Source organism: Sporosarcina sp. D27, from assembly GCF_000586555.1.
In the GTDB taxonomy this organism is placed as follows: Bacteria; Bacillota; Bacilli; order Bacillales_A; family Planococcaceae; genus Sporosarcina.
The window spans coordinates 57,672-115,342 of the sequence record NZ_AZUC01000060.1 but is presented as its reverse complement, the minus strand read 5'-3'; the positions used below and the strand labels follow the sequence as shown (position 1 = coordinate 115,342).

Here is a 57,671-nt window from a genome sequence, read left to right as displayed (position 1 = left end):
TAAGCGAAGAAGTTCAGTCCGATTGGCAATTTGAAGCCAAGGAACATCGTAATTAGTAAGGAAACTACGAACAAGATCCAAAATAGTTGTGTCGGTTTGCTTTTAGATTGACGTGCCAATACCATTTCCATCATACCGATTGTTAAGATACCGAATACAAATTTCACACCGTATAAAGCTGCATTCGAGTCCATGTAGCGAATGAACAACGCAACTCCAGTAATAATAATCAGAATGTAGAATACACGTAGCACCATCTTCGTAATTTTACGACCTTTAGAGTCGAGGGGTTGAGTCGCTGCAATCAAGAACATAATAATGCCGACTACCCACGAAAAAATGTGTAAATGTGTCGAGTTCGATAAAAAATCCAAGTTAGTCACCTCATTTAAGTTTCATATGTGCATCCCTTATCTTACCATACATCATAAGTTAGGGAAAACAGAGGGACCTTTACTCGAAGTAGTTGACAAGTGTCCCGATTCCTTCAACAGATATTTTCACAGTGTCGCCCGCCTTCAAGTAACTCGGAGGATTCATCGCTTTTCCAACACCTGCTGGAGTACCTGTTAAGATGACATCTCCAGGTTCCAGTGTGACAAACTTAGACAGTTCCTCAATGATTTCATCGATTGGAATAATCATAGATCCGGTATTTCCATTTTGGCGAACGTCATCATTCACTTTTGTGACAATCGACAAGTTATGTGGATTGGGAATCTCATCTTTCGTAACGATGTACGGTCCGAGCGGGCAGCTGCCATCCAACGTTTTTCCAAGGAAGAACTGTTTGCGCTCTGCCTGTAAATCTCGCGCAGTCAGATCGTTTGCGATGGTATACCCGAAAATCGTGTCGTATGCGAGCTGTTTTGGAATGTTACGACCGCCTTTTCCAATGACCACAGCAAGTTCGCCTTCATAATCCAGCTGACTTGTCAGGGCTTCATGGATTGGCAATGTCTGCTCATCCCCTGCAATCGCAGTCGGAGCTTTAGTGAAAATCATCATCTTGGCGGGCACACCTTCGCCCCCCATTTCTGATGCGTGATCAGCGTAGTTTTTACCAACACCTAGTACATTTTTAGGTGTTCGTGGAATTGGAGATAACCATTCAATTGCTTCGAACGAGTACTTAAAGGTATCCATGTCTTCATGAGAGTGGGCTTTTTCGCACAAATTACGGATTTGTTCTACAAAATCCATTCCAGATGCAACGCCTTCAGCGATTGAAGCAGGAAAGTTCTGCTCCCCAACTGCCTCTGCAATTTTCTGTACATCCCACACCGCTTCTTCCTTTTTCACTTTAGGTCCGAATAACGTCTTCCCATCATACTTGAACGAAAGTAATTTCATTGACTAGTCCATCCCTTCCATCATTGGTTTTCATTACGTACAGTTACGACAAGTCTTGTCGTTTCTCCTTTTTATTCGATAAAAATGTACCGTATGTGCCAATACGCCAAATCCATTCAATTGGACCCATTTTGTAACGGGATAGCCACAAGTCAGCTAGTAACGCCTGAACAACAAAGATTCCGATCGCGATGAGAGTTCCCGTGATAATATCCACTTTGCCGTACATCCCGAACCCATAATTATAAAAAATGAGTGTCGCAATGACGGATTGACTGATATACGTCGTGAGTGACATACGACCGGCCTTTGCAACTGGACGGAACACTTTAGAAAACCATGGCGTTGTGCACAGCAGCAACACGAGTGCTCCATACCCTAAGGCAACGAGTGGACCGCCAAAATAAGTTTGAACAAGTTGCATTGAAAAATCTGGGGCTATCAAAAACGGCAATGCCTTTAGTAATAAGCCAATAATAAGCAGGCTACCCCCAACTACAACTAGACGTCCCTTCAGCTCATGCGCTCGTTCAAAAAGTCTCCATTTCGCAAATGCTGCCCCGATCATCATAAGTGGTAAAATCATAAACGGTGTTAAGAATAAATTTGCACCACTTACCAATAACCATTCTTTTGCACGAAATGCGAGTGCCGCCAAGTAACTTCCGTGTCCATACACTTCAATCGACTCCTGAATTCGCTGAATATCGGCAAACTCCGAAAATGTGCCACCTACTTCCAAGCGTTCAACTACGTACGTCAGCCCTGTTATTAGACCGTTCGGCACGATATAGAGCGCCAGTGCTCCGAAAAACAACCACTTCGGAGGAATTCGGACGAGCGCAATCATAAGAAAGCCCATCATGGCATATGTGAACAAAATATCCCCAGACCAGATGAAAAACGCGTGAATCAGACCAAACAAAAGCAATATAACCATGCGACGAACCGCTACCGGTCCAAATGACGACTTTTGAAGCAGCGACTTTTCATACTGCATACTTAGTCCATACCCGAAAAGCATCGCAAATATCGGATAAAAACTCGCTTCTATGAAAATATCTAGCCACATAAATGAAAAACCTTCACCGTTGCTTTCAAACCAACTATATGGATCCATGTACATGTACGGTGAGTGAAATACGAGCATGTTGGCGATAAAAATACCAAGCAATGAAAATCCTCTCAGCATATCTAACGATTCAATACGTCCGGTCTCCCCGGTTGGTAGTCTAGTCAAACTGTCTCCTCCTGAACTGTCAATGCTCGACCTTCATCAAACAAGTACAACAGCATTTCTTTTATCGTCACATGTGTAATTGCTTCAATCGCGGTTTTGTATAAGCTCAGTTGCAGGTGATAACGTGAACGCATCTCATCGTCAACCGCTCCCTGTGATGCAAAACGGCCCTTCAATCGATCCGTTTTGTAATCCAATAACACCCATCCGTCCGGTTCTTCAAACAAACAGTCCGCAATTCCCTGTAAAATCTGCGAATCCCCATCTTCTCCTTCAACGGCAAACGTGAAGGGTAATTCTTTCAACACACGTGTTGCTTGTTGCATACGCTTTGAAACCGGCGAGTTTGTAAATTGTACAATCGCAGCCCGATCAAGGGAATTCACTTCCACTTCCGTTAACAACTGACGCTGCAAAAGATTCTCTAATAAGACATTCACACTTGCATGATCGTTCGTTTTCGCTAAGTCGATATGTTGCATCACAGTGTGCATCGCAGTTCCGATTTCAGCTGCGCTGATCGAACGCTGTTGTAAAAACGCAGGTCGTGCGTGCAAGTACGCTTGGCTCACTTCCCCATTTCGACTTGCAAACGAATCATTGAGTGTCGATTCTGCTTCCAGTTGTGCGATTCGTTTCAATTCCGTCACTGAGACTTTCGATCGCTTTTTGACAGATGCATCGTATGGATAATGATAGTCAAACCGCTTCGTCACTTCTGCAAGAATCGATTCATCTACAACAGGAATTGGCAATTCTTCCGTTTCGGATAAATCCTCCATGAATTCTGGCTCAGACAAAGACTCGCTGAAGTAGGACACCGGCAGTGCATTGATAGCCCACTTAGAAGGGTGTTCTTTCACAAGTGCACCTTGCGTCGTCCCGAACTTCATGAAATCCGCATGGCGCGCTACCGCTGGACCAATCCAATCTAAATACCCATTTGCACGGGAACGCATATAATCCGGCAATCGATCTCCTGGATCTACAAGTTGTGCATCTTGCCATTTCGTCATCGACTTTTCGATATCCTTCACCGTCGCAACCAGTTCCAACTGTTCTTTTGCTCGAGTCATCGCCACATACAGAATACGCATTTCTTCAGAACGCATCTCCAACTCTTTCTGTTCTTTCATCGCGAGAAATGGTAATGACGTATACATAATCCGTTTATCCGGATCTATCGCTTTAACGGCTAAACCGAAGTGCTGGTCGAACAAATAGGGCTCATTGAAATCCATTTTGTTAAACTGTCTGCCTATCCCTGCAACAAACACATTCGGAAACTCCAGTCCTTTTGACGAGTGAATCGTCATAATGCGAACAACGTCTTCCTTTTCACTCAAATACCGTGCAGCTCCTAGATCATCTCCACGTCGTTGCATCCTATCGACAAATCGCAAAAAGCGGAATAATCCACGGAATGATGTTTTCTCATATTCAATTGCTCGGTCATGCAGTGCACGCAAATTCGCTTGCCTTTGTTTACCATTCGACATACTTCCGACCATTTCATAGTAGTTCGTATCCCTATACACTTGCCAGATAAGCTCGGATAACGATCCACGCCGTGCTAGATTTCGCCACTCTTCAAAAGCAAGCATGAAGCGTTGAAGTTTTTGCTGTGTTTCCGGCGCCATTCCAGATCCTTTTGTTGCTATAAACGTCTTCAACGCTTCATAAAAAGGTACATTCTTAGCAGCGAGGCGCACTTCTGCTAACTCGTTTTCCGTCATACCGACGAACGGCGCACGCAGCACAGAAGCGAGCGGAATGTCTTGATACGGATTGTCGATCACACGTAATGTATTCAGCATAATCGTCACTTCAAGTGCATCGAAATAGCCTCGGGACAGTTCAACGTAAACAGGAATTTCTGCACGCTTGAATTCCTCTGCAATTTCAGCGGACCACGTCATCGAACGCATAAGTACTACAATGTCGCTGTATCGGATTGGACGTTTCTCCCCACTGAATGCATCGCACACTTCATGTCCGTCCGACATCCACTGTTTGATTTTCTTAACCATATAACGTGCTTCCGCCTGAGAACTCTTCAGATTTTCTAAGTCCTCCGTCGTTTCATCTTCAAACTCTTCCTCTTCAGAATAAAGGACAGTCAAATGCGCAGCCGCTTCCATCTCTGGATAACGCGCACCGTACTTTAACTCTGCAGCCTCATCGTATTCGATTTCACCAACAAGCTCCCCCATGATTTGTGAGAAGATGAAGTTCGTCGCATCCAATACTTCCTTACGACTCCGGAAATTCGCGTTCAAATCAATTTTCAACCCTTGATCCATGGCTTCTTCAGTAAAACGCCCGTATTTCCCTAAGAATAAGCCGGGCTCTGCAAGACGGAAGCGATAGATGGATTGCTTCACATCCCCAACCATGAACAAATTGCCATCTGACTCCGTTCCACTTTTCACGAATTGCACGATTGCTTCTTGCAATAAATTAGTGTCTTGGTATTCATCGACTAACACTTCTTTGAATTTGGAACGATAGTCCATCGCAATATCAGATGGGACAAGAACGTCACCTTCACGATTAGTTAAAATATCTAGCGCAAAATGCTCAAGGTCGGAAAAGTCGACAATTCCTTTCTCCGATTTAACTGTGCGATAGCGATGACCAAATTCTATGACCAGCTCAATGAGGGTATGCATCATCGGTGCCATTAAACGGATTTCCGTAAGCAAACGCGCTGGCGTTCGGACGAAATAGGCATCCTTGATTCCAGTGACAAGCTTTTTCACGGAATCTCTTAATGATTTAGCGCGCTTTGCGAGTTCTTCATCGCACGAATCTTTTTTCACTGCTCCCGCTTTCACCCAGACTAGCTGTTGGAAAAACGCATGAGTTTGTTCCCAAGTACTTGTTGAAATTGAACGAACGGCTTCGTTGATCCAAACCAAGTCCGCTTCTGCTGTCTTAATGAGAGGCGTTGGCCCATCTGGTAAATCTGCAATGCGGTGCATATCTGTTGCAAGTGCAGCCGCTTCTTCCAGTTTTTGCTGAATAGCGGATTTCAAAGGTCCGATAAATTCCAGGTCATCAATCGTGATTTCCTCACCGATTTCGTATTGTTTCGGAATTTGTAGCAACCATGACTCAGGATCAGGATGCACACGGGAATAGTCGTACAGCCGATCTATTAATAATTCCAATGACTGGTCATTTCTATCAGACGTGAAACTATCCGCCAATCGATAAATCGATTCTGGATCCTCTGCGCTATAAGCATCTTCCAACACATCTGCAATCGTATCATCGCGCAGTAACGCCGCTTCTGTCGGATCCGCAATCCTAAATCCTGGGTCAATATCTAGCAGATACGCGTATTGCCGAACGACATTCAGACAAAATGAGTGCATTGAAGAAATTTGAGCTTTGTTCAGTAAACTGAGCTGTTTTCGCAAATGCGGGGATTCAGGATGCAAGGCGATTGCCTCTTCCAGTGCAGTCCCCATACGATGACGCATTTCAGCAGCCGCAGCATTCGTGAATGTCACGACAAGCAATTCATCCACGTTGATTGGGTTTTTATCGTCTAGAACCTTTTCAATGAGTCGGGTGATGAGTACTTTCGTTTTTCCTGATCCAGCTGCAGCCGAGACGAGGATGTCGTGCCCTGACGCGTAAATTGCTTTCCATTGGTCGTCTGTAAACGTCACGTCACTCGGTTTCGGTGGTATGTGCATCGCCTTCAACCTCCTTCCTCATTTTTTCAAGCGATTCTTTCGCTGAGAGTTCCGCGTAATTCCTGTACTTCGCATCCGGATCGGTTGTGTCGAACTGACACACCCCTTGATACGGACAGTAATTACATGGCATCCGCTCTTTCAATCGATACGGATATACCCGTGCATCACCTGCAAGCATCGCGTCACCCGCTTGGCGATGGCGAGAACGAACGGCTCCTCGCAGTAGTTGCATATCATCGGGGGCCAGCACTTTAGAGGTCGCATAGAACGAACCATCTTTCTTCACACGAGCAGGAATGATTTTGGACGATTGTTCAATGTCACTGTCCATTTCTTTGACGACGGATAAATCCTCAAGCACATACCCTTTCATCGAAAACGATTTCAGCATCTCTTCTTCAACCGCTTCTTCTGTCAACTCCTGAATGCTGCGCACCATTGGATTGTGAACGTGGACATACAACATGCCAGCAGGATCCGCCTGTACGTGCAGCCATTCGTCTGCATGCTCAAGTGCAACATCTAGATACGTCAGCATTTGCAGCGACAAACCATAATACACTTCCGTCAAATCTAGCGCTTTGGCAGAAGATTTGTAGTCGACAATGCGAATGTACGTTTTTTCATTCACTTTCGATGCATCTACACGGTCAATTCGTCCGCGCAAGTTCATGTGTCCACCTTGTTTTAAAGGGATTGACAGTGGTGGCATTTGCTCACCTTGTCCAAATCCAACTTCAACTGCGATCGGCTCAAAACTAGAAGCCGTCGCTTGACTCCGGAGCGCAAACAGCGTCCGCTGGATAATGCGTGTCAATTTGCGTTTAATGTAAACATGACGGCTCGTCGACAACAAAATTCGATGGAAGAAATACGGTGCAATACCGTCTACCGCTTGGCGCGCCAAGCGGAAGCAATCCTCTTTCGATAACCCGGTCCAGGTTGCTCCGGTCTTCATAATGTCGTCTGACACCCATTTCAGGGCCGCGTGGAATAAATCCCCGATTGCAGGTGCTTCCAATGTGAATTCAGATCGTTCGCGTAACCCGAGACCGTATGTCGCATAATGTTGGAACGGACAACTGTAATACGATTCGACACGCGAGACACTCGACGACATCGTTTCACCATATAAGCCTGAAGTTAAATCTGGCGTCAATCGCTCGGTATCTGTCCCATGCTTCCGCTTTCCTTGAATACTACTAAGTATCGAAGCCCAGAGCGGATCGTCCTCATAATACGCAACAACCGCTTGCCATAATGGTGGTAAGGATCCTCCAGTTTCCGCTAGTCGAAGTTGAGCGGACGCATACGGCAACACAGCTCTCGGATGGCTAATGTACGAGATTTCATCTGCATCTTCTAGTAAGTCTAATGGATCGGCAACGACGATTTCCGTTGTTATTCCCTCAAGTAGTTGACCAATTCTAGGAATATAAAGTGAAGGTATGAGCGCTTTTCCTGCTTCGTCCGCAATTGGATAGGATATCGTTAATCCTTCTGAGGCTGCTGTAAACGCTCGGTATGCTTTGTATGTTTCATCCATTAAACGTGATTTAGCAGAAGGTGCAAGTTCAAATCCGACCGTTTCAAACCATTGGCGATCGGCATCCGATATGAGCCCTTCATTGTCAATACGTTGTGGCAACACGCCATCGTTTGTCCCAATGACAAATATTTCATCAATACTTAAAAAAGTCGCCAGGTCGATCGTCATCACCGTCACTTGGTCAAGCGATGGTGGAATCCTTGAAAATTCGAGCGTATCGAATCCTTCATCGAGCACTCGTACTGCGTCTTTTTGTGCCATTTTGACATCTCCGAACATAAGCACAAACTGATCGAGGATATTGATCCATCCATTCCATGCCTGTTCATGCTCTGATGCGCCGAGCAATCGTCCTGCGCGTTCTTCTTCTGCGCGAAGGTCGATGATTTTATCGTACACATGGAGTTCTTCCATGAACGCAAACAACGCTTCCGCAGCTTGCCTGCCGTTTTTTGCAGCTTTCAACTGCTTTCCGAACGTCTCAAGTGGTCCGCGGATCAAGTCCCGTACACTATGCAACTCTTGCTGCATGGCACGTTCTTCATCCGTTTGAACTTCCGTATGCAATTCAAGACCACGATACTTTTTCACCCGCCATCGAACATCGTCAAACCACCGGTGTCCATGGATTCCATGGGCTAACACATAGTTCTCCAAGCGATCCGCACGTTCTCGCCATAGTTGACGGTCTTCTCCATGCGGGAAGAACAAGTCGGTCTTCACTGCGCGGAAAATGGCTTCGTACGACCAATTTCCAGTAACCGCTTCTAGTACCGATCGTGTGAATTCAATGAGGGGATGGTGTAGCATCGGTTTTTTCTGGCTAATGAACACCGGAATGTCATACTGCGGAAAAATCGTCTCCATCAATTCATCGTACACTTCCGGTTGCCGATACAAAATAGCGATCTCGTTATACCGTTTTCCCGACCTGACAAGAGCACGAATCGAACGCGCCACTGCATGCAATTCAGCACGGCGATCCGTCGCTTCTACAATTTTTACATCTCCACTACTCGCTTGTGGTGTTGCTGGATATTTATCGAATTGAGCTTCCAAATGCAACACATCAGGATTCCGAAATCGGTGAGTTTTTGTCAATCTCAACTCGGGCTCTACTTCCACCGATACCTCACGTGCTAGATCCGTTATGATTTGTTTTGTGCGCATTGGACTGAAAAACAGCTCATGGTCAGCAGTTGCTTCCCCTTCATCGTCCGTTGGGAGCGCTACTGTCACTCGTTTTGCGTATTTCAATAACTCTCTAATGATCTCGTGTTCACGGTTTGTCAGCAGCTCAAATCCGTCTATGTAAATGTCTGCTTCTTTGATATATGAAGAGAATTGAACTTGTCCGGAGAGCATTGATAAGTGTCCTTCACTATCGACATAGGAAGTGCCAAGACGCTCTTCAACTTTCTCCAATAGGAGCGATAAGTCTCCTGCTTTGTCTACCAGTGAACGCGGTGCAGAAGCTGCCGTTAACTCGGTATGGAGCTGTGCCAGTGTCGCGTGGTCCAAGCAGTATCGGCTGAACTCTTTCAACACCCCTTCTACTTGCTCCGTGAATCCGCGCTTACCAGCTGCCTGTCGGAACAACTTGAAGGACTCTCGATTTTCTTCCAGCACACTGCGAATGAGCATCCGGTATCCGAAACCATCCACTTCGCGTCGTGTGATTCCTCCTGTTTCTTGTAGCACTCTCCAAGCCAATCGCTTAAATGTTAGCACTTGTGTGCGCACCATTCCGTTCAATCCGAATCGAGCCGCTAAACTATGCTCCAACGAATACGACATTTGGTCGGGCACGATTAACACAATCGGTGCGCCAAGAGGATCTTGTTGAAGTGATTCCACAATTTCATGCTCAATAGTGTACGTTTTCCCTGTCCCAGAACGTCCCGTTATAAATCGCAGCGTCATCAGATAGCCCCTCTCTGTCCTACTAGTCTCCTCATTGTAATTGTTTTTGCAAGAAGAATCAAAGTTTGAGAGGCATTTTTACGAATGAATGTTCGCTGTTTTGTAAATGGTACAATTTGAAGGTTGTTAGATGAAAAATCGAGGCGTAGTTTATGATCGTTTGTTGAGATTTATGATTAGTTTCTAAGGTTTATGAGCATTTTTCAGGAGTTATGATCACTTTCACAGGTTTATGAGCACTTTCCACGAGTTATGATCACTTTCACACTTTTATGAGCACTTTCCACGAGTTATGATCACTTTTCAACTTTTATGAGCACTTTCCCAGGTTTATGATCACTTTTCCAGGTTTATGATCACTTTCTCATGTTTATGAGCACTTTTCAACTTTTATGAGCACTTTCCCTCGGTTATGATCACTTTTCCAGGTTTATGAGCACTTTCCGCAAGCTATGATCACTTTTCCATGTGTTATGATCACTTCCACACTTTTATGAGCAACCAGCCAAACTCCAAGCGCGTCCCCCTAATTCCAACCGCTTTTAATCAAAATAAAAACGCTTCGCATAAGCGAAGCGCACATCCTTATCAACAAATACTACTTACTTGTCCCAATGTTTGTGTCCATTCCATTCCCTCGCATGGCGTTCCACTTTCTTGTTCAAACGTCGCTCGAAATATTTGCCGGCTAACCACATTAGCAAAATTAAAACACCGACAATGGCAGAGCGAATCGGTTGTGTAAACAACGCTTTCAGATCGTACCCTACAAAACTGATCATGAAGACCATGACAAACTTCCCTGCAATCAAAATCATCAAGTAATACATCTTCTTCATATTCGACAGTCCTGCAACTAGATTCACGAGAGCAGATGGCGTAAATGGGAAACAGATGAACAAAAACAATGGACCAAATCCATTGCTCTCTACCCACAAAATGAGCTTTTTCACTTTCTTATGCTTAGTGAGGAAGTTCAACAAGCGACTTTGACCATATTTCCGGACGATTAAAAATACGACATAGGAGCCGACGACTGTTCCGCCCCAGGAAAAAATGAAGCCTAGCCACAATCCATACGCAGTTATATTCGCGATAACAAACACAAATAACGGTAAAAAAGGCAGAAAGGACTCGATGAACGGCAACAAAATGCCTATGATCGGACCGAATGCCCTATAATGTTCTGCAAGTTCAGTAACTTTGTCCACACTTAACCATTCTTGCATCTCGATTCACCCCAACCTTTTCTCCCTTTTTTAAACCATTCAAAAATTCAGTCTTGTTGTCTTTAATAGTTGTAGTATAATCACTAGTATTGAAATTCATAAGAAAGCTGGGATGTGAAATGGAACGCAGTGAATTTAACAACGGACTTCGCGCCGGTCTCAGCATTGCCATCGGGTATTTCCCGGTCGCGCTTACATTCGGTCTACTCGCTAAAACGACCGGTCTTTCACTGTTTGAGGCGACCGCGATGAGCATATTTGTCTTTGCAGGCGCATCGCAATACATATCGCTCAGCTTGATAACCGCTGGCGTCGATCCATTATTGATTGTCATGAATACATTCATCGTCAACATCCGTCACTTCCTTATGACGGCTTCGCTGAATGAAAAGATGCAACCTGCACCAAAGCCCATCAAAGCTGCATACGCATTCGGGGTGACAGATGAAACCTTTTCCGTCATTGCAACGAGTAAACAAGACAAAGTATCGAGTGCCCATGCGTTTGGTGTCATCGCGATTGCTTACGGAAGCTGGGTGGTTTTCACCGCTTTAGGGCACGTCATTGGCGCCAATTTACCGCTATTTCTTCAAGCCGCCATGTCCATTGCACTCTACGCCCTCTTCATCGCATTACTTGTCCCTTCGATGAAAGGCAACCGGAAAGTCGTTTTACTCGCGAGTGTTGCTGCACTCCTACATTGCTTCTTTTATTATACCGAATTATTATCTACAGGGTGGGCAATTCTTGCGTCTACATTACTATCATCGATCATAATCGAACTGGTCTATTCAAAGTATGGACGAGCCCCAATTCCAGTCGTTGAAAAGGAGGAGAGCTGATGGGTCCAACCTATTGGTGGATGCTGTTCGGAATGGCGCTTGTTACGTACATTCCACGTATGATCCCACTCACGGTCCTCGACGGGAGAAAGTTACCGCCACTCGTCACAGGAATTTTAAGTAACATCCCATTTGCTGTTCTCGGTGCACTCATTTTCCCAGCAGTGTTCTATGTACAAGAAGGCAACTTTCTTTTCGGATTGATCGGGGCTGCAACCGCATTTCTCATTGCAATCTTTGGTTTCGGACTGATGACCGTTGTCCTAGGTACAATCGGTGTACTCGCAGTCTACAGTCTGTTCATGTAACCTCTTTAAACCTATCATACCCAAAATTTTCGTTTCTCATACTTGTAGAATAGAAGAAATGAAAAAGCCTTACACCATGTGCAAGGCTTTTTCGTCATTCATGTAGATTTTCATTGGACTGACGATGGGAATTAGCGACCATTCGATTCGCAATCCAAAATCCAACCGTCAATGACAACGCATCTGCCACGTACAGCAACCAGTTATGTGTATAGCCTGCATACACAGAGGCGGCGATTAGCGCAATCGTCAGCACCAAGCCGACCAGTTGATGGAACGTAACCCGTGTGAAAAACACGACCAGAACTCCTGGGATGAACAACGCCATCACTAATTTAGTAGCTAGACTCTCCACTTCACACCGCCTCCTTTCTATCCATCATCCAACGAGCAACAGTCCGAGTTGATAATGATCATGCCGGTATAGCACTTGCTGCATAAGACGGACTTCTCCATTTCGATCTGCAACTTGCAAACGACAATGCGCTGCGTTCACTTGAATCGCATCATACAATTCCTTATCGTTCGCAACTTGCATTCCATTTACAGCACGAATCACTTCACCAGGTAACAACCCTAGCTTTTCTGCAGGTGATCCAGGAAGAACTCCCGCAATGACAACACCTTTCGCACTCGGCGATGCTGCATACCCGCCACTGCGTTCTCGTACCGCAACGACAATGGTTAACACTGAACGTATAAGGACACCTAGGACCAATGATCCCCACCCAATCAAAGGCTCATAGAGTGCACCTAAACCAAGTGCGGCAACAGCGACCCCTGTCCAAATAACCGATTTCCCGAGCTTCGGCAAGATTTGATCCGGAAAATGCTTGCGAGCAATTTGGCTAAAGCCAATCAACACTGGCACCGGAACGAAACTGAACGACGCTGCACCAAGTGTAAACTGTGGCCAATACGGTGCATATGCTGAAATCATGTCACCAGGCACAAGTAAGATCACTGGTAATAACCAAATCTTCTTCACTTTAAAGACCGCCGCACGAAGTCCTCTGCTTGTCTTCTCAAGATGGGGCGACGCGTAGCGCACTGAAGACGTCCGAATGAGCACCCCTTCTGCAATGAGGAAGAGCCCTGCGATCACCGGAATCGTAACGGACAATTGTCCAAACAGATCCACGTCCTGTAGCGACCATCCATGATACGTAAACGCACCGCCAAGTTCTTGCCATGCGTACAATCCGAAAAATGCTATCGCAGTTGTGTAAATCGGAGATCCCCATTGATAATAAAAACTCACTAAAACGACAAGCATGATCGCAGAAAATAACACGATCCATCCTGCATCCACCACAAATCCGATTCCACTTAGCAGGACGGACAAAATGAGTGCATGAAGCCATGAGTCCGCAACGAGCCGCCTCAATTCCGTGAGCCCCGGCAACTTTCTAATGTTGAAGTCTTTTCGCTCTCGCTTCACTCTCATATACCCGAGCGCAACCGCAACGAGGAGAATTAGCAGAAATAGTGGATTTAAAAAGAATACAGCCACTGCTTGTAAGACCTCGAACAACCAATTCTCTGACACGTTCTATCACACTCCAATCCAATCCCGCTGTTTTCTTCTATTGTAACAAAGATTGGATTGGAATGGATAGTCGTGACAGACTGTTATTTATGAGTAGGGCAAATCGATCAGTTTTCAGACAGTTTGTGATGCAAATAACCGATTGCCATCGACAACTGTTCATCGTTGGCACGATCACTGCGATATTCCTCCGCACTCGCCTTCAATGTTTGGAAGAATTTACTGTCCATTTCCCCTGCCGACTCTACTTTTTCATCTTTCATGAAATCCGCTATTGTCTGACTCGTCGTTTCATCAAAGAAACCATCCACTCGGCCCGGATCGTACCCAAGGGACTTGAGTACTCGCTGTGCATATGCAATATCGTCGTTGAATTGCTGTTCTTTGTAGACGTCTGCAATCACTCTCAAATGCTCTGAAAACAAGCTATTTTGCTTCACTTCTAAATCCGAAGCGATCCCTTCTGAGTGAATCCATCGCTCTTTCGGTGTTAACCACTTATGTGTAGACAACTTGACTTCGCCGCCATTCGATAGCTTCATCGTTTCTTGTACTGTCCCTTTCCCGAAACTTGTCGTCCCTACAATAAACCCTCGGCCGAGATCCTGGAGTGCACCACTCAATACTTCACTCGCAGAAGCACTTCCTTTGTCCTGCAACAAGACGACTGGAATGCTCTGCAACTTCGGATTATACTCCAACTCTTTGGCTGGCTCAGTTACAAGTGGTGTCAACTGGCCTTTCACGTCTTCCATATACGCAAATACCGTATCTTCCGGAAGCATACTCCCTGCAATATTCCCAACCGAATGCAAGTAGCCTCCAGGATTTCCACGAACGTCAATGAGTAGCGCTTCTGCACCTTCCTTAACGAGTAACTCTGTCGCAGCCTGCCACTCTTTCGCACTGTCTTCTCCGAACATCGTCAACCCTATGTAGCCAATTTTCTTGCCTCGTTCTTCCAAAATTTCCGAAGTTACCGTGTGAACAGGAATCACATCTCGCTCAATTGTGAATTCTACATGCTTACCAGATTCCGGACGATAGACAACCATTTTCACAGATGTCCCTTGTTTACCACGTATTTTTTTGACGACTTCTTTCAGTGTCAGTCCATCCACTCGCTGCCCATCAATTTGCACGAGCTCGTCATAAGGAAGCAACCCAGCCTTTTCTGAAGGCGATCCTTTGACAGGTGAAACAATTACAAATTTGCCATTGGTACGTGTAATCTCAGCTCCAATACCAACTCGTTCTCCGGCGAGCGATTCTTTGTGAGACGCCGCTTCTTCTTTCGTTAAGTACGTTGAATACGGATCACCAATCACGTCCGCCATTCCTCGTAAGGCGCCTTCGATTAACTCATCGTCTTTGAGTTTATACACCGCGTTGCCTGTGATAACCTCGTACGCTTCGTCAAGGACTCCAAATTTCCCACTCGAGTTGTGGGTTTTTTCCTCACCTTTTCCGCAGCCATCTAACACCAGTACTAGACAAACCGCAACTGCGGCTAAAATACCAAACGCAAAAAAACGGCTCTTGCGCATCGTCACCATCCCCTCCTCTTTCCACTATATGAAAGAAGGGAGAAGGTTACGACAAGCAGGAACCGAGAATTAATATTGGGTGTAGACGAGGTTGATTTGTGCTTCAGACGGACGCTTTCCAGGGGGCTTGATTTCAGCCGCTTCCTTCGCTCCGCTCAGTCCAGGGTCTTCAATCTTCGCTTATCCCTTAGGAGTCGCCGTCTTACGCTTCAATCAACGAGTATAATTGGATGTATATCTTTCATTGAATGAAAGGGTTAAAAGATAAATGAAAAGGTCAAGACCGTTTACTCAACATCCTTCACTAGCTGTTTCATCATTTCTTCGTCCATGGGGCCGACGATTTGGTTGTCAATGGTTCCGTCAGTGCTAAGGATGTATGTCGTTGGAATCGAGAATACTTTATAGTCCGTCATACCGAGTTCTTCTGTGTCGAGCAAGATCGGAAACGTTAGCTCATAAGCGTCCACAAACTCTTCGACTGCTTTGACTCCGCGGTTTTCTGCGGTCGTCAAGTTGACAGAAATCAGTTCTACATTGTCTTCAGGCTTCAGGTTCTTATAGTAGTTTTCCATATGGGGCATCTCTGCTTTACACGGTGGACACCACGTTGCCCAGAAGTTCAGAATGACTTTCTTACCTTTCAACTCGGAAAGACGAACTTTATCCCCAGCCAATGTCTCGAGCTCAAAGTCTGGCGGTGTATCTCCTTGTTCAAGCCCAACTGTGCTTTTGGACATCGCTTTAGTAGAAGCCGTGTCGATAACTTCAGGTTTATCCAAATTTGACTTTACCATTACGACAATCATCGTACCGATTAAAAGAATTGCGATCGCATATCCAATCCACTTTTTATTCATCGTATCCCTCCATCTGTTTCCTTACCTTGTGTAAAACGTCCCGTAATTATTACTACGAAGATGCTTGTGATAACTGTTCCTGCGAACGGAATACCCGTAAATCCAGTAGGCTGAAGTGCAGCAATGAACGCGTGTGCAGCCACAAACAATCCTGCAGAATAGATAACGGGCACGCTTTCATTTTCAACATGAATAAAGGCAAGCACAGCAATCGCTGTAAACAAGATGATTGTAATCACTTTTGTTACAAGCATTCCCTCATTCAGCAAAGCCATCATTACTTGATAGCCAGCTTGTGCACTAATAATCCCTAGCAAAATTCCTTGACTAACGGTTGGCGGCTTGGGCTTGCGTGAAAAAAGAATGAACAAAGCCGCGATAAGAATCCCCGCAAGGAATCCAAACATCCCTCCATTAAAATAAAGAATGGCCATAGGTGCACGAAGTACCGTTTCAAAGTCCGTTACAATCACGGACAGTTTCCATACAATAATAGTGGTGAAGAGCGCGTCCACAACGATGTCCGCGACTGGTTTACCAAATTTCACTCTTACAGCGAGCCATGCGAGAATAAATCCAATGACGGCTGCGATCCAGGAAGAAGGTACAGTGACCTTCCATAATAGAAAATAGTCGGTAACAGGCATTGGGTTCTCCTTTAGTTCAGTATACCTCTCATGGTATCGTAAAGTGCCCATCAAAACCACAAAATCCACTTGTGATTCCTAAAGAAAAAGGCCCGCACGTATGCGAGCCTTTCCATGTAATCGGTGCTCCCTAATTCCAGCATGTTTGCTTTAGGGATAAACCGGTAATAATACTAATAGAAGTGTTACTTAAAATGATACATAACGCAACGGATTCACGGCACTTGGACCGGATGCAGAGAAGTTACCTACGTGAATTTCAAAGTGCAAGTGAGGCCCTGTTGAATTTCCTGTATTCCCTGATTTTCCGATGAATTGACCTTTTCCGACGTGCTGTCCAGTACTCACACCGATACTAGATAAGTGTGCGTAAACGGAGGTAAAGATTTGCCCGTTAATGGAGTGTGTAACCATAATCGCATTACCGAACCCACCCATTGGTCCTGCATGGGACACTACACCTTCAGCAGCAGAAACGACTGTTGTACCAACTGGAACTCCGATGTCTTGTCCACGGTGTTGCTTCTGTGTATGGAAGATCGGGTGCATTCTCCAACCGAATGATGATGTAAGTGGCCCGCTTGCTGGACGAGTCCATGTGCCACTTGAAACTGGAGGTGCAGTTGGTTGGCTATAATCATGGCTATTTGATGATGAAGAACTTGATGAATTCGCTGCTTGTTGTGCACGGCGCTTCGCTTCTGCTTCACTTTTACGCTTTAGTTCTGCTTGACGAGCAACTTCTGCCAAACGATCTTGTTCAGCACTAATTTGATTCACAAGATCTGCGGAAAGTTCGTGTGTTTCGTCATATTCATTCTCTAAGCTTGCCTTTTCAGTTGAAAGTTTTGCTTGTTCAGCTTCCAACTGATCCACTAGCTTGTCCTTCTCAACTTTTTGACCCTCAAGCTTTTTCTTCAAGTCTGTTAGTTTCTCTTTACGTTCTTCTTGTTGAGCAAGTTTTGTTTCGACCATTTGCTTTTCTTCTTCAAGCTGGTTCATGTCATCTTCTTGCTGTTGCATGATCTTACGGTCAGCGTCCATCAATGTAGATACCGCTGAGAAACGGTCGATGAAATCTGAAAAACTGTTCGCGCCAAGAAGTACGTCCAGGTAGCTAACGTCTCCGCCTTTGACCTGCATCGTACGAACTCTTTCTCTCAACACTTCATCGCGCTCTTTAATTCGCTTTTCCAACGTCTTGATAGAAGCACGAAGTTCTGTGATTTCTGTAGTCGTTTGGCTAATTTTTTCTTTAACGTCACGAATTTTTTCGTTGTTCGTTTCGATTTCACCATTTAACTTTGTAATTTGCTCCAAAAACGATTGTTTCTTTGTTTGCTTTTCATTAATCTCGTTGGATTTGTTTTGGATGCCTTTATTCAATTCTCGTTGTTTTTGCTGAAGCACCTTTTGTTCATCTTGCATATCTTTCAACGAGCTCGCTGATGCTACTGTTCCGGATAATGTAGTTGAGAGCAACAACACACCCATTGTAGATAGTAGCAATCCCTTATTCTTTCTCACAGTCCCAGTTCCCCTTTCAATTCGATCGGCTATTTAGACTTTCAAGAATTTGCGTACGGACATCAAACTGCCCCACACGCCGATAAACACACCCATGAACAACAACAGACCATCTACCTGAATAATGAAGGGTATCGGATCTAGCAATTGGAACATTTCATTGACCAATTTAGGTTGCCAGTAGGCATAGATTTGTTGATACGCAATAGCGATGGCGGCCATCGGAATAATGGATCCGAAGATGCCAAGCCAAGCGCCTTCTAATATAAACGGGATGCGAACAAAATTATTGGTCGCCCCTACAAGTTTCATAATCTCAATTTCTCGACCTCGCGCAATAATCGTCAAACGAATTGTATTGGAGATGAGGAACATTGCCGTAAATAGTAATGCTAGTATTAAAATCAGACCAACATTCCGACTGATTTCTACGACATTGAACAATTTCTCGACTTTTCCTGCTCCATAAACAACATCTGCTGTGTACTCGTATGTATCGATTTTTTTTGCAATTGCAGCCGTATTGTGTGGATCAGCCGCTTTCACATATAGCGCATCACCTAAAGGATTACTTTGTTTATAGAGTGAGAGTTCTTTACCGTAAGATTGAATGATCTTATCCAGTTCGTCTTCTCTCGATGCAAATTCAACACTTGCGACTCCATCGATCTTTTGTACTTTTTCTTGTAACTCTTTCACGGCCGCATCACTTGCTGCAGCGTCCGCAACCACTTTAATCTCTACGTCGTTCTCGATGTTATCTGCCATCTTGTTCAAGTTCATCATCATAACAATGAAACTACCGACAAGTAGGAGAGTAACCGCAACGGCGCTGATGGAGGCGAACGTCATCCAGCCATTTCGTCCGAGGCTCTTGAAACTCTCCCGGAAGTGTCGGCTTAGCGTTCTACCCTTCATAACTGTATTCTCCTTCGTATTCATCTCTTGTAATCATTCCGCCTTCTACTAACAAAACGCGATGGCGGATACTGTTCACAATGTCTTTGTTGTGTGTCGCCATAACAATGGTCGTCCCACGGTTGTTAATTTTCTCAAAGATGTTCATGATGCCTAACGACGTATCCGGATCGAGGTTTCCTGTCGGTTCGTCTGCAATGACCAATTTAGGTTCATTCACAATCGAACGTGCAATCGACACTCGCTGCTGTTCTCCGCCTGATAACTCGTTAGGAAACATTCTCGCTTTTTGGGACAATCCGACCAGCGCTAAAACATCTGTTACCTTTTTACGTATTTCAGTTGGTGTTTCTTCAATTACCTCAAGCGCAAATGCCACATTCTCATAAACATTCAGTCTTGGTAGCAATTTGAAGTCCTGAAACACGACCCCTATCTGTCTTCGCAAGTATGGGATTTCTTTGTTTTTTAACGTACCAAGGTCTGTACCGTCGATGAAAATTTGTCCGCTTGTTGGAGATTCCTCACGATACATCATTTTGATGAATGTCGATTTACCTGCACCACTCGGACCCACGACGTAAACAAATTCACCGTGGTTAATGTCGATATTAATACCGTTAGCGGCAACGACACCGTTGGAATACTTTTTGTACACGTTTTTCATTTTAATCATTTTTTGTAACCACCTGATTCAAAACTTTTCTTCAGCTTTTTAAGTATAACAGATATAAACCACCACAATATTACAGGAATATTTCATTTTCCCTAAAACGTTCACAGGTTTTCAACAATTCTGTAATGTGGAACCCGTTATTGGTAGTCTGCGTGTTTTTATGTCGAAGAGTGGAAATGTGCTTTGGTATGTATAAAGACAAAAAAACAGAGGTAGCCGGAGCATACCTCTGTTCGTTATGCGGATATTAGGTCGATTGTGTAACAGTAGCTTATTTCTTTTCAGCAAGCCATTTAGCAACTGCGTCAAGCTCTTCCCCTTTAATGAGACCTCCAGGCATTCCGCCGGATTTACCGTTTTCGATGATGTCGTGGATTTCGTCCTCAGAAAGCTCTCCACCGATGTTTGCTAGTGCAGGACCGTTCATCCCTTCCAATTTCCCACCGTGACAAGTTGCACAGTTTGCTTGGTATACTTTGTCCGCATCTACGCCGCCAGCAGCTGAATCTTTGTCTCCAGCTTTGTCATCTCCGCCGCCGCCACAAGCACCAAGTACAAGCGCTGCACCGAAGATCGTTGCTAAGAATTTGTTTTTCATTTTCATGAAATTTCCTCCTTTAGATAAATATAATACGTGCTTTTCTAGTATAGCAAAAAAAGACCAAACCCGCTCTAAACCGTGTGACAAAATTAGGACGAATAGCTTACAGAGAGGGCTCTCCTACTATTTAGTATTCTCTTTTCTGCAGAATTCAAACCTGTTTTGATGAAGAATTCTTTTTGAAATGAGCATAAGTTTGCTTTCGACAATTATTCACACACCGCTTTTCACCATTCATCCAAATAATGCATGCAACTGTCTCTACCAAATGCCATCTCCCCTTTAGGCTGACCAAATGGCAGTTATTTATTCATCCTCAATTATCGATTTTCGCCTGTTTTACTAAAAATAGTTCAGCTTCATTTAAATCATTTGTACAGAAAAGCGCTTTCGATGTATCCGAAACAATACGGTCTTCGATTTCAAGATAATTTTCTAAAGGGATTAGGTTGAAAAACTTCCGCCATTTCTGGGTGTTTTCCATTTTTTCCTCTTCATTTCGAATGGCTGTGTAATCAATTTCATTGATTTGGAAAAAGGGTTGTTGCTGATCTACGGTCGGAAACCGCCCCTTTAGAATCTCAAGTTCCTTGCTGTCGTATTTTTCAGCAATGATCCATTCAGCTGTCCCTACATTCTCAGCAGCGTCCATTAGTTGGTCCGTCCACTCTTGTAACGTGTCTTCATTCGTCGAATCGCTTGTAAAGACGAGAACGTTATATAGCACTTGAATCGATTTTTCTTTCTTTTTAAAGAACAAGTTCTCACCTCCAGCCAAAGATTATTCTATGTACAAGGGAACTAAATTTTCAAATAAATCATCGTAAAAAACAGGGCTGCCTTCGAATGTCACTTTACTGACTTTCGATGACAGCCTCGCTATTTTTTGCGCTTTTATGAAATACGGGAACGCAAGAAGGCATTGATGAACGGATCGAGTTCTCCATCCATGACCGAACCGACGTTACCCGTTTCTTCATTTGTCCGGTGGTCTTTCACCATGGAATATGGGTGGAAAACGTAAGAGCGAATCTGACTGCCCCATCCAATTTCTTTTTGGTCTCCACGGATTTCGAGAAGGCGTGCCTCTTCTTCTTCGACACGGATCTGATAAATTTTGGCCTTCAACAAGTTGATGGCCCGTTCACGGTTTTTGATCTGTGAACGTTCTGTCTGACACGTTACGATTGCACCTGTTGGAAGGTGAGTCATACGAACAGCTGAATCCGTCGTGTTAACGTGCTGTCCACCCGCACCGCTTGAGCGGTACGTATCGATTTTAACGTCTTCCATCTTCAAATCGATGTCTACGTCACCTGAGAATTCAGGCATTACTTCAACAGAAGAGAATGACGTGTGACGACGACCAGACGAGTCAAACGGTGAAATACGAACCAGACGGTGAACGCCTTTTTCAGCTTTCAAATAGCCATACGCATTATGACCTTTGATCGAAAGTGTTACAGATTTCACGCCAGCTTCGTCGCCTGCTTGGTAATCGAGTGTCTCCACTTTGTACCCGCGTTGCTCTGCCCAACGTGTATACATCCTTAAAATCATGGATGCCCAGTCTTGAGACTCCGTACCACCAGCACCTGAGTGAATTTCAAGGACGGCATTGCTGCTGTCGTATTCTTCACTCAAAAGCATCTGCAAGTCGAAGTCTTCCATACGCTTCAAAAATGTTTTCAACTCGCTACCGAGTTCTTCTTGGAGCTCTTCATCTGGCTCTTCTTTCAACAGTTCAACAGTCATTTCAAGATTTTCTTGCTCTTCATTCATCTCATGGAACTCGCCGACGACGTCTTTGAGTGCATTCGATTCAGAAATGACGGTCTGAGCTGCATCTTGGTTATCCCAAAACGTAGGGTCTAACATCATTTCCTCTAGTTCTTGCATACGAGCCTCTTTGTTTTCTAAGTCAAAGAGACCCCCTAAAGTCCACTAATTTCTTAGCTGTTTTGTCGAGCTCGTTACGTACATCTGATAATTCCATCATATATTGTTCCTCCAAAAATTCAGGTTCACGACCAAGTTACTCTTGACCATGACAATTCTTATATTTCTTCCCACTGCCACACGGACATGGGTCATTACGACCGATATTGACGGAGCGACGAACCGGCTTTTTAGCAGGCTTCTCGCCATCCTCTTTCGGATTTACCGCTTGCCCTTTCGCAACTTCTTCACGCTCTAGGTTATTACGGATTTCCGCTTTCATGACGTATTTCGCAGCGTCTGATTCAATGGCATTAACCATTTCTTCAAACATGCCGAATCCTTCTGCCTGGTACTCCCGAAGAGGATCATTTTGACCGTACGCACGCAAGTGGATACCATGACGCAGTTGATCCATAGCATCGATATGGTCCATCCATTTCGTATCGATTGCACGAAGTAGGACAACTTTTTCAAATTCACGCATTTTCTCTTCGGACATTTCCTCTTCTTTTTCATCGTAACGTTTAATAACTTCTGCTTTGATGAAATCAGTGAGTTCCTGTGCCGATTTACCTTCGAATTCTGAAACTGTCAGCTGGTCCTCAGGCAAGAAGTTCGCGCCTAAGTAATCAACAAGAGCTTTAAGTGCCCAGTCTTCTTGTTTTTCCTCAGTCGTATGAATCGCTACTGCATTCTCAATGACACGTTCAATCATCGCTTCCAATACAGGGCGTACGTTGTCTGATTCGAGTACATCATTACGTTCTTTATAAATGATTTCACGCTGCTGACGCAACACATCATCATATTGAAGTAATCGTTTTCGGGAGTCGAAGTTATTCCCTTCTACGCGTTTCTGAGCAGATTCAACAGAGCGTGAGACCATTTTCGATTGGATTGGTGTTTCATCATCCATACCGAGTTTCGTCATCATGCCTTTCATTTGCTCAGAGCCAAAACGACGCATTAGTTCATCTTCAAGAGACAAGTAAAATTGTGTAATACCTGCGTCTCCTTGACGACCAGAACGTCCGCGTAACTGGTTATCGATACGACGAGATTCATGACGTTCGGTACCAACGACTGCGAGTCCGCCAACTTCTTGTACGCCTTCGCCAAGCTTAATGTCAGTACCACGACCTGCCATGTTCGTAGCGATCGTAACCGCACCTGGCTGGCCCGCTTGTTCGATGATTTCTGCTTCACGACCGTGATTTTTCGCGTTCAGCACGTTATGAGGCACGCCGTACTTCTTCAAGAAGTTCGAAATAATCTCAGACGTTTCAATCGCAACCGTACCAACAAGAACTGGCTGGCCGTTTTTGTGACGCTCTTTAATGTCATCCGCAACCGCTTTATACTTTCCTTCTGTTGAAGAAAAGATTAAATCTGGACGGTCATCACGAGCAATCGGACGGTTCGTCGGAATCGCTACAACGTTCATGTTGTAAATGTTGCGGAATTCCTCTTCCTCCGTCTTCGCAGTACCTGTCATACCAGACAATTTGTCATACATCCGGAAATAGTTCTGGAATGTAATCGTCGCAAGCGTCATTGATTCGTTTTGAACTTCCAAGCCTTCTTTTGCTTCGATCGCTTGGTGAAGTCCATCACTATAGCGACGACCTTTCATCAGACGACCTGTGAATGAATCGACGATAACAACTTCGCCTTCTTGTACGACATAGTCTACGTCAACATGCATACTTACATGCGCTTTTAATGACTGATTAATCGTGTGGTTGAGAGTAACGTGCTGCAAGTCGAATAAGTTATCGATTCCAAACGCTTTCTCGGCCTTCTCAATTCCAGTCTCAGTCATTGTTACGCCTTTAGTAGTTTCATCAAATGCAAAGTCTTCCTCTTTTTTCAACGTCGTCACGAAACGGTTTGCCAAACGGTACAATTCTGCTGATTTCGCAGCTTGCCCCGAGATGATAAGTGGAGTTCGCGCTTCGTCAATCAAGATCGAGTCAACTTCGTCAATGACTGCATAATGAAGTGGACGCTGTACTTTGTGTTCGCTGTACAACACCATGTTGTCACGCAAATAGTCAAAGCCGAGCTCATTGTTCGTCGTATACGTAACATCAGCAAGATACGCTTCACGCTTTTCATCTTTACCTAAACTGTTCAAGTTCAAGCCAACAGTCAATCCAAGGAACTCATACAACTGTCCCATTTCCTGAGCGTCACGGGAAGCCAAGTATTCGTTGACTGTCACGACGTGTACGCCTTTTCCGTCTAGAGCATTCAAATACACTGCAAGGGTTGACGTTAACGTCTTACCTTCCCCGGTTTTCATCTCCGCAATGTTGCCTTCATGTAGTGCTGCTGCACCCACGATTTGAACACGGAATGGATACAAGCCGAGAACACGGCGCGCCGCCTCACGGACAACTGCAAACGCTTCTGGCTGGATCTCATCGAGAGTTTCGCCATTGTTTACACGTTGCTGGAATTCCGCTGTTTTCGCAGTGAGATCAGCATCCGATAGCTGCTCCATTTGGGTAGCTAGTGCTTCGGTCTGATCAGCAATCTTGTCTAGTCGTTTCAAATCACGTTTATTCGGATCAAACATTTTATTCAATACGCTTAGCATAATTTGGTCACATCCTCACAAAGTTCACCCTTCATTTTAACATTGTGAAAGGGTAGGCGCAAATGCAATGCAATGAAATTTCCGACTTTTGGATTATGGGAGGAGGTTTGGGGTTAGTTTGAGCGGATTTGGTGGTTGCTTGATCACTTTTGGCCTCGATTGAGCAGATTCGCTGGTTGCTTGATCACTTTTGGCCTTGCTTGAGCAGATTCGCTACTCGCTTGATCACTTTCCCCTCGCTAGAGCGGATTTGTTACTTACTTGATCACTTTCCGCCTCACTTGAGCTAATTTGTCACTTGCTTGATCACATTCCTCTCGCTTGAGCGGATTTGCTGGTTGCTTGATCACTTTTGACCTCGCTTGAGAGGATTTGCTACTTAATTGATCACTTTCTGGCCAGCTTGAGACGAAACCCTGAATTCCCCACTTCTCATTACGAAATTCGGAGCGTAGCGGAGCACACCAATCAGGCTTGGTTTTAAGATCCAAGAAAGATGGATTGGTCGCGAGCTAGGATACCTATTGAGAAAAACGTAGATTGCCACGGAATCGAGCAGAATTTGCCTTGTATGATCACTTTCGGCCTTGCTTGAGCGGATTCACCACTTGCTTGATCACTTTCGCCCTTGCTTGAGCGGACTCACCACTCGCTTGTGCGTGTAACCAACCTTCTAGAGCGCTCAGCCACGTTATGGAGCCGCTACCAACAACAATGGGCACTTAAAGGCAAACATAAATCTGCCAACAAAAAAACCGCCCAAAGTTACGGGCGGTTTCCAATTACAAATTAGCTCCAGTTTCTATCAAGCCGTACTTGCCGTCACGGCGTTTGTAGACGATGTTTGTCGAATCAGATTCTCCATCAGTGAAGATGAAGAAATCGTGTCCTAGCATATTCATTTGAAGGATGGCTTCTTCTTGGTCCATTGGCTTCAAATCGAGTTGCTTTGTACGAACGACATTGAAGTCGTTTTCGTCATCAGCGTAATCTTGCTCTTTCGAATCGTTTTCCATTGTTGCCTGTAAGAATGCGCCAACGCCTTCGCGCTCGCGGAACTTGCGATTCACACGTGTTTTATATTTACGGATTTGACGCTCAAGCTTATCGACGATTAAATCGATCGCTGCGTATAAATCGTTATGACGTTCTTCTGCTCGGAGTGTCAAATTTTTCATTGGAATTGTAATTTCAACTTTAGTTTGCTTATCGCTGTATACTTTCAAGTTCACATGGGCTGTTGCTTTCACACCCTCTGTGAAGTACCTTTCCAGTTTACTGACTTTCTTTTCAACGTACTCTCGAATTGCTGGAGTAACCTCGATGTTTTCGCCACGAATGTTGAAGTCTAACATATAAACTCCTCCTTTAATTTGACACTAACTCTATCTTCTCCATTGACCGGACAAAACCCTTCTTTTCTTTGTGAAATTTAAAAAGAATTTTGTCGGATATTGCCGAAGTGCTTTTCAAGCTGATTAACGCTCAGCTTGTCTGCGAAGCTTTAGATCATTGACGATTGTTTGAGCAACTGACTCGTTCTCGTCAAAGTCTATGCCGTACATCCAACCCGTTCCAACCGCTTCCTTCCAGACAATAACTCCGTCTGTTTCAATTGGTTGCTGAAAAAGGCTGAAGCGCAATCGAATAGCTACTTCTTCTCTTTTTACTGGAATATTATAAGACGTTTCCATCCGGGTACCGCCCGGACTAATATCCAGCAACTTAGAGTCACCCGTTCCGGTTCCAGGACGATCACTGTTTTTTAGATAAATACTGAATTCTGCGGGGATAGGTTCATTAAAAGGAAATCTGAAAGCTTCGTCACGTTTATAGTGCATATCTTCACACTCCATCCACTTCTCTAGTCCCTTCAGTATATCAAATAGTTACCAGTTCTGCGTCCATCATTTCACCGAATATCTGAGTAGGTGCTCCGTCCTCTACTATTACCAAACAGACGCGATACGAAACCTCTTTATCAAAATGTTCGCGTCGTTTACAATATGATACGAAACGTGCTCTCATGTATAAAAAATGCCCACCCAGCAAAAGCCGAGTGAGCCATTGTTAACCGCGTAGGCTAACTGCTTCATTGTACGTTTTTTGTAAATATGAGTCGATTTCACTTTGTTCTTCAACAAGATGTGTAAGTGTCGCATCCAGCTCTTCAATGGTAGCTGTGCTTTCTTCGATAACCGAAGCGAATTCCATCGTCCGCCCCCGAACATTGTCAGTGTTCGCTGTGATTTCTTTAAATGACTCGATGAACGATTGCATTTCTTTCTGCAAGTCGCGCATTCCTTCATGCAATGCAGTAAACGTTGTATTAGAAGCATCCGCTACTTCCGTTTGCTCAGAAATCTGCTCTTTCCCAGTAGCTAGCTTGGACACTGCGAGTTCATTGAACGTATTCACTTCAGAGAGGTTCGTATCGATTTTAGATAGCGTTTGATCCGTCATTCCCGCAAGCTTACGAATTTCATCAGCTACTACAGCGAATCCTTTCCCTTGCTCCCCCGCTCTCGCCGCTTCAATCGAAGCGTTCAACGCAAGCAAATTCGTCTGATCCGTAATCTCTTTAATGGACCCTGCAAACGCATTTGTTTCCGCAATCTTTTCGGATAATACCAAAAACGTACTGTTTAGCTCATCAAAGAATTCCGCAAATGCATCAATCCCACTCTTCAATCCGGCAATCTCGGTACTTCCTTCTCCTGCTCGTTCTCCCGCGTCATTTGCTTTTTGGGCAAGTAACGAAAGACCTTTAGAAATTTCCTCAACCGCTTCATACGTCTGTTCAGAGCGTTCAGCAATCACGGAAATATGGTCTGCCTGATGTTGACTAGCTCCGCTTATTTCATGAATGGCTGTCAGCATTTCACGTTGAGAGCCTAACGATGTCGCGGAAGAATCGCGAAGTTTACTTAAGTTACTCGTGATTTTCTCAACTGATAAATCCAACCGTTCAGCAAGTTCCGCCTCTTCTCTTCTAAGCGCTTCCGTTTGCTCAGTAAAACGTTCAATTTCCGAGAAGTTCTTCGCATTTAGACGGACGACTAGCATTAAAATCAGTCCACTCAAAAAGTGCAGTAAGATTAAATTCGCACCACTTCCATCAACTAATTCTGGGGACACAAACACCATATTATTCAGGACAAGCGCACCTAAGCTTAGTGCATAAGCTACTCCCATAATAAGTAAGCGCCCATGGATTCCACCAAGTACTAATAAGAAAAAGATAATCCCAATAGAACCTAAATTAGCCTCTGACAATAAAATAACTCCCAGTGATACAGCAAATGTGGATGCTAATAATATGTACGGCAAACTTAACGTCATCCATTTTGTTTTCGTGAAACGAAATGCAACATAAAACGCAGTTCCGATTAGAAATGGGATAGCTACGGAAAGGATTGTCTGAATATTAGATTGTAAAACAAATTGGGCGATGAGCCCAAGTCCCCCACCAATCGCAAAACCAATATACAAAATATGATTTTTCCTAAGCCAGTCAGCATGTTTCAACTGATCGATCGTCATAGCATCACTCCTCATTTTTGATAGTTTTTCCAATTTATTAAAACTATTATACCTTACGTAAGTACTAGTAGTAATAGATCTAAAGACATATAAAAACCGACGAACAATAAATTCGTCGGCTTAGTGTTCTTATTGTTTTGTATCGTAAAACGTACCATCACGGGCAACTTTGCTGTAGGGATTGACATAACTCCGTACACCATCTTTTTTCGTTTGAGACGCAGAGAGATCTTTTCGAATGGCAGTTAGATAACTTTCCAACTTCACAGCGACTTTTGGCTCCTGAGTAACCAACTCTTTCCCAAATGCTTCTTCTTCAACAGAAAAAGGTGGCTGGATGCGAGGCTGCAATTGCTCCCGTTCATCTAAAATCTTTTCGACGGAAGCAATCATCGCGTCGCGTTGGTCGTCATCATTTACGATGGGAAGCGCAAGCAATCGATCCGTTGCCTCTTTCCATTGAATGAGCTCCGTCCGAATCATATCTCACTCACGTTCCCATATTGCTTTTGGCGGTTCAATTGGATGACTTGCTTCCACGTATCGCGGAACTCCGTAATAATTTCAGCGGCTTCATCGAACAGCTTCGCATCATTTTTAATATTTCCATCTACCAAACGGCTGTTTGCGAATTCATACAACACGAGCATGTCTTTCGCGACAGGGAACGAAGCATCCAACGTAATCATCAGTTCAGAAATAATCGCTTGAGCTTTTTGCACAGCCGTATTCTTCTGTTCAATCTGACCCAAGTCCGCGGCACGTTTCGCCTGTTCAATGAACTTCAAGCAACCGTTATACAGCATCAAAGTCAATTCACCAGGCGTCGACGTTGTGACAGAATTATTTTGGTACGTAGCGTACGGATTATGCATAACCATTTTAAAGACTCTCCTTTTGTATTACGTGTTTCAATTAAGCACCGCCACCGAGCGCAGACATCAAACTTGCAGATTGCGCATTCGCTCGCTGGATTGCATTTTCCATGGCATTGAACTGTTTCCAATAACGGGATTCAACCATTTGCATGCGTGTTTCAAAGCGTTCGATTTGTTTATTCATGCTGTCGAGCGTACTCCCTAAACTAAATGCCTTATTGCTGTCGCCTACTTTACCGGCACTGTTTTGGATGGACTTTTGAGTTGCATCAACGGCATCACGCACTCTACGAGCAAGACCCTGCTCTTTACCGGCACCATCATTTGAAAATAACTTTTGTACCTCACCAGGATCCTTAGAAATTGCTTCTTTCAACTTGGTTTCATTAATCACTAATTTACCATGATCTAGATAGTCAGTAGAAGTAGTAATTCCTAATGAGCTTAAATTGAGTTTTTTGCCATCTATTTCAACAGTTCCTGTAAGTGCGGTTCTCATTGTCGATAAAAGGCTGGAGAGTTCAGGATCATTACGGAGTGTTCCGCTTTTCGCCTTTTCTTCCCATAGCTCAATTTCTTTTTCTTTCATATCTGCTTTTTCTTCTGCAGATAAAGGTTGGTACGAGCGATATTTGGGTTCTCGGATTTTTTTGTTTAGATCTTCTATTAGTTTATTATAGTTGTCGACGAATCCTTTGACAGTTTCGAACACTTTGTCTGTATCAGTTGTTGCATCGAATGTTATATCTTTCTGATTTGCAGCTTTAAGAGTGATTTCCATACCGTCTAATTCGAATATGTTGGACGAGCGGGTTATATCCATTCCGTTATATTGAATTTTAGCATCCACCCCCGCCGTTCCTGTGCCTTGTGTCTTACTTGAAATTCCCAAATAGCCAGCTATACCAGTTCCCTTACTACCTTCTGTAATCACGATATTGCCCTCACCACTTTGTTTTGCAGTGAAACCAAAATTACCTGTTTTTTCATCATAAAATGCACGAACACTAGATTTCTCATTAATTTTCTTTACAATGTCATCCATGCTATCGCCTTTAGCAAATTCAATCTCTACAGGCTCTAAGTCACCTGGCCCCTGTATTTTAATTGATGAATCACCTTTTAACTTCTTATCAATATTAAGTGTAGTGCCACCTGTATATGTGGCATTCGTCGCAAGCTGTTTAATATTAATCGTCCCAGAAAAATTTTCCGTATTGCCTTTCGATTTAATCGAAATATCATCAGGGGCTGAAATTGAAACATTCTTCGCATTATAGTTCTTCTGTAAAATAACATTATCGAACAACTTATCACTAAAGCCCTTCAAATCTCGATTCGCACTACGATAATCATTCAACTGCCACTCAAAATACTGCTTTTTCTGTGTTACTTTATCCAACGGTATACGTTGAGCTTTCATTAAGTCCTTAATAATCGATTCAGTATCGATTCCGCTGGCTAGTCCACCTATTCTCATATCCAATCACTCCTTAAATTTTTCGGTCGATGAGCAGTCCTAGGAATTTCTTCATTTCCGCGTGCATGTCCATCAGTTTTTTGGATGGGATTTCCCGGATTACTTCTTCGGTTTTGGAATCTACAATCGTCACATAGTATTCGTGCAATTCGTCGTGCATCTTAAACCTCAACTGCGTGTCTACGCTTTCTAGGAACTTATTCAACCCCGCCGTTAATTCTTTGGCTTTCTTGATGGGTAAATCCTGTTCTCTATATGCTTGCTGTTGTGCTTGGTCGTTAATGGCTTCAACTTTTGTCACAATTCCGGATGACGTTCCATCCGTCGGCCCTGCCGCATGTTGGCGGTCTGGACTTCCCCCTATTTGACTGACCATTTCTCCGTCCTCCTCAAAAGTCACACTATACTAATTCTAATATCGGCAAAGATTGAGAGAAGTTTACAGGAGTTTCGGAATGTAGGATCGATTTCTTACCCAGGATGGGAAACAATCATTCTCTCTTTTTTAATTACTATTTCAAAATAATTAAATTGTATCTAAACTTTTAGTTCAATCTACCGAAATAGCTTTTGTGTACATAATAGAAGAAAGAAGGAAAATCATGACAAAGTCTCTTAAAACCAAAATCATTTCAGTAACCCTCTTACTATTTTTAGTTGGTATTTTACTGATGGCTTACATGCTGAACGGTATGATCAAAATCCGCTCCGTTGAACGGGTCATCAGTTCTAGCGAAGGGACAACAGATCAAATGTCCGATTCTGTAGAAAATTTCTTATCACAATACAGTAAAGGGTTGACTTTCCTTGCAGATTCAAAGGAGATAGCGGATTTCACAACTACTAAAGAAAGTGCCGCTGCTGAAGCTCAGCTTCAGGAACAACTAGAAATTTTTCTTAATGCTTACGATGAAGCCGTTGCAGTCTACTTTTCGGCCCCTTCCAAGCACAGTGTGCAATTTCCAAAAGGAGATACTAATTCTTTCGATCCGACAGAACGTCCTTGGTATCAGTTAGCTGCTGCATCTCCTGGTAAAATACAATGGACTCCTCCTTATGCAGATGACTCAACCGGTAATCTGATGACGACCGTTTCACTTGCGGTTGAAACGAACGGAACGTTAGCTGGAGTTGCGGCAGTCGATCTTGAACTCACTGCAATTTCTAAGATGTTGAATGAAACTGACATACCTTACAAGGGGAAACCCTTTCTCTTTGATAAAGAAGGGACCGCTCTTACTCATCCAACAAAGAGTGGAGAGAACCTTATGAACCTTTCTAATGTGAAAGATATGTATAATTATGAACGCAGTGATCTTGCTTACAAGGAAAACGGGAAAGATATGATCAGTATTTTTAACACGCTCCCAGAGTTTGGTTGGAAAGTCGGGACAGTGTATGAAAAAGACAACTTGATGGGGATGGCGAAACAACTTAGAACCTCCATTCTAATTATCTCTGCAATCGTTTTAGTAATCGTAGCGGTCGTGTTGTATTTCCTAATCGGAAGGATGCTTAAACCGATTGCCCGTCTTCGGGCACTCATGGATGAAGTGGCGGAGGGTGATCTTACCGTTCAATCCGACATTCAGACAAAGGACGAAATTGGCCAACTAAGTACGAACTTCAATCAGATGATTACCAATATGCATGGCATCATTTCCGTTGTGAACCAATCTGCGGAACATGTACGGTCTAACTCTGAAAGCTTGAGTGCAGTCGCTGAAGAAACGAATGCATCGAGCTCGGAAGTTGCGCACGCCGTAAACGAAATTGCACTAGGAGCATCGAAATCTGCAGAAGACGCTGAAACGGTGACAGAACGTTCAGACGAACTTGGCCGTCAAATTAACGGTATTACAGAACGTGCCGAATCCATGACAGAGATTGCTGAACGCACAGGAACTATGAACACAAATGGACAAACTCAAATGGCTCAATTGCAAGAGACATTCCAGACATCAGGTATGAATTTGAAATCGATGAATGAAGCGATCTTCACCCTCAGTGAGAAAGTGAAGGAAATTGGCGGCGTAATGGATACCATTACGGATATTTCATCGCAAACGAATTTGTTGGCACTGAACGCAAGCATTGAAGCAGCACGTGCTGGCGAGCATGGAAAAGGATTCGCAGTAGTTGCAGAAGAAGTACGCAAACTTGCAGAGCAATCAGCGCAAGCAACCAAAGATGTCCAAACGACTGTTCAGCAATTGCAAGATGAGTCACGTCTCGTTACAGAACAAATGGAAGAGACAATTACCACATTCTACAACCAAGGCATGGTCGTTAAAGATACCGAAACAACATTCGGTCAACTATCTACTCTGATGGAGGATATGCAAGCATCCATCAATTCGATTTCATCTGAAATTCAGACGGTTTCTGAGCACAAAGACGATGTAGCTTCAACAATCCAAACGATGGCTGCGACGTCACAAGAAACCGCTGCTGCATGTGAAGAAGTGAGTGCATCGACGGAAGAACAGCTACGCGCCATTCAATCGGTGACGGATGCAGCAGAGACATTGACTAATTTAAGTGAAGAATTGAGTCAAGCAATTGCTCGGTTTAACGTGTAATGATGCACGACAAGGGGCTGCCATAACATTAGGCAGTCTCTTTTTTCTTGATATTGAGTTATTTTTCTTTTAAAACATCTAACTATCATCCCTCGTTTCATAGATTTACACCTCTTTCCTAGAGACGAAGAAATATTTAAATAATTCTCACTCAACTTCCCTCGAAGAATGTCGAAGTAACTAGTATATATACATATAATACAACGGAAGAGGGTAATGAGTATGGCAAAGTCACTGAAAACCAAAATTATTCTAGCAACAATCGTACTCTTTTTAGTAGGGATGGTCCTAATGGCATACATGCTGAACGACCAAATCAAAAAACGTTCTTTAGAACGCGTTATTGATTCAAGCGAAGGCTTGGCTGATCAGATGGGCTATTCTGTAGAGACGTTTCTGGACCAGTATGGGAAAGGAATTAACCTCGTCACGACTTCAGATAAACTCGTGAACTTTACAGGACCTGAAGGCGGAGAGATCACTGAAAAAGAACTTCTAAAAGAATTGGAGGAATTTCTTGAGATTTATCCGGATGCATCATCTTCTTATTACGCCCTCCCCTCGAAATATACCGGAATCTTTCCGGTCGTGGATTTAACAGGTTTCGACCCGACAGCGCGGGAATGGTACCAAAAGGCAGCATCGAATCCCGATGAAGTCCAATGGTCCAAGCCATATGTGGATGAAGCAACAGGAGAATTCGTCATCACTGCTTCAAAAGCCATTCAGAAAAATGGAGAGCTTGCTGGTGTTGCTGGTGTAGACATTCAACTTTCTTCGATGACCGCTGCATTGAAGTCCACTAAAATTGCTTATGATGGGTTTCCAGTATTGTATGATAGCGAAGGGACTGCCATCTCGCATCCGACAAAGAGTGGAGACAACTTGATGGACGTACCATATGTGAAAGATTTGTTTTCAAAAGAACAGGGAAACTTACGTTATAAAGACGAAAAAGGAATTAAACGCTTAAACGTCTTCAAGACTCTTCCTGATTATGAATGGAAGATTGGAACTGTTTATGAAGAAAACAACTTAATGGGCATGGCCAAACAACTGCGAGAATCCATCCTTATCATTTCACTCATCACGTTAGCGATTGTAGGTGCCGGTTTATACTTTATCATCGGAAAATTGTTGAAGCCGATCGCGCGTCTGCGCAATTCGATGGACGCAGTAGCTGAGGGTAATCTAACTGCTCAATCCGACATTCAATCATCAGACGAAATCGGACAGCTCAGCGATAACTTTAACCAGATGCTCACAAACATGCACAGCATTATTTCTGTCGTCAATCAATCTGCAGATAACGTACGGACGAACTCCGAAAGTTTAAGTGCAGTCGCAGAAGAAACAAGTGCATCAAGTGCGGAAGTCGCGCATGCGGTAAACGAGATTGCGGAAGGCGCATCTAAGTCTGCGCAAGACGCTGAAACGGTCACGGATCGATCAGAAGAACTCGGTCGTCAGATAAACGGCATTTCAGAGCGGGCTGTGTCGATGACTGAAATTGCGGAGCGGACTGGTAACATGAATGCCAACGGACAAACACAAATGGCACAGTTACAAGACACATTTAAATCCTCGGGGACGAACCTGCAATCGATGAATGAAGCGATCGCAACGCTTGGCGAAAAAGTAAAAGCGATTGGTGGCGTGATGGATACAATCACGGATATTTCATCCCAAACGAACTTACTCGCATTGAACGCTAGTATCGAGGCAGCACGCGCAGGTGAGCACGGAAAAGGATTCGCAGTGGTAGCAGAGGAAGTACGAAAACTCGCAGAACAGTCCGCACGCGCAACTGAAGAAGTTCAAACGACCGTACAGCAACTACAACAAGAATCACACCTAGTGACAGAACAAATGGAAGAAACTATCATAACGTTCCGTGACCAAGGTATTGTCGTCCAAGAAACTGAGTCAACGTTTGGTCAACTGTCTGCGCTAATGGCAGATATGCAAGCTTCCATCGATGCGATTTCAATCGAGATCCAAACAGTTTCGCAGCATAAAGATAATGTAGCGATGACGATTCAAATGATGGCCGCAACGTCGCAAGAGACGGCAGCTGCTTGTGAAGAAGTGAGTGCTTCTACGGATGAACAACTTCGTGCGATCCAGTCTGTGACGAGTGCAGCGGAGACGTTGACGAACTTGAGTGAAGAGTTGAGTCATGCAATTGATCGGTTTAAGGTGTAAGAATTAAACAAAAGGGACTGCCAAAGTTACACGGCAGTCCCTTTTATTCGTTATATTAGGATGAATTACGATTTGCTAGAAGCTTGAACGAACCCCTCAAACAATCTCAACGAAGTTTCATCCGCTCGGTTGGAGAGTGCTTCAGGATGCCATTGCACACTCAACACAAAACGATGCTTCGTACTTTCTAACGCTTCGATAATTCCATCAGGCGCAGTAGCAATGACTCTTAATGGTTCAGGTACATCCTTCACTGCTTGATGGTGGAGGGAGTTCACAAGTATCTCTTTGTCCGAAGCATATTCTGCTAGACGGCTTCCCTCTGTCACTTGAACCGTATGCGTCGGGTAGTTGCGGTTCGCCTGCTGCTTATGTTGCAATAGTGTTCCTTCCAAGTCGGTATAAATGTGCTGATAAACAGTACCTCCTAGCGCAACATTCAAAATTTGATGACCACGGCAAATTCCTAGAACTGGCATGTCCTTACCAACCGCACACTTCGCAAGTGCCATCTCCATCTCATCGCGTTCAGGTGCAATCTTACCAAGCTCCCGTTTTGGCTCTTCACCGAATAGAAGTGGATTTACGTCTTCTCCGCCAGTTAACAGTAGACCATCCATTCTGTTGCAAATTTCATCAATGTCTTCGAGCCCCGCTGGAAGAACAACCGGAAGTCCTCCTGCACGCAAAATTGCCCTACTGTAGTCTGCTTTAAGGAATGTCTCTCCGTTTTCGTCTATGTCTGAAGTGATGCCTATGATTGGTTTCATAATGAAAATCTCCTCTGAAAATAAAATAGCAAAACCATCCGTAGTTGCGTGGATGGTTTTGTCGCTAATGATGTATTCCCAGGTTTAGAGGTTTTCAATCCATTATGTAAATTAAGAGATTAGTGATGGTCACTATGTATGGGTATTGGAGATAACAGAACCACTAATTACTTTTAGTTTACCTACGCAACTCATTACATTACTTTCACCTTTTCAAGTTAAAATGTATCGATATGTTGTACCGGAACCGTAAAAGTTTGCTACAGAAACAACCAAAACTCTAGTTGCCTGAATAGTGTTCGAATTGTGAGGGGTCCAGGTACCTGCTCCTCTGTCGTTGTATGAAATGAAAATACGCATACAGCTAACTGAAAGAGTGTATTGATCCATTTAGAGTAAGACGAAACTTTATGATAGCCGAAACGTAAAGATAGTACTACACAAAATGGAGACGATTAAGATGAAAGAACATGCCAAAAAGCGGTTTGTGACCATATATCATGAAGGTTAAGTTATCTGGCGTTAAAATATGGATAGACACTGTAACCAGCGTCCGCTACTTATACAGCTGGATAGATACTCTGGCGGGATGAAAATGGAGATGTAGTGGCAGATAAAAATGAGGTACATAACTAAGTGAAGGAGGATTTACACAATGCAATCATCTGTTTTTCCCGGTAGGTATACAGCTGACAACTCGGAAGACATTGTTGTCTTTATCATCGGCATGCGCATCAATAAGAGGCTTTCCGTCCACCGATGGCTGCCCGTTTTTCTCGCAATGCCAGGCATGATCAAGGAGCTGTACACGCATAAAAGAGAACTTGGTTTTCATTCATCCGAAAATTACTTCGGACTGCGTACTTCCGCAATGATCCAGTATTGGCGGTCCCTTGACGACTTGCTCGCCTATTCCAAAAACGAAAAGCACCTGAAAGCTTGGAAAAAGTTCAACCGGCTTACCGCCAATAATGACGCAGTCGGTATCTATCATGAAACGTATATCCTTTCCAAAGGACAATACGAATCCGTCTATGTCAACATGCCGCAATATGGACTTGGCAAAGCGACAAAGCTCATGCCGATTACAATCGATAAACAGACGGCAAAAAAGCGGCTTTCCCGATAAAGGGAGACCGCTTTTTGGACTGTGAGGAGTTTACCTTTTTCGATAAATAATTCCCCGTCTGCATCATACTCGTTGATAAGTTGAAACCCCAGCGACTCGTACAGTTTCCTCGCGCCCGCCTTATTCTCATAGACATTCAACTATACCGGCTGTTCGCCGTATTTCGCTTCTAGCTGCCTATGCATTCGACGATATTAATCTCTACACTTTTTTATGGATAGCAAGAAATGGTCCAATCATAGCATCGGCTCTCTTGAGGAAAAGGATTAAATAGGGGGAAGCTTCACTGCAAGGGCAAGTCGTTTCTCCATTGCTTCAATAATTCTACGTACTCCTGTTCTAAACCTTTTATAATCGACTGATGCTCTTCGAGTCCTTATTCTGCCGTGTCCTCTCCACCCGAGTAAGCTCATGCTCTGACGCATACTGAGCAATCGTTTTCATCGTATGTAATCTCATCTCAATATTCTCAACCTGACGATCTTGCAGTTTGCACAATGCCAGTTGCTGTTTGATTATTTCTAATTCCTCGGACGATGTGTTTTATCATAGGATAGCTCCTTTAATTTTGGCTGCTATATATAAAAATCTTTTATGTAATTTAAAAGAGTGGTAATGGTCACTATGTATCGGTATTGAAACTACCTGAACCTATAATTACTTTTAGTTTACCCTCGCAACTCATTACATTATTTTCACTTTTTCAAGCTGAAAAGCATCGGTATGTTGTACCAGAACCGTAAAATCTTTCTGCAAAAGCAACCAGAACTCTAGTTGCCTGAATAGTGTTCTAATTGCACAGGGTCCAGGTACCTACTATTATTCCAGTTACTGTTAGATGACCTATAATTCCTTGGTCACTTTGTTATTCAAAGGAAAGCTCCTTTAAAATATCTTCTTTTAATATTTACTGTTATATAGAAAAATCCATTATGTAAATTCAAAGTATGCTAATGGTCACTATGTATGGGTATTGAAAATAACAGAACCAATAATCACTTTTAGTTTACCCTCGCAACTCTTTTCATTACCTTCTCCTTTTCAAACTGAAATGCATCGGTATGTTGCACAAGAATTGTAAAATTCAGGTGCAGATGAAATCAAAACTTTAGTTACCTAAATAGTGTTCGAATTGTGTTATGTCCAGGTACCTGCTCCCATAGCATTGCGATTGTATACACACGTGGGTGCCACTATGTAACCATTAATGATTCACATAGTTTCGTTACACAGAATAAGCGCGATAGTATCAATGAATCTCGATAGGTAGTCAGAATAATGTCTGAGTTGTGTGACGAACAGGTCCATCAAACCCTTATATTATATATATGTAGTGATATAGTGCACATATTGTGGGTTTATGCCATCTAATTGATTAAGAATCGTCTTATTCTTTTTCTTATTTTGGATTAAATAAGTTATAGACACAAGCGCATCTCTAAAGGTGAATGACTTATTCGTAAATAGGTAACTTAGTAAAGACTTAATTTGAGTTCCACTTATAACTTTCTTGAATTCAAGATGACGACAAACCATAATAAACAATATGGTAAATTGAGAGGGGTTAAAAAAAATATAATTCCAATCGTTGACGAGCTTTAATAAATCATTATCACTGAGCGCTTTCCACCTTCCTGAGAATATAATTGCATTTATTACTTTGCTAACGTCTCCGTTTTCTGTAGCCAGGTATTCATTAGACAACTCATGATACTTTTTCAAGTCTATACCGTTTTCCTTCTTAATATGACAGAGTTTTTCAAAATATAAAGATATTTTGCCTGTACAAATAACTTCAATAGTTTTTTCTTCAATAGCTTTTTCGGCTAAGTAAGTTGACTTCTCATAATCAAGATATTCTTCTTCCACATCAAAATTTGCTCTATATTCTTCAGGACTAAGAATTTCTGTCTTCAAGTTATTTAAACAAAGTTCGTCTTCCCATAGAAAAAAGCTAATATTATTCATTAGTTCATTTATTGACTTCTTTTCCACAGAATCACTAGGATAAACTATATACATATCATCAACAAATCTAATTAGCTGCAGATTCTGGGACTCCAGTATTTGATTGATTTTGCAATCAAAATCCTGTAAAAAAAGTTGAGACAGAAGTGAAGATGCTATAGAATAATGGAATTGAGGTAGCGTAACAAATCCACAGCTATTAAGTATATATTTCAGCTCATCAATTGAGGAGTTTGACCCCAAGACCCTTCCCAACTTCTCAAACAATATATCATTCTTTATAGAATCAAAAAAATTTTGTATATCAATTTTTAAAACATGCTTACCAAAATACTTTTTTCTTTCTAATTGAAATTTAGAATAACTTTTATTGAACATAGCATTGTTATCAATGCTCTCCTTAGAGCTATTAATACTAAACAAACCAGAGTAGAAAACACTAATCTTGCTTTTTGAAAAGTTCAGTTCATTTTCATGCATACCAATATATTGTTTGGCAATGTCAAATACTATTTTAGTATATTTCATATAGTATAGAGGATTAATAAGATACATATTACGTGGGGTCAAATAATCATTTTTGTATATAAAGTCCCTACATTTAGTTGGTTGATATAAATCACAAAATTCATTTACATCCAAATCCAGAATATCCAAAATTTCTTTTTTGCTTTTCTCCTCAAAAATTTTATTATTCGCTAATGATTGAGGATTGTGTTTTTTTGATAAAGACATTCTTTTAATATATAAATAGCTTAGCTCTGCAGTATTACTATTCATCATCATTTATCACCCATTATAAAAATTTCATCATGACTAATATAAACATAACTACAACTATCATATTTATTTTTAAAAAAATGTTGTCTAAACTATAATCTATCGGCTTTTTTTCATTCTCACTTGATGAGTTACAAACTCTTTCTTCATCTGATTCGTTATTGTTTTTGTTAGCTTCAAAATCAACAGGAGATTTATTGACGTTTTTATTGCGATTATTTTTTTTGTATATAGCTACTTTATTATCAATGGATTTATGGTTTTCATTACTTTTTAATAATAGTTGATATTTATACATTACCGCACTAAATCTCTCTTCAAGTGTACTTAACTCGTTTGATTGCTTCGACTCGCTTATATTTAACATTATACCTTTCAGTTTTAAAATTAAATCTTCAATATCTAGCTGATGATAATGTAATTTTAAGGATCTCTCATTGTAGTTTAAGTTCGATACATAGTATTGTAATAATATTACATATATAGCGAAAAGACTTGAGTACATCCCGAATTGATGATTTACATCAATATTTACATCGCTATTAAATACAAGTGACAGGACAACAAATATTACTGCTTCTATATTTAAAAAGAAAAAAACAAATTGCCATTGGTCATTATACTTTTTTAATCTTTTACTCATTTCGATTCTATTTTCTCTAGTTTTATCCAAAGAATTAATTTTCTTATTCACTTCGGAATTAATAGATATCTTAGTATAATCTTTCATTGTCAATAGTCTCTCCAATTTATATTAATTAGTAAAACGCGATCCAGTTCTCTGGATCGCGTTTTGTATAACCATATTAGCGCAACAATTGAAGTACGCCTTGTGGTTGTTGGTTGGCTTGCTATGCCTCCATGTCTTTCAATCATGGTATAGACTATATCTTCATCCTGCCGTACTTCAGCAGGAGCTGGGCACTTCGAATGTTGCTACTCGGCAACACCCTACGGATTTCATCGTCATAGCACCTGCGCCGTAGACGGTCTATCCTAGTCGTTGAACGTTCCCCACGGTTTCCCGACAGAGGCTTCGCTGCTGATTGTCCAATCTCATCGTTTTTCAGGCCATCGCGTTTACCGTTTCCAGTTGCGCTGTGGCAGAAGAGCTCTCAGGAGGTTCCAGCAATTCACCCAGTGATGCTCTTATCCGTTACCAGATAAGACGCCCGTACAACATTATCGAAGAAGTTGGAGAACTCCTTGCGAACTCTGTTGTGCTTGAGCCAGCATAGCTTGTGCTGCTTGAGTCAGGATGTTATTCTTTGTGAACGACATCATTTCTTTCGCCATATCAACATCCCTGATGCGTGATTCAGCTGCAGTCAAGTTTTCGGAAGAAGTTCCGAGGTTGTTGATTGTGTGCTCCAGGCGGTTTTGAGTTGCACCGAGTTTCGAGCGTTCTGCAGAAACTGTTTCAATAGCGTCATTAATTGTTTTTACTGCCGCCGATGCAGATGCTTGTGATGAAATATCAATTCCTTTAAGCTTTGCATCCTCTGCAGTTACTTCTGCCTTACCGCCTGTAAGTGTTGCAGTACCAGCTACAGCAACTGTTGCAGCAGTAGCCCCCGCGTCAACAGCAGCAGTAACTCCATTTAGACCATTAATGAAACCAGCTACGGCTGTTAAATCTGAATCTTGAGCTACCCCAGTTCCATCAGTACCTAGTGTCACTGTAATTGTATTTCCGTCAATTGCAGCTCCTGCTGTTACGTTGTTTCCTGTACCTTGAACAATGTTTACAGTGTAGTTAGTTCCATTATCGCCTGAAACGTTAATTCCTTGAATTGAGCCTGTTGAAGCTACAGCTGCAGAAGCAACTCCTTCAACTTTCAATGAATCAGCACTCATGTTCTTAATATCCAGACTGATATCTTGCCCAGTGTTTGCGCCAATATGGAACTTACCTGAGAAACCTGCTTCTCCATTTTTCCCAAGAAGATTCTTGGTGTTGAATTCTGTATTGTCGGAAATTCGTGTGATTTCTTGAGCTAACTGATCAACTTCTTTTTGAAGTTCAGCACGGTCAGCATCATTATTAGTATCGTTTGAAGATTGCACTGCCAATTCACGCATACGCTGAAGAATATCATGAGTTTCATTCAATGCACCTTCAGCAGTCTGGATCAAAGAAATGCCATCTTGAGCGTTCTTTTGAGCCATGTCCAAACCACGAATCTGTCCGCGCATTTTTTCAGAGATTGCCAAACCAGCAGCGTCGTCTCCAGCTTTGTTAATTTTCAGACCAGAAGACAACTTTTCGAGGTTTTTCGATGCGCTAGTATTGTTAGCTCCCAGTTGGCGGTGAGTGTTCATTGCTGCGATGTTATGATTGATAATCATTGTTGTTTCCTCCTTGAGTTGTGAGGGTTCACGTCCTTGTGACCCGTTTGTTTTTTGTTTGCGCAATCGGGATGCCGGCCGAACCATCCTTCTCTTGCTTACAGTATTAGTATCGGAAGTGGTCCATTATTGTTTAGCGTTTTTCAAGAAAGATTTTGGATATTTTTCTCTTTGTGGAGAGAGGGAGGAATGCGGTTAGGTATGCGTGGACTTGGCACGTTTACTTTCTTGCGGCGGGTGCCAGCCTGTAATACCATTCGCGTTATTCCGCGAATTGGGTGACAGGCTGGCACCCTTTGAATGGGTGAGCCGTTAAACAGCGGGATAGCCCCGCATATATGGTCCGGTGGTTTTGGCAAGGATGGGTTCTACTGGATGGAGCGCGTGGCCAGCAGTCCCATTCTACCCAGGTACGCTGTGCGTGCCACAATTAGCTGAGGTGCGCGAATGGATGTCAGGCACAGGTACACCTGGAGGAAGTGCTGGAAACTAAAAAAGAGCCAGGTGGGCTCATTTTTTAGTTTTTCTTCAGTTGGTTGAAGAGGCTAAGGTCGATTTCGATGGCTTCGGTGTTATTTTCGGAGATGGAGGCGACGAGTTCGCCGCGCAGGATTTCGACGGATTTGGGGGCTTCGATGCCGATGCGGACTGAGTCGCCTTTGATTTCGATGATTTTGAGTTCGATGTTGTCGCCAATTTTTAAGGATTCATTCGGTTTGCGGGAGAGGACGAGCATGTCAGCGTGCCCCCTTTTGTGCCGGTACGCCGATTGGGGTGCGCAGGCTGTAGTTGCTGTCGTTCAGGATCATCTGCTTGGCGGTATGGTTCTGGATGTTGAAGATGAGCGGCGCCTGCAGGTTGATGGTCGATGCGTTAAATGGGTCTTTCATGGACATGACGGACAAGATCATGAGGTCTTCCTGGGTGTCGATGCCGAGCAGTTCGAGTGTCGGGTCGTCGATGGCGAACGAGTAGTCGCTGACGACGGTGTATGGGTTCGCGACGATGAGCGCGACGGCGGGTGTGCGGACGGACTGCATGACCTGGAAGCTGTCGTTGCCTTCAATCGGCAGGAGGACGAATGCGGTTTCGTCTTCAAGGCCGGGCAGCCCTTTCGGGAATGTCCATTGCGTGAGTGTGTCCAGGTCGAGTTCGCCGTGGAATTTGGTCTGGATGGTCATGCGGGTGTCTCCTTCGGTGTACGGATTATCCTTTCCAGTCGATCTGGATGGATGGGTACTGTTCCATGGTGCCGGTCACTTTGCCGGGTGTGTACGTGTGGATCAGTTTGTTCACTTGGGCGTTGAACACTGGTTTCTGCGGTGTGACGTTGACAGTTGTTGTTCCTGGTGAAATCGACATCAGTATTTTAGAGCGATTGGCAACAAATCGAATACCTAAAGGTGCTGGAGGCGGTGTGCCATTTTGCTTCGCTAAGTCTGCAATTGCATTGCCACCGTTTTCTATCCTCAATAGCTGCTGTCCCTCTACCGCTCGCCTTCCCACTCCGTCTAATGCTGCTTGTCGTCCCAGTTGAGCGTATTCTTCAGTACGTTTAAAGACACTCTTCATATCAATATCTTCACGTACTGCAGTGGTATCTAATGATAGCTGAGGCTTTGTAGTTGAAATCTCTAATATGGCAGCGGGTTGTTGTTGGTCGATTATCGCTCTTGGTTGTTCGATTTGCTGAACTGGCATTTCGATGTTTAGACCTAATTTACCAGGTGTTGTTTGGATTTGGAGTTGTGGCATTTGCATGATTGGCACCTCCTTCTATATGTGAAACAACAAATGCCAGGCACATGAGTACCCGGCACATCTTGTGCAGAATCTACTATTATCTTAAGAAATCCACGAGTGAAGGCTGAATGATTCGTGCACCAACTGAAAGAGCTGCACGATGTACTGATTCTTGTGTAATCATTTCAGTAATGACCTTTTCGTAATCGATATCCTCATTCACGGACATTTGCTTAGTAGCAATTACTTCTTGAGTTTCTAAGCGATCATTCATAAGTTCTGCCCTATTTTGTCGTGCTCCTACATCTGCACGTTCAGTCAAGAGATCGTCCATCATGCCATCAACTTTTCCAATTGCAGCATCGAAATCAACATCAGGATCATCGAAACTTTTAAACATAGCCTCTATGTCTTTGAATAGCTTTGCTGAATTTGAGTTAACATTTAACTGTACACCATCGAAAACATTTATATTCACATCTGACTCAAACGCAGTGAGTGCACCTGCTGGGTCTGTATCCGTACTAATTTCAGGATAGCCTTTTTCAACCATATTTCCATTGCCGTCATCTACAAGAGTTTTATCATAAAGTGCACTACCAGTCTTCGTCCCACTAAAAATATATTTGTCTCCAACTTTGGTATTCGCTGTATCTTGAATTTGTTTGCGAAGTTGATCTAACTCAGATTTAATTTTCTCACGGTCTGCATCTGTCATAGCTCCCGAGTTTGCAGCGTTTGTAACAAGTTCTTTCGTGCGGTGCAATGCTTGACCGACCTTATCAAGTGCATCATCCGTACTATCGAGCCAGTTATTCACTTCACCAATATTACGCTGATACTGTGCCACTTTGTCTACTTGCATACGGTAGCCTAGTCCACGCATAGCTACGACAGGGTCATCGGATGGACGGTTCACTTTCTTCCCGGTAGTTAACTGATCGTTGAGTTTGCCCATTTTACTATAGCTTGATGTTAAGTTACGGAGCATATTATTTGAAAGCATCGATTGTGTAACACGCATTTCTATGATTCCTCCTTATTATCTACCGACAACACCCATACCGTTTATGATTTTGTCTAGCGTTTCATCGACAACCGTGACCATACGTGCAGAGGCGTTGTAGGCTTGCTGGAATGTGATCATGTTTGTCATTTCTTCATCAAGTGATACGGCACTGATGGAATCACGACGATTCGATACTGAAATCATGAGCGTTTCTGAGTTGAATTTCATTTTAGCTGCTTGCTCCCCGTCAACGCCGAGTTCACCGATTATCCCCTGGAAGTAGGTTTGGATCGTAGCACCGCCCAATTGGCCTTCCCCTTCTCCATCTATCCCAACAAATTGGATTCCTCCGAGTTTCTTCGCGTTATCTCCATTTCCTTCTGCGTTTTCCGCAGAAGAAGCTGCGATTTTAGACGGGTCCTTAATGATGTCACTATTTACTTCCAGTTTTCCGTCAGCATTTTTGATAAAGAAGTCTTCTCCCTTATTCGCTGAATTTAGCTGATACCCCTCTTTGTGCTGATCATTGAAGGCTTTCACAAAGGCTTTTTCCATCCTATCCAACTTCCCAATCATATCCGGAAGTAGACCTTTCACACCTGTTCCATCATCATAACCGAAAGTATCTACAAGCGACTTAATGCTTCCTGTATTTATCATATCTTTTACAGCAAGGTCATAAGTTCCGCCACCTTCTTTAGAAAAAGAAACACCAGTAACGGCTTCACCAGTTTTGTTTACTGTCATCGTCGTATGTTCTTTGCCTGATACAAGATTCATAGTTGTATTCGCATCATTTGATTTCAACTTAATCGTCACGGAACCTTCTGCAACTGCTGAAGCATTCCCGCCTGATTTCGTGTAGCTCACTTCAATCGGTAAATAACTTGAAAGCTCATCAATCAACGAATCCCGTGCGTCATATAAATCGTTTGGTAAGTAGCCATTAGGCTCAATACTACTGATCTGTTCATTTAGACCCGCAATTTGTTTTAAAATTGAATTGATGTCTTTTGCTGCAATATCCAGTTCTTGGCCAGCATTGGTCTTTAACTCTTTCAATGACTTGTTCATATAGTTGAAAGCATCTGCTACAGCATTGCCACGTTCAATGACGACTTTGCGGGCTCCGCCATTTTCAGGGTGCACGGCTAAGTCTTCTAAACTGCTCCAAAACTGGCTGAGTGATTTCTGCAATCCGTATTCAGAAGGTTCATTCATAATATCCTCAACTTGACTGATCGCGTTTGAACGAGTATCCCAGTAGCCGAGTTTGTTAGACTCTCCGCGGTATTGTTGATCCACGAAACTATCTCGAATCCTTTGAATGGATCCTGCTTGAACTCCGGTTCCCAAGAAACCAGGTATTGTTCCAGCATTCATTCCCACACCAGGGAATCCACTAGTAGCCTGCATATTGACACGCTGGCGCGAATAACCAAGCGTATTCGCATTACTGATGTTATGTCCTGTCGTATAAAGAGCGGACTGCTGGGTTTGCAGGCCGCGTTTGCTTGTTTCTAGTCCCATAAATGTTGAGCCCATGATGATTTCCTCCTCAAGCTTGCGAATCGAATGATGCGATTTTCTCTGTTAGTGGTTTGCCTTGTATTTCTTTTTTTGAGTAGTTCACGGATTCGGTCCGTGGACGGACCATGTCCAGCGACAGATTCACAAATTGAAGCGATTGATAGGTAAGCTTCTGGTTTAAGTCGTTCTGCCATTTCAATTCATGAATCGCGTGCAGGAGACGGTCCTTCGCCTCCTTGAGCTGAGTGTGTTCAGGCTCTTGGATGATGTTGAGTACATCTGTGATTGTCGGTTGTAGCGGTACCGGACGTCCTTGTTCGGTGAAAAACGCAGCGACTGCTGTTTCGCGGGCTTTGTCTGTCTGCAAGATTGCAGCGAGATGGGCTTGCTCGTCTTTTAGTAGCTGATCGAGTCCGCTGATGTCATTTTTCTTGATGAGTGTTGTTTTTTCGTTTGCGATGCGCAGCAGGCTTCTATGAAGCTTCTCTAATTGGTCGAGCTGCCCTAGAATCATTTCGATTGGCATGGTATTCCCTGCTTTCTTCAAGTTAAGTGCGCTCGCTTATTGTTTCGGTTGGTAATAGCCGATCAGATCGGAAGCGAGCTGTTCCGCGTCGACCTTATACGTGCCAGCTTGGATTTGTGCTTTCAATGCGCTGACTTTTTCGTTACGTTGTGACGTAATCGGGCTCGGTTCGGAAAGTTGCTTGGCCTCTTTTGAAATTTCTAGACGATCTTTCTTAACAGCTGTGTCGTTCTTAGTTTGTTCGTTCTTCACTTGGTTCGTCCGATAAGGGTTTACCGGAGGAATGTTATTGTTTGTAATCTTCATGTCTGTTCTCGCTCCTTTCGAAATTTATTGGCTGTTAGTAACTATTTCGGTTGAATTCCGAGTAGTTGAAGGGTCTTTCGTACGAAATTACAGTTTTCCGGATATCCACATCTCATTACCTACTGGATTGGTAGCGCTTTACACATACCCATTCTTAGAGTAATAAAACTATTTCATTAGTAGTGGATATTAGACTGTCTTGATTTACGTTACAGACGGACGCTTTCCGAGGGGCTCGATTTCAGCCGCTTCCTTCGCTCCGCTCAGTCCAGGGTCTTCAATCTTCGCTGTTCCCTCCGGAGTCGCCGTCTTTCACTTCAATCAAAGGATCCTATTGGACGCTTTTTGCGTCGCTAATCTAAAATTCCAGAAAAATTAATGGCAATCCCACACAGTCATTGTATGACCCCTAGAACTGCCAATTGATCATTTTTTACGTTCTGAGAGATACGTCCTTTGTTCTTTCTGTTGAATCGCTTCACGGAACTCCGTAGCTGCTTCAAACGTTTTTAAATCTTGTTTTAAGTCTGCTGTACATTCGTCACACAGTTTCCCTTTAGAAGTCAGCTTCCCACAATTATCGCATGGATAGCCTAGATTCGGAAACAAAGCTGGTTGCAAGCGACCTTTTCGTACCCATTTGTGAAGCATATCTTCTGTTGCTTCTGTCATTTCGACGATACGTTCGATCGTAGCTGCACGGTTTTCTCTTTTCCTTAAGAAACGGTATACTTCTTCGTATATTCGTTCTTCATTCATCCCACATTTCCCGCACACTTCACGCACACCGGTATAGTTGAAAAAATCGCCACATGATGGGCAATGTCTTAGTTCTGCCATTTGTAGTTCCTCCTGTACTTATTTCTGAATTGATCGAATCAGGGATACTGCTTCTACCCTTGCGGCGCCTGCTTGTTTCAAGACGGTTGCTGCCTGACGCAACGTCGTTCCCGTCGTATAAATATCGTCCACCAATCGATACGTGATCGGTTGTACAACTGCCCCCGGTATGAGTTCAAACAACTGTTCCATGTTCAATCGCTCATGTCTGGACTTTTCCCCCATGACACTTGTATTGGTCTTAGCCAGTAACTGCACATAGGGTCTTTTTGCACCATCCAATAACGTTTCCACGTGAGCAAATGTCCTGCTCCTTGCACGTTCTGGATGCATTGGTATGGGAACGATTGTATCCGTGCTTGAAAATGCCCGTCGCAGTTCGTTTGAGAACACTTGTGCAAGTGCTACATCTTGCAGGAACTTGTATTGATGGAGCCAATCCCGCATTGCTTCGTCGTACTCGTACAGAGAATGAACGGCATCTAATACGTCCCCTTCTTCCTTTATGTCGGCACGAACGAAGCGTTTTGAACAGTCGTCACAAAGTGTCTTTTTCTTTTCTAAAGCGAAGAACGATTGCCAGGAGGCAACTTCCGAAATTGGTTTCATACAAAGTAAGCATGGGTTCATGGTTGATCCCCTCCAGCATTCAGCCGCTTTATTTCCCGACGCGCGTGGTCCATTGCATAACTGATTCCATTATGAAACAACACAAATTCGCCTGACGGATGGTTCACATTTCGACCAACACGACCTCCGATTTGAACGAGTGCGCCAGCGTCAAATATGGATTGTTCAGCACCCACTACTGCCACTTGAATGTTTTTAATAGTTATACCCCGTTCTAAGATCGTTGTCGTCAGCAAACCCGGTATCTTCCCAGCACGCAAGGCTTGGACGTGCTGTTTACGGTCAGGGTGTGCAGAATGGACTGCTCGGATTCGATCGTCCAGTTGCCGGATGGCTTGTTCTGCTTTCATCATTAGTTCAATTTCATGAAAGAATACTAGGAATGGTTCGTTCAGATCGAGCCGTTGTATGATCCAGTTTTCAAGTGCTTTCGGTATTTTTCCTTTGGCTAGCTCTTTGGAGTAATTCCAGAGTGGTTCATATCGTGGGCCAGGGAGTGGGTGACCATGATAGCGACGATAGATGGTCGAGACTGCCCCTTTTTTCTTGATGTCTGCCAGTAATTTGTCTGATGGTGTTGCGGTGACGAAGTGGATTGGTGCAGCTGGTTTTGCAGCTTTTCGGACGGCGTGCTGAAGGGTTTTCTCTGCAGTATATGGAAAAGCATCGGCTTCGTCGACAAAAATCGCGTCGAATGCATGGCAAAATCGGTAAAGCTGATGGGTGGTTGCTAGGATAAGTTGGGCTTCGAATGCTTTGACATCTGCCCCTCCATACAATGCTTCCAGTTTTGTCGATGGAAATGCTGCGCGTAGTCGTGGTTCAAGTTCTAATATAACGTCGACGCGAGGTGCTGCTATGCATATGCGTTTGCCTGCTACTAGTAATTTATGTATCGGTTCAAACAAAATTTCCGTTTTTCCGGATCCACAAACTGCGTGAATTAGGTGCGGACGAGCCCTCACCGTACTTTCATATAACTCTTCAGAAGCACGTTTTTGGTGTTTCGTCAATGTACCTTCCCAGGCTAAAGCGTGTTCTGTCGGATACAAGGTACGTGGGCCATTCCAGACGATGAGTTCCGTACAAACGGAGACTCTTCCCATTTGCAGGCAGTTACGGCAATACGCACATGGACCTTCGCATTGCAGACAATCGAACGAGGTGAATAGTTGAGGGTCTTCGTTTTCGCATCGAATACATTTACAGCTAATTTGCCCGAACAATCCTTTTTTCATTGTGACTCCGGGAGTCGTTTCAATCATTCCACTCTCAATATGCTCGTTGATTATTTCCACAGAAAAAGGCGTGTGCTGGCGCAACCAAATGCGACCGTCCAGAAAGTCTCTGACGGCCGGATCGAATGGTTTGTTCATCCGCACACCCCCTACTGTTTAATTGTTCGTTTTCCGTTTGACCCAACCGAGTCCCATGGCACCTTCACCGAGATGAGTACCGATAACAGGACCAAAATGACTGATGGTGAATTTGACATCTGGCAGACGTTCGCTCAATTCTGCTAGCCAAAGTTCCGCCTCTTCAGGTTGATTTCCATGAATGATGGAGGCTTCAAGAGGCATTTTCGCTGCGTCTTCAGCGAGCATGTCTGCGATCCGCTTCATCGCTTTTTTACGTGTCCGGATTTTCTCGAAAGGCACAATGACTTTATCGACAAAATGTAGAATAGGTTTCACTTGTAGTAGGCCGCCAATTAATGCTTGTGCACTGGATAGTCTGCCACCACGTTGCAAGTGAGACAAATCATCGACCATGAAATACGCACGCATCGTTTGTTTCATGTCTGCGAGTTCGCTCATAATGTCGCTCATCGAAGCGCCTGCTTGTGCCAGTTCCGCTGCACGAATCGCGTAGAACCCTTGCATGTAACAAGAGATTTCCGAATCGAAAACACGAACGTCCAAGTTTGCAGCCAACTCGCCCGCTTGGATGGCGCCAGCGTATGTACCACTGATGCCACTCGACAAGTGAATAGAAATAATTCCCTCTGCACCTGCGTCTTTCAATTCGTTGAACTTCGCTGCGAATTGGCCGACGGACGGTTGCGAAGTTTTCGGTAACGGTCCATCTCCACGTACTTTGTCGTAAAATTCTTTAGAGGTTAAATCGATTTCTTCGTCATAATCTTGTCCATCTATTGTTACTGCGAGCGGAACAATATGGATCTGTAGCCGCTTGCGCAAGTCTTCGGGTAAGTAGGCCGTACTGTCTGTAACAACTGCAATTTTCACTCTCATCAACTCCTTTCCTCATTCTAACGAATTGCGCTAGAATTGGGAAATGCAATGCGATGAAAAGTAAAATTTTTTTAGTCAAGCTGACGTCCCCAACGGATCGCTTCTTGGGAATACACACACAAATCGTTCAACGGGATGTCAAGTTCCTTACATAGCACTTTCATCTGTGGCAAGTCGAGACGTTCGACAGCAATCGCGATTTGAAGGAACGGGGTCATCTTTGTCGTTTGCCCCATTAATGTTTTCATTACTTCATCCGAAAGAGGAATATCGTGTTCAATTTCGTGCCAATCACGATGTAATATCGCATCCAACATCGAAAACATGCCTACTAAGAAAAATTCGTCCGAGTTTTGGTGTCCATTTCGTTTTGCAAGTAGCTCACACAATTTCGCTCGGACAAGCGAATAATCGACAAGTACTTTCGTTCTCCCTTTCCCTTGCCCAACACCCATTTGATGGAGTGTAATGATGTAGAGCCATTTTTTTGTTTCTTGCAATCCAATGAGGACGATCGCTTGTTGGATAGATGTAATTTTTCTTGGAATCCCAAACGCATATGTGTTGATGAAGCGAAGTAGTTTGTAAGTGAGTGACATATCTTGCGTAATGAGTCCCGCCACTTCCTGCACACTCGGGAGCTCGGTATTCAGTCGGTCCATAATGCGGAAATTGTGCTCGTCAATCGCAGGGACTTCAGCACCCTTTACGATTTCAGGAGTTGCGAAGAAATATCCTTGAAAGAGCGTGTATCCCGCTTTTTTCGCTTCCTCAAATTCGGCTTCAGTTTCAATTTTTTCAGCTAGCAATTGAACATTCGGATAGACACGTACGAAATTTTGAATCCGTTCGCGTTCTTGTCGATCTGATTGGATGAAATCGACTTTGATGAAATCGATAATTTCAAACAATCCTTTTTCGACTTCATATTGCTTTGTAAGGACAAAGTCATCCAGTGCGATACGAAAGCCTTGGTTTTTCAATTTCCGTAGTTTTGTAAGAAGTGTCGGCGTAATTTCGACATCTTCCAACACTTCGATAATGACTCTCGCTGGATTGAGATGGTCATACAGATCTTGTGCCAACAACTCACCCGTAAAGTTGATGAAAGAAGGATATGTCCCCGAAACGCGATCGACACCGATCGTGAGAAATGTATTGACTAATACACCGATTGTCGCTTTTTCTGGATTGACGTTTGGAAACCGGTTCACTTCACTGTTGCGATATAAAAGTTCATAGCCGAAAAGGTTTCCATTACGATCTAAAATCGGCTGTCTGCCTACAAATACACTTGCGTCCACTGGGATTCCACCTAACTTAGTCCATTTTCCTATATTGTAGCAAATTAGCACTAACTTGCAAGTTTGATATTTTACTATAATATCCTTCTTCTGGCTTCAAATTCTTTGAAATGATATGTTTTAAGAGTATTCAATGATTTCGGGGGTGTATGGAATGGAAACAATTTTATTGGAAAAGAAAAATGGACTCGCTTGGGTAACGTTGAATCGACCTGATTCGATGAATGCGTTCAATTACGACATGATTCGCGAACTTGGTGAAACGGTCGAGCAACTTCGCATTGATCCTGAAGTACGTGTTGTTGTACTAACAGGAGCTGGGGACCGCGCGCTTAGTGTAGGGGCAGATTTAAAAGAACGAAAGACGTTAACGGACGTTGACGTGAAACGCAATTTGAACAAAATCGGAGACGTTTTCACGATGATTGATCAGCTACCGCAGCCTACAATCGCGATGATCAATGGCTTCGCGTTTGGTGGTGGGATGGAACTCGCGCTTGCTTGCGATTTCCGATTCGCTGCAATGTCCGCTGTTATGGGACTGACGGAAACGGGTCTTGCGATCATTCCAGGTGCTGGAGGAACCCAGCGTTTACCGCGTCTCGTAGGAGAAGCAAAAGCGCTTGAGCTCATTTTGACCGCACAGCGATTGAGCGCATCTGCTGCCGCATTGTGCGGACTCGTGACGCGTACTGTCGAAGATACTGTATTGAAAGAAGAGACACAGGCATTTGCCGACAAAATTCTCGCAAATGGGCCAATTGGAGTGCAACAAGCGAAATTTGCGATAAAACAAGGAATGAAGGCGGATCTTGGGACGGGACTTACGATTGAACGAAAGGCGTATGAAATCACGATTCCGACCGAGGATCGAATTGAAGCGTTGAATGCGTTTGCGGAAAAGAGGAAGCCGGAGTTTAAAGGGAGATAAGAGGGAGGGACACACGGATCTGCTTTGTGGTAGATTCGTGTTTTTGTGTGGGGATGGAGGAGCAGATTCGCTGTACCTGCTCGTTTTTTCTTGGTACCCGCTCGTTTTCTCTCCGTACCCGCTCGTTTCACCTCCGCACCCGCTCGTTTCCTCTCCGCACCCGCTTGTTTCACCTCCGTACCCGCCCGTTTCCATTCCGCACCCGCTCGTTTTCTCTCCGCACCCGATCGTTTCACCTCCGCACCCGATCATTTCACCTCCGCACCCGATCGTTTCACCTCCGTACCCGCTCGTTTCCTCTCCGCACCCGCCCGCTACCATCACTCTCCATACAAAAAAGCTACCTCCGCGGGCAGCTTTTTATATATACGATGTATGCACTTGCTTCTTCTTTGCATGTTGCCAATCGGTATGTAGGTTCCTCACGATCGCCTGTGCTTCCGAAATAGCATCCACGTCCGCTTTGAGCGATGCAGTCACTAGAGTTTGATTTGCATAAATGTAGAGTGTCAGCAATCGCTCGCCTTCTACAGAAGTAGCGTCGGTCATTGCCATTAATTCGAAGACCAATTGTTGGGCTTGTAGGAGTCCGTCCCGCCAGCGTTTGTCGTTTTGTTCGAGATGGTGAAGCGAAGCATCCAATTGCTGGTCGATTGCTGCCAGTGCTTGGCATACCGCAGTAAGTGGCGGTAGCGATTTGGCATTCATTTTGCGATAGGCTGTAACCGCTTGTTTGACAGTGATCATCCACTCCGCCTCCGTTCTTCTTTCTATATCGGCAAGTTAGCATTCAATTTCATGACTTTCGGTCGATATAATATGAGAAGCCATTATTTACATAAATGAGGTGAGCCACGTGCGTATAAATAGCAACGAACAAATACAGATGGCAGCGAACCGCGGAGTGCGGAACGATAAGCAGATTGAGAAGTCGTTACGCCATCTAGGTAGCGGATTAAAAATTGCAACGAGTGCCGATAATGCGGCGGGCTCTGCGATTTCTGAGACGATGCGCGCACAGATCCGCGGGATTTCACAAGCCCAGCGCAATATGCAAGACGGATTGTCTGTTCTCGAATCATCCAACGAAGGGATGAACAACGTCAACGGCCTGTTGCAACGAGCACGTGAATTGGCGGTTCAGTCTGCGAATGGCACGTTTACGGATTCAGACCGTGTAGCAAGCGGATTGGAACTGGAACAGATTTTTGCTGCGATTAATGATACAGCGGATAAGCTCGAGTTCAATACGATGAAGATTCTCGGAGAAGATAGCGAGCTAACGCTTCAAGTAGGTGGAAACGCCTCGCAGCATATGAAGATTAGCTTGTTTGACGTCCATACAGATGCGATTGGGCTTGGCGGCGCATCACTAGCGACGCAGGAGGACGCAGACAAGCTGATTAGTACGATTGATCAAGCGTTAGGGACAGTGACAGGATACCTCACAAAAATCGGTTCGCAAATGGAATCGTTAGAACATCATCTAACGAACGCTGGCGTTTTTGAAGTGAACTTGAATAAGTCGTTATCCCTGTTAGAAGACGCCGATATGGCGAGAGAGATGATGGACTTTGTCGGATCCGACATCCGAAAAAAAGGCGACGAGTTATTGATCAAACATGTCAATAGTACATTGCAGGAATCACTTGGATTGTTGAAATAAACTTTAATGTCAATATCTAGTGATTCAAGACAGTCCCGTTGATTGAAGCGGATGGCGGCTACTCCGGAGGGATACCAATGGAAACAACCTAAGTTCGCGACGTCCTGCCGCAACGGTTGCATGACCTACATCCTGTAGGCCGCGTCCGCCAGAAGCGGAAATCGACACCGTGAATTATATTGCTAGTGAAGAAAAAACACCGAAGCCACAATCGCTTCGGTGTTTTTTTACTGCCCTTTTTTCATGGCAAACGTCTCACAGCGTGGGCTCTGCGAAACAAGAGCTGCTGATTTAGCGATGATGGCTATAATATTGGTGATTCCTTGATGATCCGCTTCATGGGTCGCACGGACATACGGACTATATTTTGAGTTAGCAATGTACCGGGGTGGCAACTCATTGAGGGCGAGTGCCGAAATATCATTCAAGCACTGCTCGCAGTCACACGTAAGATTCATTTTATTCTTATACGACAACAAGGTATCACGAACGACATCTTCCATTACATTGTGGACTCCCACTTCGTTCTCCTCCATTCGAATCTCCTTCAAGACTATATGTAGCTATCCAAGCCTTCAAGGAATCTGGAAAAGTCTGGACAGGTTTTCTAATACGTTCATCCTACAATACTTCCTAAATAGTTGCAATCGCTTTTGTTTTGCTGAAATTCCTAGTCCCCATAAGAAGTTCGTCCACAGCCATCTGTCCCTTCTCTATTTCAATAGTGGAATATAGTAGAAGTGTTCGGATGAAACATGCTTGAAACGCACTCACATCAGTACTTTGGCTCAATCGGACAGTTGTCCCAGGACGCTCGTCCAACTGCCAGCGAACAAGCAACATATAGTAATAGTGTTCGGACGAAAAACCCCCATTCCAATCGACGCAGATTTCAAGCTAAAAAGGCACAACCCATTGAGATGATTGTCCATTGACAGTTGTCCAACTCTCCTCAAAAGAAAGACATACACTAGTAATGTACGGACTAGTAGAACCAACCTCCCTCGACATGTTAATCAATAACACATCCACATCCACTTGAGAAGATTGTCCACGGACGGTTGTCCAACTCTTGTGAAACTAGCGACATATACTAGAATTGTCCGGACGCATCACATTTAAAGGAGGTGAATGACTATGGAACACTCTAAAATGCTTAATCAACTTCAAGAAGCAGCTGCAGGATCTCTAAATAATCCTCGCGTCACATTAGGTGAGATCACTATCATTTCTGCTTTGTTAACAGAATTCGCAGTTACTTTAATTTTGTTCGAGGAAGTAGAAAAATTCCGCGAATTCAACGACAATGATACTTCTCCACGCGAAAAAATCGAGTTCAATAAAGCGGTCGCAGATTTGTTAAAAGAAGTTTGTTGTATCGAGGAAGCGATTGTTAAGAAAATCAAAGCAGGTATCGAAATCGATTCAGGACACTCAGGTCCACACGTTGGTGGAGAATGCTGCAAACGCTAACCCCTTCCCCTCCTCATCAAAATACGCCTGTCCCCTTTGCGGGACAGGCGTTTTCCCTATGTCATAAATACTTTTGGAACCATCCCGTCAGCTCTTTCAATCGCGTGATCCGCAAGTTTGGTTTTCCTGTTCGGGACAAGTTGTGGTCGGACTCCGGGAACCGAACGAATTCGGTTTCCTTCTTCATGCTTTTCAAAGTGATGTACAGCTGCTCAGCTTGTTCAATCGGACAGCGTAAGTCATTTTCTGAATGAAGAATGAGCAGAGGTGTTTTTACATCCTCTGCGTATTTCAGCGGCGAATGTTTCCACAAAGTGTCGACATCTGTCATGTCTGCTTTGATTTGCCAGTCACTGAAATAATATCCGATGTCTGAAACTCCAAAGAAACTGATCCAGTTGGAAATGGAACGTTGTGTAACAGCGGCTTTGAATCGATCCGTGTGGCCAACAATCCAGTTCGTCATGAATCCGCCATAGCTTCCGCCTGTCACACCGAGCTGGTCTTTATCGATCCAGCTATTATTTTTTAATACATCATCAATTGCATCCATAATATCCTGGTAATCTCCACCACCATAATCGCCACGCACTGCGTCGACAAATGCTTGGCTATAGCCATGACTACCGCGTGGGTTGATGTAGAGAACCCCCCACCCTTTTGCCGCTAGCACTTGCATTTCGTGGAAGAACGAATTGCCGTACATCGCGTGTGGACCGCCATGGATGTTGACAACGAGCGGATACGTGTTG

At 43.7% G+C, this 57,671-nt stretch carries 53 protein-coding genes (2 of these 53 cut by a window edge); 9 read left to right on the top strand and 44 right to left on the bottom strand.

All coding sequences use genetic code 11. The features are described 5' to 3' along the window. The 6 genes from N693_RS0117090 to N693_RS0117065 all read right to left on the bottom strand — a co-directional run. Positions 1–374, bottom strand: partial view of a YisL family protein gene (locus N693_RS0117090; RefSeq protein ID WP_025786047.1) — the 5' portion only. The gene continues 1 nt to the left of window position 1, outside the view; the window shows 374 of its 375 coding nt (coding positions 1–374); the start codon lies at positions 372–374; only part of the stop codon is in view: it crosses the left edge, with 2 bases visible at positions 1–2. Positions 375–453: 79 nt separating this feature from the next. Beyond that, positions 454–1,353, bottom strand: a complete 900-nt coding sequence (locus tag N693_RS0117085) for a fumarylacetoacetate hydrolase family protein (RefSeq protein ID WP_025786046.1) — start codon at positions 1,351–1,353, stop codon at positions 454–456. A 43-nt stretch (positions 1,354–1,396) separates the two neighbouring features. Continuing rightward, positions 1,397–2,593: a DUF418 domain-containing protein gene (locus N693_RS0117080; protein ID WP_025786045.1), complete on the bottom strand. Its 1,197-nt coding sequence runs from the start codon at positions 2,591–2,593 to the stop codon at positions 1,397–1,399. Beyond that, positions 2,590–6,300, bottom strand: coding sequence for a helicase-exonuclease AddAB subunit AddA (gene addA / locus N693_RS0117075; RefSeq protein WP_025786044.1), 3,711 nt, complete (start codon positions 6,298–6,300; stop codon positions 2,590–2,592). The genes N693_RS0117080 and addA overlap by 4 nt, the downstream gene beginning before the upstream one ends. Further along, positions 6,275–9,775 carry a helicase-exonuclease AddAB subunit AddB gene (gene addB, locus N693_RS0117070; RefSeq protein ID WP_025786043.1) on the bottom strand — a complete coding sequence of 1,167 codons (3,501 nt, stop codon included), beginning with the start codon at positions 9,773–9,775 and terminating at the stop codon, positions 6,275–6,277. The genes addA and addB overlap by 26 nt, the downstream gene beginning before the upstream one ends. A gap of 602 nt (positions 9,776–10,377) precedes the next feature. Then, positions 10,378–11,004 (bottom strand): TVP38/TMEM64 family protein, encoded by a 627-nt coding sequence (locus N693_RS0117065; protein ID WP_025786042.1) that lies wholly within the window; start codon positions 11,002–11,004, stop codon positions 10,378–10,380. Between the two features lie 119 nt (positions 11,005–11,123). On the opposite strand from N693_RS0117065, the gene N693_RS0117060 reads away from it, so the two are divergent. Next, positions 11,124–11,846, top strand: coding sequence for an AzlC family ABC transporter permease (locus N693_RS0117060; protein ID WP_025786041.1), 723 nt, complete (start codon positions 11,124–11,126; stop codon positions 11,844–11,846). Next, on the top strand, positions 11,846–12,154 hold the full coding sequence (locus N693_RS0117055) for an AzlD domain-containing protein (protein ID WP_025786040.1): 309 nt from the start codon (positions 11,846–11,848) through the stop codon (positions 12,152–12,154). Before N693_RS0117060 ends, N693_RS0117055 begins: the two co-directional genes overlap by 1 nt. A gap of 94 nt (positions 12,155–12,248) precedes the next feature. Here the strand turns inward: N693_RS0117055 and N693_RS0117050 are convergent, their stop codons facing one another. From N693_RS0117050 to flaG, 19 genes are all read right to left on the bottom strand, one after another. Next, complete coding sequence (locus tag N693_RS0117050; protein WP_025786039.1) at positions 12,249–12,509, bottom strand: CsbA family protein; 261 nt, start codon at positions 12,507–12,509, stop codon at positions 12,249–12,251. Between the two features lie 24 nt (positions 12,510–12,533). Continuing rightward, on the bottom strand, positions 12,534–13,703 hold the full coding sequence (locus tag N693_RS0117045) for a PDZ domain-containing protein (RefSeq protein WP_025786038.1): 1,170 nt from the start codon (positions 13,701–13,703) through the stop codon (positions 12,534–12,536). A 107-nt stretch (positions 13,704–13,810) separates the two neighbouring features. Beyond that, a complete protein-coding gene (locus N693_RS0117040; protein WP_253271217.1) occupies positions 13,811–15,259 on the bottom strand; it encodes a S41 family peptidase in 1,449 nt (482 codons plus the stop codon). A 278-nt stretch (positions 15,260–15,537) separates the two neighbouring features. Further along, positions 15,538–16,110: a redoxin domain-containing protein gene (locus N693_RS0117035; RefSeq protein ID WP_025786036.1), complete on the bottom strand. Its 573-nt coding sequence runs from the start codon at positions 16,108–16,110 to the stop codon at positions 15,538–15,540. Then, complete coding sequence (locus N693_RS0117030) at positions 16,107–16,757, bottom strand: hypothetical protein (RefSeq protein ID WP_025786035.1); 651 nt, start codon at positions 16,755–16,757, stop codon at positions 16,107–16,109. Before N693_RS0117030 ends, N693_RS0117035 begins: the two co-directional genes overlap by 4 nt. A gap of 189 nt (positions 16,758–16,946) precedes the next feature. Beyond that, a complete protein-coding gene (locus tag N693_RS20765) occupies positions 16,947–18,284 on the bottom strand; it encodes a murein hydrolase activator EnvC (RefSeq protein ID WP_025786034.1) in 1,338 nt (445 codons plus the stop codon). A gap of 33 nt (positions 18,285–18,317) precedes the next feature. Further along, entirely contained in the window at positions 18,318–19,202 is an 885-nt protein-coding gene (ftsX, locus tag N693_RS0117020; protein WP_025786033.1) for a permease-like cell division protein FtsX, read from the bottom strand. Next, positions 19,192–19,878, bottom strand: coding sequence for a cell division ATP-binding protein FtsE (gene ftsE / locus N693_RS0117015; RefSeq protein ID WP_025786032.1), 687 nt, complete (start codon positions 19,876–19,878; stop codon positions 19,192–19,194). The genes ftsX and ftsE overlap by 11 nt, the downstream gene beginning before the upstream one ends. Positions 19,879–20,149: 271 nt before the next feature. Beyond that, positions 20,150–20,482: a cytochrome c551 gene (gene cccB / locus N693_RS0117010; RefSeq protein WP_371257575.1), complete on the bottom strand. Its 333-nt coding sequence runs from the start codon at positions 20,480–20,482 to the stop codon at positions 20,150–20,152. Between the two features lie 313 nt (positions 20,483–20,795). Beyond that, positions 20,796–21,239 (bottom strand): hypothetical protein, encoded by a 444-nt coding sequence (locus N693_RS0117005; protein ID WP_025786030.1) that lies wholly within the window; start codon positions 21,237–21,239, stop codon positions 20,796–20,798. Between the two features lie 134 nt (positions 21,240–21,373). After that, positions 21,374–22,475 (bottom strand): peptide chain release factor 2 gene (gene prfB, locus N693_RS0117000; RefSeq protein WP_156028960.1). Its coding sequence is split into 2 segments (ribosomal slippage): positions 21,374–22,402 and positions 22,404–22,475, totalling 1,101 coding nucleotides; the frame shifts between segments, so codons are not numbered across the junction. 39 nt (positions 22,476–22,514) lie between these two features. Further along, positions 22,515–25,022 carry a preprotein translocase subunit SecA gene (secA, locus tag N693_RS0116995; RefSeq protein ID WP_025786028.1) on the bottom strand — a complete coding sequence of 836 codons (2,508 nt, stop codon included), beginning with the start codon at positions 25,020–25,022 and terminating at the stop codon, positions 22,515–22,517. Between the two features lie 782 nt (positions 25,023–25,804). Next, positions 25,805–26,377 (bottom strand): ribosome hibernation-promoting factor, HPF/YfiA family, encoded by a 573-nt coding sequence (gene hpf / locus N693_RS0116990; RefSeq protein ID WP_025786027.1) that lies wholly within the window; start codon positions 26,375–26,377, stop codon positions 25,805–25,807. A 123-nt stretch (positions 26,378–26,500) separates the two neighbouring features. Further along, positions 26,501–26,863 (bottom strand): PilZ domain-containing protein, encoded by a 363-nt coding sequence (locus N693_RS0116985; RefSeq protein WP_025786026.1) that lies wholly within the window; start codon positions 26,861–26,863, stop codon positions 26,501–26,503. Between the two features lie 229 nt (positions 26,864–27,092). Further along, positions 27,093–28,565 carry a methyl-accepting chemotaxis protein gene (locus N693_RS0116980; RefSeq protein ID WP_025786025.1) on the bottom strand — a complete coding sequence of 491 codons (1,473 nt, stop codon included), beginning with the start codon at positions 28,563–28,565 and terminating at the stop codon, positions 27,093–27,095. A gap of 129 nt (positions 28,566–28,694) precedes the next feature. Continuing rightward, positions 28,695–29,048 carry a hypothetical protein gene (locus tag N693_RS0116975; RefSeq protein ID WP_025786024.1) on the bottom strand — a complete coding sequence of 118 codons (354 nt, stop codon included), beginning with the start codon at positions 29,046–29,048 and terminating at the stop codon, positions 28,695–28,697. After that, on the bottom strand, positions 29,045–29,446 hold the full coding sequence (gene fliS / locus N693_RS0116970; protein ID WP_025786023.1) for a flagellar export chaperone FliS: 402 nt from the start codon (positions 29,444–29,446) through the stop codon (positions 29,045–29,047). The genes N693_RS0116975 and fliS overlap by 4 nt, the downstream gene beginning before the upstream one ends. 34 nt (positions 29,447–29,480) lie before the next feature. Then, complete coding sequence (locus N693_RS0116965; RefSeq protein WP_025786022.1) at positions 29,481–30,923, bottom strand: flagellar hook-associated protein 2; 1,443 nt, start codon at positions 30,921–30,923, stop codon at positions 29,481–29,483. A gap of 13 nt (positions 30,924–30,936) precedes the next feature. Next, positions 30,937–31,299, bottom strand: coding sequence for a flagellar protein FlaG (flaG, locus tag N693_RS19470; protein WP_025786021.1), 363 nt, complete (start codon positions 31,297–31,299; stop codon positions 30,937–30,939). Between the two features lie 226 nt (positions 31,300–31,525). Here flaG and N693_RS0116955 point away from each other — a divergent pair, with 226 nt between their 5' ends. Further along, the gene (locus N693_RS0116955; protein ID WP_025786020.1) at positions 31,526–33,505 is read left to right on the top strand and encodes a methyl-accepting chemotaxis protein; all 1,980 of its coding nucleotides are present in this window, start codon (positions 31,526–31,528) and stop codon (positions 33,503–33,505) included. A gap of 222 nt (positions 33,506–33,727) precedes the next feature. Then, a complete protein-coding gene (locus tag N693_RS0116950) occupies positions 33,728–35,710 on the top strand; it encodes a methyl-accepting chemotaxis protein (RefSeq protein ID WP_025786019.1) in 1,983 nt (660 codons plus the stop codon). Between the two features lie 65 nt (positions 35,711–35,775). Here the strand turns inward: N693_RS0116950 and N693_RS0116945 are convergent, their stop codons facing one another. After that, on the bottom strand, positions 35,776–36,480 hold the full coding sequence (locus N693_RS0116945; protein WP_025786018.1) for a gamma-glutamyl-gamma-aminobutyrate hydrolase family protein: 705 nt from the start codon (positions 36,478–36,480) through the stop codon (positions 35,776–35,778). 655 nt (positions 36,481–37,135) lie between these two features. Between N693_RS0116945 and N693_RS0116940 the strand changes: the two genes are divergently transcribed. Continuing rightward, complete coding sequence (locus N693_RS0116940) at positions 37,136–37,609, top strand: DUF4188 domain-containing protein (protein ID WP_025786017.1); 474 nt, start codon at positions 37,136–37,138, stop codon at positions 37,607–37,609. 1,320 nt (positions 37,610–38,929) lie between these two features. Here the strand turns inward: N693_RS0116940 and N693_RS0116935 are convergent. The 3 genes from N693_RS0116935 to N693_RS0116925 all read right to left on the bottom strand — a co-directional run bounded on the left by N693_RS0116935 (position 38,930) and on the right by N693_RS0116925 (position 42,706). Next, on the bottom strand, positions 38,930–40,360 hold the full coding sequence (locus N693_RS0116935) for a reverse transcriptase domain-containing protein (protein WP_025786016.1): 1,431 nt from the start codon (positions 40,358–40,360) through the stop codon (positions 38,930–38,932). 13 nt (positions 40,361–40,373) lie between these two features. Then, the gene (locus N693_RS0116930; RefSeq protein WP_025786015.1) at positions 40,374–41,087 is read right to left on the bottom strand and encodes an SLATT domain-containing protein; all 714 of its coding nucleotides are present in this window, start codon (positions 41,085–41,087) and stop codon (positions 40,374–40,376) included. 452 nt (positions 41,088–41,539) lie between these two features. Further along, positions 41,540–42,706 carry a flagellin gene (locus N693_RS0116925; RefSeq protein WP_025786014.1) on the bottom strand — a complete coding sequence of 389 codons (1,167 nt, stop codon included), beginning with the start codon at positions 42,704–42,706 and terminating at the stop codon, positions 41,540–41,542. 361 nt (positions 42,707–43,067) lie between these two features. Here N693_RS0116925 and N693_RS20735 point away from each other — a divergent pair, with 361 nt between their 5' ends. Further along, positions 43,068–43,199: a hypothetical protein gene (locus N693_RS20735; protein ID WP_256378146.1), complete on the top strand. Its 132-nt coding sequence runs from the start codon at positions 43,068–43,070 to the stop codon at positions 43,197–43,199. A gap of 24 nt (positions 43,200–43,223) precedes the next feature. Here N693_RS20735 and csrA read toward each other — a convergent pair whose 3' ends face one another. The 12 genes from csrA to N693_RS0116860 form a co-directional block, all read right to left on the bottom strand. Continuing rightward, a complete protein-coding gene (csrA, locus tag N693_RS0116920) occupies positions 43,224–43,442 on the bottom strand; it encodes a carbon storage regulator CsrA (protein ID WP_025786013.1) in 219 nt (72 codons plus the stop codon). A gap of 1 nt (position 43,443) precedes the next feature. Then, positions 43,444–43,887 carry a flagellar assembly protein FliW gene (gene fliW / locus N693_RS0116915; protein WP_025786012.1) on the bottom strand — a complete coding sequence of 148 codons (444 nt, stop codon included), beginning with the start codon at positions 43,885–43,887 and terminating at the stop codon, positions 43,444–43,446. Positions 43,888–43,912: 25 nt separating this feature from the next. After that, entirely contained in the window at positions 43,913–44,467 is a 555-nt protein-coding gene (locus N693_RS0116910) for a DUF6470 family protein (protein WP_025786011.1), read from the bottom strand. 79 nt (positions 44,468–44,546) lie between these two features. Further along, positions 44,547–45,473 (bottom strand): flagellar hook-associated protein FlgL, encoded by a 927-nt coding sequence (gene flgL / locus N693_RS0116905; protein WP_025786010.1) that lies wholly within the window; start codon positions 45,471–45,473, stop codon positions 44,547–44,549. A gap of 18 nt (positions 45,474–45,491) precedes the next feature. Continuing rightward, positions 45,492–47,003 (bottom strand): flagellar hook-associated protein FlgK, encoded by a 1,512-nt coding sequence (gene flgK, locus N693_RS0116900; protein ID WP_025786009.1) that lies wholly within the window; start codon positions 47,001–47,003, stop codon positions 45,492–45,494. A 13-nt stretch (positions 47,004–47,016) separates the two neighbouring features. Beyond that, positions 47,017–47,514, bottom strand: a complete 498-nt coding sequence (locus tag N693_RS0116895) for a flagellar protein FlgN (RefSeq protein WP_025786008.1) — start codon at positions 47,512–47,514, stop codon at positions 47,017–47,019. A 36-nt stretch (positions 47,515–47,550) separates the two neighbouring features. Then, positions 47,551–47,820: a flagellar biosynthesis anti-sigma factor FlgM gene (gene flgM, locus N693_RS0116890; protein ID WP_025786007.1), complete on the bottom strand. Its 270-nt coding sequence runs from the start codon at positions 47,818–47,820 to the stop codon at positions 47,551–47,553. Positions 47,821–48,246: 426 nt separating this feature from the next. Next, positions 48,247–48,660: a TIGR03826 family flagellar region protein gene (locus N693_RS0116880; protein ID WP_025786005.1), complete on the bottom strand. Its 414-nt coding sequence runs from the start codon at positions 48,658–48,660 to the stop codon at positions 48,247–48,249. Positions 48,661–48,678: 18 nt separating this feature from the next. Continuing rightward, positions 48,679–49,290: a ComF family protein gene (locus N693_RS0116875; protein ID WP_025786004.1), complete on the bottom strand. Its 612-nt coding sequence runs from the start codon at positions 49,288–49,290 to the stop codon at positions 48,679–48,681. Continuing rightward, complete coding sequence (locus N693_RS0116870; RefSeq protein WP_025786003.1) at positions 49,287–50,666, bottom strand: DEAD/DEAH box helicase; 1,380 nt, start codon at positions 50,664–50,666, stop codon at positions 49,287–49,289. Before N693_RS0116870 ends, N693_RS0116875 begins: the two co-directional genes overlap by 4 nt. 18 nt (positions 50,667–50,684) lie before the next feature. Further along, on the bottom strand, positions 50,685–51,539 hold the full coding sequence (locus tag N693_RS0116865; RefSeq protein WP_025786002.1) for a DegV family protein: 855 nt from the start codon (positions 51,537–51,539) through the stop codon (positions 50,685–50,687). A gap of 77 nt (positions 51,540–51,616) precedes the next feature. Next, on the bottom strand, positions 51,617–52,849 hold the full coding sequence (locus tag N693_RS0116860) for an EAL and HDOD domain-containing protein (protein WP_025786001.1): 1,233 nt from the start codon (positions 52,847–52,849) through the stop codon (positions 51,617–51,619). 154 nt (positions 52,850–53,003) lie between these two features. Between N693_RS0116860 and N693_RS0116855 the strand changes: the two genes are divergently transcribed. Next, positions 53,004–53,780: an enoyl-CoA hydratase-related protein gene (locus tag N693_RS0116855; protein WP_025786000.1), complete on the top strand. Its 777-nt coding sequence runs from the start codon at positions 53,004–53,006 to the stop codon at positions 53,778–53,780. A gap of 360 nt (positions 53,781–54,140) precedes the next feature. Here N693_RS0116855 and N693_RS0116850 read toward each other — a convergent pair whose 3' ends face one another. Further along, positions 54,141–54,527, bottom strand: coding sequence for a flagellar protein FliS (locus N693_RS0116850; RefSeq protein ID WP_025785999.1), 387 nt, complete (start codon positions 54,525–54,527; stop codon positions 54,141–54,143). A gap of 109 nt (positions 54,528–54,636) precedes the next feature. Here N693_RS0116850 and N693_RS0116845 point away from each other — a divergent pair, with 109 nt between their 5' ends. Further along, a complete protein-coding gene (locus N693_RS0116845; RefSeq protein ID WP_025785998.1) occupies positions 54,637–55,446 on the top strand; it encodes a flagellin in 810 nt (269 codons plus the stop codon). Between the two features lie 227 nt (positions 55,447–55,673). Here the strand turns inward: N693_RS0116845 and N693_RS0116840 are convergent, their stop codons facing one another. Beyond that, positions 55,674–55,967, bottom strand: a complete 294-nt coding sequence (locus N693_RS0116840; protein WP_172643607.1) for a late competence development ComFB family protein — start codon at positions 55,965–55,967, stop codon at positions 55,674–55,676. Between the two features lie 616 nt (positions 55,968–56,583). On the opposite strand from N693_RS0116840, the gene N693_RS0116830 reads away from it, so the two are divergent. After that, on the top strand, positions 56,584–56,919 hold the full coding sequence (locus tag N693_RS0116830) for a hypothetical protein (RefSeq protein ID WP_025785995.1): 336 nt from the start codon (positions 56,584–56,586) through the stop codon (positions 56,917–56,919). A 61-nt stretch (positions 56,920–56,980) separates the two neighbouring features. Here N693_RS0116830 and N693_RS0116825 read toward each other — a convergent pair whose 3' ends face one another. Continuing rightward, positions 56,981–57,671 carry the 3' end of a S9 family peptidase gene (locus tag N693_RS0116825; protein ID WP_025785994.1) on the bottom strand. The gene runs 1,289 nt beyond the window's last position, so only the last 691 of its 1,980 coding nucleotides appear in the window; the start codon falls outside the window, past its right edge — the gene reads right to left on this strand; the stop codon is at positions 56,981–56,983.

What these genes read in the sequence shown, in the direction of transcription:
- flgK (WP_025786009.1), bottom strand. Translation starts at nt 47,003, where the DNA reads ATGGGCTCAACATTTATGGGACTAGAAACAAGCAAACGCGGCCTGCAA.
- N693_RS0116975 (WP_025786024.1), bottom strand. Translation starts at nt 29,048, where the DNA reads ATGATTCGGACGGAGCTCATTCAATGGAAAGAGGCAACGGATCGATTG.
- N693_RS0116980 (WP_025786025.1), bottom strand. Translation starts at nt 28,565, where the DNA reads ATGACGATCGATCAGTTGAAACATGCTGACTGGCTTAGGAAAAATCAT.
- N693_RS0116965 (WP_025786022.1), bottom strand. Translation starts at nt 30,923, where the DNA reads ATGAGAATAGGTGGACTAGCCAGCGGAATCGATACTGAATCGATTATT.
- N693_RS0116950 (WP_025786019.1), top strand. Translation starts at nt 33,728, where the DNA reads ATGGCAAAGTCACTGAAAACCAAAATTATTCTAGCAACAATCGTACTC.
- cccB (WP_371257575.1), bottom strand. Translation starts at nt 20,482, where the DNA reads ATGAAAATGAAAAACAAATTCTTAGCAACGATCTTCGGTGCAGCGCTT.
- N693_RS0117035 (WP_025786036.1), bottom strand. Translation starts at nt 16,110, where the DNA reads ATGAATAAAAAGTGGATTGGATATGCGATCGCAATTCTTTTAATCGGT.
- N693_RS0116910 (WP_025786011.1), bottom strand. Translation starts at nt 44,467, where the DNA reads ATGCAAATGCCACAACTCCAAATCCAAACAACACCTGGTAAATTAGGT.
- N693_RS0116945 (WP_025786018.1), bottom strand. Translation starts at nt 36,480, where the DNA reads ATGAAACCAATCATAGGCATCACTTCAGACATAGACGAAAACGGAGAG.
- N693_RS0116940 (WP_025786017.1), top strand. Translation starts at nt 37,136, where the DNA reads ATGCAATCATCTGTTTTTCCCGGTAGGTATACAGCTGACAACTCGGAA.
- fliW (WP_025786012.1), bottom strand. Translation starts at nt 43,887, where the DNA reads ATGACCATCCAGACCAAATTCCACGGCGAACTCGACCTGGACACACTC.
- N693_RS0117030 (WP_025786035.1), bottom strand. Translation starts at nt 16,757, where the DNA reads ATGCCTGTTACCGACTATTTTCTATTATGGAAGGTCACTGTACCTTCT.
- N693_RS20735 (WP_256378146.1), top strand. Translation starts at nt 43,068, where the DNA reads ATGGGTTCTACTGGATGGAGCGCGTGGCCAGCAGTCCCATTCTACCCA.
- N693_RS0116895 (WP_025786008.1), bottom strand. Translation starts at nt 47,514, where the DNA reads ATGCCAATCGAAATGATTCTAGGGCAGCTCGACCAATTAGAGAAGCTT.
- flaG (WP_025786021.1), bottom strand. Translation starts at nt 31,299, where the DNA reads ATGGTCAGTCAAATAGGGGGAAGTCCAGACCGCCAACATGCGGCAGGG.
- N693_RS0116930 (WP_025786015.1), bottom strand. Translation starts at nt 41,087, where the DNA reads ATGAAAGATTATACTAAGATATCTATTAATTCCGAAGTGAATAAGAAA.
- N693_RS0117040 (WP_253271217.1), bottom strand. Translation starts at nt 15,259, where the DNA reads ATGGTGACGATGCGCAAGAGCCGTTTTTTTGCGTTTGGTATTTTAGCC.
- flgM (WP_025786007.1), bottom strand. Translation starts at nt 47,820, where the DNA reads ATGAAGATTACAAACAATAACATTCCTCCGGTAAACCCTTATCGGACG.
- N693_RS0116935 (WP_025786016.1), bottom strand. Translation starts at nt 40,360, where the DNA reads ATGATGAATAGTAATACTGCAGAGCTAAGCTATTTATATATTAAAAGA.
- N693_RS0117055 (WP_025786040.1), top strand. Translation starts at nt 11,846, where the DNA reads ATGGGTCCAACCTATTGGTGGATGCTGTTCGGAATGGCGCTTGTTACG.
- N693_RS0117085 (WP_025786046.1), bottom strand. Translation starts at nt 1,353, where the DNA reads ATGAAATTACTTTCGTTCAAGTATGATGGGAAGACGTTATTCGGACCT.
- flgL (WP_025786010.1), bottom strand. Translation starts at nt 45,473, where the DNA reads ATGCGTGTTACACAATCGATGCTTTCAAATAATATGCTCCGTAACTTA.
- ftsE (WP_025786032.1), bottom strand. Translation starts at nt 19,878, where the DNA reads ATGATTAAAATGAAAAACGTGTACAAAAAGTATTCCAACGGTGTCGTT.
- secA (WP_025786028.1), bottom strand. Translation starts at nt 25,022, where the DNA reads ATGCTAAGCGTATTGAATAAAATGTTTGATCCGAATAAACGTGATTTG.
- addB (WP_025786043.1), bottom strand. Translation starts at nt 9,775, where the DNA reads ATGACGCTGCGATTTATAACGGGACGTTCTGGGACAGGGAAAACGTAC.
- N693_RS0116830 (WP_025785995.1), top strand. Translation starts at nt 56,584, where the DNA reads ATGGAACACTCTAAAATGCTTAATCAACTTCAAGAAGCAGCTGCAGGA.
- N693_RS0116880 (WP_025786005.1), bottom strand. Translation starts at nt 48,660, where the DNA reads ATGGCAGAACTAAGACATTGCCCATCATGTGGCGATTTTTTCAACTAT.
- fliS (WP_025786023.1), bottom strand. Translation starts at nt 29,446, where the DNA reads ATGGTTATGCATAATCCGTACGCTACGTACCAAAATAATTCTGTCACA.
- N693_RS0116985 (WP_025786026.1), bottom strand. Translation starts at nt 26,863, where the DNA reads ATGCACTATAAACGTGACGAAGCTTTCAGATTTCCTTTTAATGAACCT.
- N693_RS0117065 (WP_025786042.1), bottom strand. Translation starts at nt 11,004, where the DNA reads ATGCAAGAATGGTTAAGTGTGGACAAAGTTACTGAACTTGCAGAACAT.
- N693_RS0116855 (WP_025786000.1), top strand. Translation starts at nt 53,004, where the DNA reads ATGGAAACAATTTTATTGGAAAAGAAAAATGGACTCGCTTGGGTAACG.
- N693_RS0116955 (WP_025786020.1), top strand. Translation starts at nt 31,526, where the DNA reads ATGACAAAGTCTCTTAAAACCAAAATCATTTCAGTAACCCTCTTACTA.
- hpf (WP_025786027.1), bottom strand. Translation starts at nt 26,377, where the DNA reads ATGTTAGACTTCAACATTCGTGGCGAAAACATCGAGGTTACTCCAGCA.
- csrA (WP_025786013.1), bottom strand. Translation starts at nt 43,442, where the DNA reads ATGCTCGTCCTCTCCCGCAAACCGAATGAATCCTTAAAAATTGGCGAC.
- N693_RS0116925 (WP_025786014.1), bottom strand. Translation starts at nt 42,706, where the DNA reads ATGATTATCAATCATAACATCGCAGCAATGAACACTCACCGCCAACTG.
- N693_RS0116875 (WP_025786004.1), bottom strand. Translation starts at nt 49,290, where the DNA reads ATGAACCCATGCTTACTTTGTATGAAACCAATTTCGGAAGTTGCCTCC.
- N693_RS0116850 (WP_025785999.1), bottom strand. Translation starts at nt 54,527, where the DNA reads ATGATCACTGTCAAACAAGCGGTTACAGCCTATCGCAAAATGAATGCC.
- addA (WP_025786044.1), bottom strand. Translation starts at nt 6,300, where the DNA reads ATGCACATACCACCGAAACCGAGTGACGTGACGTTTACAGACGACCAA.
- N693_RS0116870 (WP_025786003.1), bottom strand. Translation starts at nt 50,666, where the DNA reads ATGAACAAACCATTCGATCCGGCCGTCAGAGACTTTCTGGACGGTCGC.
- ftsX (WP_025786033.1), bottom strand. Translation starts at nt 19,202, where the DNA reads ATGAAGGGTAGAACGCTAAGCCGACACTTCCGGGAGAGTTTCAAGAGC.
- N693_RS0117060 (WP_025786041.1), top strand. Translation starts at nt 11,124, where the DNA reads ATGGAACGCAGTGAATTTAACAACGGACTTCGCGCCGGTCTCAGCATT.